Origin of the sequence: Celeribacter sp. (assembly GCF_048270365.1) — a bacterium.
Taxonomy (GTDB): domain Bacteria; phylum Pseudomonadota; class Alphaproteobacteria; order Rhodobacterales; family Rhodobacteraceae; genus Celeribacter.
This window is the reverse complement of the sequence record NZ_JBLWTA010000005.1, coordinates 57,101-113,263: the sequence shown is the minus strand read 5'-3', so window position 1 is coordinate 113,263 and position 56,163 is coordinate 57,101. Positions and strand designations below refer to the sequence as shown.

At 58.7% G+C, this 56,163-nt stretch carries 58 protein-coding genes and 1 riboswitch (1 of these 59 running past the window's edge); of the genes, 20 read left to right on the top strand and 38 right to left on the bottom strand.

All coding sequences use genetic code 11. The annotated features are described in order from the left end of the window. From ACN0X0_RS08875 to miaB, 10 genes are all read right to left on the bottom strand, one after another. Positions 1-308, bottom strand: the 5' portion of a protein-coding gene (locus ACN0X0_RS08875; protein ID WP_417263299.1) for a DMT family transporter. The gene continues 139 nt to the left of window position 1, outside the view; 308 of the gene's 447 nt are visible here — the first part of the coding sequence; the start codon lies at positions 306-308; the stop codon falls past the left edge of the window. 21 nt (positions 309-329) lie between these two features. After that, a complete protein-coding gene (gene queF, locus ACN0X0_RS08870) occupies positions 330-794 on the bottom strand; it encodes a preQ(1) synthase (RefSeq protein ID WP_417278860.1) in 465 nt (154 codons plus the stop codon). 57 nt (positions 795-851) lie between these two features. Further along, positions 852-2,033 carry a methionine adenosyltransferase gene (gene metK / locus ACN0X0_RS08865; RefSeq protein ID WP_417278859.1) on the bottom strand — a complete coding sequence of 394 codons (1,182 nt, stop codon included), beginning with the start codon at positions 2,031-2,033 and terminating at the stop codon, positions 852-854. 8 nt (positions 2,034-2,041) lie between these two features. Beyond that, positions 2,042-2,092: riboswitch (SAM-SAH riboswitch) on the bottom strand. A gap of 36 nt (positions 2,093-2,128) precedes the next feature. Then, complete coding sequence (gene lnt / locus ACN0X0_RS08860; protein WP_417278858.1) at positions 2,129-3,643, bottom strand: apolipoprotein N-acyltransferase; 1,515 nt, start codon at positions 3,641-3,643, stop codon at positions 2,129-2,131. Positions 3,644-3,648: 5 nt separating this feature from the next. Beyond that, positions 3,649-4,596, bottom strand: coding sequence for a transporter associated domain-containing protein (locus tag ACN0X0_RS08855; protein ID WP_417278857.1), 948 nt, complete (start codon positions 4,594-4,596; stop codon positions 3,649-3,651). Positions 4,597-4,656: 60 nt separating this feature from the next. After that, entirely contained in the window at positions 4,657-5,139 is a 483-nt protein-coding gene (ybeY, locus tag ACN0X0_RS08850) for an rRNA maturation RNase YbeY (protein WP_417278856.1), read from the bottom strand. Positions 5,140-5,154: 15 nt separating this feature from the next. Next, positions 5,155-6,165, bottom strand: coding sequence for a PhoH family protein (locus ACN0X0_RS08845; protein WP_417278855.1), 1,011 nt, complete (start codon positions 6,163-6,165; stop codon positions 5,155-5,157). Positions 6,166-6,387: 222 nt separating this feature from the next. After that, complete coding sequence (locus tag ACN0X0_RS08840) at positions 6,388-6,717, bottom strand: hypothetical protein (protein ID WP_417263306.1); 330 nt, start codon at positions 6,715-6,717, stop codon at positions 6,388-6,390. An 11-nt stretch (positions 6,718-6,728) separates the two neighbouring features. After that, entirely contained in the window at positions 6,729-7,235 is a 507-nt protein-coding gene (locus ACN0X0_RS08835) for an OmpA family protein (RefSeq protein ID WP_417278978.1), read from the bottom strand. Positions 7,236-7,556: 321 nt separating this feature from the next. After that, positions 7,557-8,894, bottom strand: coding sequence for a tRNA (N6-isopentenyl adenosine(37)-C2)-methylthiotransferase MiaB (gene miaB / locus ACN0X0_RS08830; protein ID WP_417278854.1), 1,338 nt, complete (start codon positions 8,892-8,894; stop codon positions 7,557-7,559). A 242-nt stretch (positions 8,895-9,136) separates the two neighbouring features. On the opposite strand from miaB, the gene ACN0X0_RS08825 reads away from it, so the two are divergent. The 4 genes from ACN0X0_RS08825 to ACN0X0_RS08810 all read left to right on the top strand — a co-directional run bounded on the left by ACN0X0_RS08825 (position 9,137) and on the right by ACN0X0_RS08810 (position 11,808). Further along, positions 9,137-10,000 carry a hypothetical protein gene (locus ACN0X0_RS08825; protein ID WP_417278853.1) on the top strand — a complete coding sequence of 288 codons (864 nt, stop codon included), beginning with the start codon at positions 9,137-9,139 and terminating at the stop codon, positions 9,998-10,000. Beyond that, on the top strand, positions 10,001-10,669 hold the full coding sequence (locus ACN0X0_RS08820) for a hypothetical protein (RefSeq protein WP_417278852.1): 669 nt from the start codon (positions 10,001-10,003) through the stop codon (positions 10,667-10,669). A gap of 129 nt (positions 10,670-10,798) precedes the next feature. Beyond that, positions 10,799-11,227, top strand: a complete 429-nt coding sequence (locus ACN0X0_RS08815; RefSeq protein ID WP_417263309.1) for an FKBP-type peptidyl-prolyl cis-trans isomerase — start codon at positions 10,799-10,801, stop codon at positions 11,225-11,227. Between the two features lie 173 nt (positions 11,228-11,400). Further along, positions 11,401-11,808: a hypothetical protein gene (locus ACN0X0_RS08810; RefSeq protein ID WP_417278851.1), complete on the top strand. Its 408-nt coding sequence runs from the start codon at positions 11,401-11,403 to the stop codon at positions 11,806-11,808. Between the two features lie 23 nt (positions 11,809-11,831). Here ACN0X0_RS08810 and ACN0X0_RS08805 read toward each other — a convergent pair whose 3' ends face one another. From ACN0X0_RS08805 to irrA, 3 genes are read right to left on the bottom strand one after another with little or no spacing between them, the layout of a single operon-like run. After that, positions 11,832-12,440 (bottom strand): DNA-3-methyladenine glycosylase I, encoded by a 609-nt coding sequence (locus ACN0X0_RS08805; protein ID WP_417278850.1) that lies wholly within the window; start codon positions 12,438-12,440, stop codon positions 11,832-11,834. After that, entirely contained in the window at positions 12,440-12,796 is a 357-nt protein-coding gene (locus ACN0X0_RS08800) for a hypothetical protein (protein ID WP_417278849.1), read from the bottom strand. The genes ACN0X0_RS08805 and ACN0X0_RS08800 overlap by 1 nt, the downstream gene beginning before the upstream one ends. A gap of 23 nt (positions 12,797-12,819) precedes the next feature. Continuing rightward, positions 12,820-13,254: an iron response transcriptional regulator IrrA gene (irrA, locus tag ACN0X0_RS08795; protein WP_417278848.1), complete on the bottom strand. Its 435-nt coding sequence runs from the start codon at positions 13,252-13,254 to the stop codon at positions 12,820-12,822. Positions 13,255-13,461: 207 nt separating this feature from the next. Between irrA and fabA the strand changes: the two genes are divergently transcribed. From fabA to ACN0X0_RS08770, 5 genes are all read left to right on the top strand, one after another. Further along, positions 13,462-13,971 carry a bifunctional 3-hydroxydecanoyl-ACP dehydratase/trans-2-decenoyl-ACP isomerase gene (fabA, locus tag ACN0X0_RS08790; protein WP_417263314.1) on the top strand — a complete coding sequence of 170 codons (510 nt, stop codon included), beginning with the start codon at positions 13,462-13,464 and terminating at the stop codon, positions 13,969-13,971. 40 nt (positions 13,972-14,011) lie between these two features. Then, the gene (gene fabB, locus ACN0X0_RS08785; RefSeq protein ID WP_417278847.1) at positions 14,012-15,241 is read left to right on the top strand and encodes a beta-ketoacyl-ACP synthase I; all 1,230 of its coding nucleotides are present in this window, start codon (positions 14,012-14,014) and stop codon (positions 15,239-15,241) included. Between the two features lie 9 nt (positions 15,242-15,250). After that, positions 15,251-16,039 carry an enoyl-ACP reductase FabI gene (locus ACN0X0_RS08780; protein ID WP_417278846.1) on the top strand — a complete coding sequence of 263 codons (789 nt, stop codon included), beginning with the start codon at positions 15,251-15,253 and terminating at the stop codon, positions 16,037-16,039. Beyond that, positions 16,039-16,623, top strand: coding sequence for a histidine phosphatase family protein (locus tag ACN0X0_RS08775; RefSeq protein WP_417278845.1), 585 nt, complete (start codon positions 16,039-16,041; stop codon positions 16,621-16,623). The genes ACN0X0_RS08780 and ACN0X0_RS08775 overlap by 1 nt, the downstream gene beginning before the upstream one ends. Positions 16,624-16,772: 149 nt before the next feature. Then, the gene (locus ACN0X0_RS08770; protein ID WP_417278844.1) at positions 16,773-17,639 is read left to right on the top strand and encodes a hypothetical protein; all 867 of its coding nucleotides are present in this window, start codon (positions 16,773-16,775) and stop codon (positions 17,637-17,639) included. A 21-nt stretch (positions 17,640-17,660) separates the two neighbouring features. Here ACN0X0_RS08770 and ACN0X0_RS08765 read toward each other — a convergent pair whose 3' ends face one another. Further along, positions 17,661-18,281, bottom strand: coding sequence for a hypothetical protein (locus ACN0X0_RS08765; RefSeq protein ID WP_417263319.1), 621 nt, complete (start codon positions 18,279-18,281; stop codon positions 17,661-17,663). A gap of 255 nt (positions 18,282-18,536) precedes the next feature. On the opposite strand from ACN0X0_RS08765, the gene ACN0X0_RS08760 reads away from it, so the two are divergent. The 8 genes from ACN0X0_RS08760 (at position 18,537) to ACN0X0_RS08725 (ending at position 25,796) form a co-directional block, all read left to right on the top strand. Continuing rightward, positions 18,537-19,316, top strand: a complete 780-nt coding sequence (locus ACN0X0_RS08760) for a hypothetical protein (RefSeq protein WP_417278843.1) — start codon at positions 18,537-18,539, stop codon at positions 19,314-19,316. Between the two features lie 62 nt (positions 19,317-19,378). Next, positions 19,379-20,218, top strand: a complete 840-nt coding sequence (locus ACN0X0_RS08755) for an alpha/beta fold hydrolase (RefSeq protein ID WP_417278842.1) — start codon at positions 19,379-19,381, stop codon at positions 20,216-20,218. Between the two features lie 152 nt (positions 20,219-20,370). Continuing rightward, entirely contained in the window at positions 20,371-20,703 is a 333-nt protein-coding gene (locus ACN0X0_RS08750) for a 5-aminolevulinate synthase (RefSeq protein WP_167601759.1), read from the top strand. Positions 20,704-20,794: 91 nt separating this feature from the next. Next, positions 20,795-21,682 (top strand): 3-oxoadipate enol-lactonase, encoded by an 888-nt coding sequence (pcaD, locus tag ACN0X0_RS08745; RefSeq protein WP_417278841.1) that lies wholly within the window; start codon positions 20,795-20,797, stop codon positions 21,680-21,682. Then, the gene (locus ACN0X0_RS08740; protein ID WP_417278840.1) at positions 21,675-22,403 is read left to right on the top strand and encodes an alpha/beta fold hydrolase; all 729 of its coding nucleotides are present in this window, start codon (positions 21,675-21,677) and stop codon (positions 22,401-22,403) included. Before pcaD ends, ACN0X0_RS08740 begins: the two co-directional genes overlap by 8 nt. A gap of 54 nt (positions 22,404-22,457) precedes the next feature. Beyond that, positions 22,458-23,669: a TCR/Tet family MFS transporter gene (locus tag ACN0X0_RS08735; protein WP_417278839.1), complete on the top strand. Its 1,212-nt coding sequence runs from the start codon at positions 22,458-22,460 to the stop codon at positions 23,667-23,669. A gap of 94 nt (positions 23,670-23,763) precedes the next feature. Then, the gene (locus tag ACN0X0_RS08730; protein WP_417278838.1) at positions 23,764-23,952 is read left to right on the top strand and encodes a hypothetical protein; all 189 of its coding nucleotides are present in this window, start codon (positions 23,764-23,766) and stop codon (positions 23,950-23,952) included. 329 nt (positions 23,953-24,281) lie between these two features. Continuing rightward, the gene (locus ACN0X0_RS08725; RefSeq protein ID WP_417278837.1) at positions 24,282-25,796 is read left to right on the top strand and encodes an acetyl-CoA hydrolase/transferase family protein; all 1,515 of its coding nucleotides are present in this window, start codon (positions 24,282-24,284) and stop codon (positions 25,794-25,796) included. A 37-nt stretch (positions 25,797-25,833) separates the two neighbouring features. Here ACN0X0_RS08725 and ggpS read toward each other — a convergent pair whose 3' ends face one another. From ggpS to ACN0X0_RS08660, 13 genes are all read right to left on the bottom strand, one after another. Next, positions 25,834-27,345 (bottom strand): glucosylglycerol-phosphate synthase, encoded by a 1,512-nt coding sequence (gene ggpS, locus ACN0X0_RS08720; RefSeq protein ID WP_417278836.1) that lies wholly within the window; start codon positions 27,343-27,345, stop codon positions 25,834-25,836. 1 nt (position 27,346) lies between these two features. Continuing rightward, positions 27,347-28,153: an HAD-IIB family hydrolase gene (locus tag ACN0X0_RS08715; RefSeq protein ID WP_417278835.1), complete on the bottom strand. Its 807-nt coding sequence runs from the start codon at positions 28,151-28,153 to the stop codon at positions 27,347-27,349. Continuing rightward, a complete protein-coding gene (locus tag ACN0X0_RS08710) occupies positions 28,150-29,259 on the bottom strand; it encodes an NAD(P)H-dependent glycerol-3-phosphate dehydrogenase (RefSeq protein WP_417278977.1) in 1,110 nt (369 codons plus the stop codon). Before ACN0X0_RS08710 ends, ACN0X0_RS08715 begins: the two co-directional genes overlap by 4 nt. Positions 29,260-29,588: 329 nt before the next feature. After that, positions 29,589-30,497, bottom strand: coding sequence for a hypothetical protein (locus ACN0X0_RS08705; RefSeq protein ID WP_417278834.1), 909 nt, complete (start codon positions 30,495-30,497; stop codon positions 29,589-29,591). A 34-nt stretch (positions 30,498-30,531) separates the two neighbouring features. Then, positions 30,532-31,344, bottom strand: a complete 813-nt coding sequence (locus tag ACN0X0_RS08700) for a hypothetical protein (RefSeq protein ID WP_417278833.1) — start codon at positions 31,342-31,344, stop codon at positions 30,532-30,534. Between the two features lie 5 nt (positions 31,345-31,349). Beyond that, a complete protein-coding gene (locus tag ACN0X0_RS08695) occupies positions 31,350-31,826 on the bottom strand; it encodes a hypothetical protein (RefSeq protein WP_417278832.1) in 477 nt (158 codons plus the stop codon). A 468-nt stretch (positions 31,827-32,294) separates the two neighbouring features. After that, complete coding sequence (locus ACN0X0_RS08690) at positions 32,295-33,047, bottom strand: SDR family NAD(P)-dependent oxidoreductase (protein ID WP_417278831.1); 753 nt, start codon at positions 33,045-33,047, stop codon at positions 32,295-32,297. Positions 33,048-33,057: 10 nt separating this feature from the next. Next, a complete protein-coding gene (locus ACN0X0_RS08685) occupies positions 33,058-33,828 on the bottom strand; it encodes an SDR family NAD(P)-dependent oxidoreductase (RefSeq protein WP_417278830.1) in 771 nt (256 codons plus the stop codon). 51 nt (positions 33,829-33,879) lie between these two features. Continuing rightward, a complete protein-coding gene (locus ACN0X0_RS08680; protein ID WP_226552636.1) occupies positions 33,880-34,866 on the bottom strand; it encodes an ABC transporter permease in 987 nt (328 codons plus the stop codon). 14 nt (positions 34,867-34,880) lie between these two features. Then, the gene (locus ACN0X0_RS08675; protein WP_417278829.1) at positions 34,881-36,437 is read right to left on the bottom strand and encodes a sugar ABC transporter ATP-binding protein; all 1,557 of its coding nucleotides are present in this window, start codon (positions 36,435-36,437) and stop codon (positions 34,881-34,883) included. Positions 36,438-36,454: 17 nt separating this feature from the next. Further along, positions 36,455-37,714, bottom strand: coding sequence for a sugar ABC transporter substrate-binding protein (locus ACN0X0_RS08670; RefSeq protein ID WP_417278828.1), 1,260 nt, complete (start codon positions 37,712-37,714; stop codon positions 36,455-36,457). A 270-nt stretch (positions 37,715-37,984) separates the two neighbouring features. Then, positions 37,985-38,701 (bottom strand): SDR family NAD(P)-dependent oxidoreductase, encoded by a 717-nt coding sequence (locus ACN0X0_RS08665; RefSeq protein ID WP_417278827.1) that lies wholly within the window; start codon positions 38,699-38,701, stop codon positions 37,985-37,987. Between the two features lie 45 nt (positions 38,702-38,746). Next, positions 38,747-39,649, bottom strand: coding sequence for an MBL fold metallo-hydrolase (locus ACN0X0_RS08660; RefSeq protein WP_417278826.1), 903 nt, complete (start codon positions 39,647-39,649; stop codon positions 38,747-38,749). A gap of 331 nt (positions 39,650-39,980) precedes the next feature. Between ACN0X0_RS08660 and ACN0X0_RS08655 the strand changes: the two genes are divergently transcribed. Further along, on the top strand, positions 39,981-40,673 hold the full coding sequence (locus tag ACN0X0_RS08655; protein ID WP_226552626.1) for a GntR family transcriptional regulator: 693 nt from the start codon (positions 39,981-39,983) through the stop codon (positions 40,671-40,673). A 43-nt stretch (positions 40,674-40,716) separates the two neighbouring features. Here ACN0X0_RS08655 and ACN0X0_RS08650 read toward each other — a convergent pair whose 3' ends face one another. Both ACN0X0_RS08650 and ACN0X0_RS08645 read right to left on the bottom strand, forming a co-directional pair. Beyond that, the gene (locus ACN0X0_RS08650; RefSeq protein WP_417278825.1) at positions 40,717-41,955 is read right to left on the bottom strand and encodes an iron-containing alcohol dehydrogenase; all 1,239 of its coding nucleotides are present in this window, start codon (positions 41,953-41,955) and stop codon (positions 40,717-40,719) included. Between the two features lie 20 nt (positions 41,956-41,975). After that, complete coding sequence (locus tag ACN0X0_RS08645; protein WP_417278824.1) at positions 41,976-43,466, bottom strand: NAD-dependent succinate-semialdehyde dehydrogenase; 1,491 nt, start codon at positions 43,464-43,466, stop codon at positions 41,976-41,978. Positions 43,467-43,829: 363 nt separating this feature from the next. Here ACN0X0_RS08645 and ACN0X0_RS08640 point away from each other — a divergent pair, with 363 nt between their 5' ends. Then, the gene (locus ACN0X0_RS08640; RefSeq protein ID WP_417278823.1) at positions 43,830-45,476 is read left to right on the top strand and encodes a flavin-containing monooxygenase; all 1,647 of its coding nucleotides are present in this window, start codon (positions 43,830-43,832) and stop codon (positions 45,474-45,476) included. 316 nt (positions 45,477-45,792) lie between these two features. Here ACN0X0_RS08640 and allE read toward each other — a convergent pair whose 3' ends face one another. The 9 genes from allE to ACN0X0_RS08595 form a co-directional block, all read right to left on the bottom strand. After that, complete coding sequence (gene allE, locus ACN0X0_RS08635) at positions 45,793-46,605, bottom strand: (S)-ureidoglycine aminohydrolase (protein ID WP_417278822.1); 813 nt, start codon at positions 46,603-46,605, stop codon at positions 45,793-45,795. A 73-nt stretch (positions 46,606-46,678) separates the two neighbouring features. Next, on the bottom strand, positions 46,679-47,500 hold the full coding sequence (locus tag ACN0X0_RS08630) for an ABC transporter permease (RefSeq protein WP_417278821.1): 822 nt from the start codon (positions 47,498-47,500) through the stop codon (positions 46,679-46,681). Further along, positions 47,497-48,372 carry an ABC transporter permease gene (locus ACN0X0_RS08625; protein WP_417278820.1) on the bottom strand — a complete coding sequence of 292 codons (876 nt, stop codon included), beginning with the start codon at positions 48,370-48,372 and terminating at the stop codon, positions 47,497-47,499. The genes ACN0X0_RS08630 and ACN0X0_RS08625 overlap by 4 nt, the downstream gene beginning before the upstream one ends. 10 nt (positions 48,373-48,382) lie before the next feature. Next, on the bottom strand, positions 48,383-49,399 hold the full coding sequence (locus tag ACN0X0_RS08620) for an ABC transporter ATP-binding protein (RefSeq protein WP_417278819.1): 1,017 nt from the start codon (positions 49,397-49,399) through the stop codon (positions 48,383-48,385). A 73-nt stretch (positions 49,400-49,472) separates the two neighbouring features. Then, positions 49,473-50,750, bottom strand: a complete 1,278-nt coding sequence (locus tag ACN0X0_RS08615; RefSeq protein ID WP_226552611.1) for an ABC transporter substrate-binding protein — start codon at positions 50,748-50,750, stop codon at positions 49,473-49,475. A 47-nt stretch (positions 50,751-50,797) separates the two neighbouring features. Next, the gene (gene hydA / locus ACN0X0_RS08610; protein ID WP_417278818.1) at positions 50,798-52,255 is read right to left on the bottom strand and encodes a dihydropyrimidinase; all 1,458 of its coding nucleotides are present in this window, start codon (positions 52,253-52,255) and stop codon (positions 50,798-50,800) included. A 251-nt stretch (positions 52,256-52,506) separates the two neighbouring features. Further along, positions 52,507-53,586: an NADH:flavin oxidoreductase gene (locus ACN0X0_RS08605; protein WP_417278817.1), complete on the bottom strand. Its 1,080-nt coding sequence runs from the start codon at positions 53,584-53,586 to the stop codon at positions 52,507-52,509. A gap of 173 nt (positions 53,587-53,759) precedes the next feature. Then, complete coding sequence (locus ACN0X0_RS08600; protein WP_417278816.1) at positions 53,760-54,299, bottom strand: hypothetical protein; 540 nt, start codon at positions 54,297-54,299, stop codon at positions 53,760-53,762. Between the two features lie 341 nt (positions 54,300-54,640). Then, the gene (locus tag ACN0X0_RS08595; protein WP_417278815.1) at positions 54,641-54,991 is read right to left on the bottom strand and encodes a hypothetical protein; all 351 of its coding nucleotides are present in this window, start codon (positions 54,989-54,991) and stop codon (positions 54,641-54,643) included. Positions 54,992-55,125: 134 nt separating this feature from the next. On the opposite strand from ACN0X0_RS08595, the gene ACN0X0_RS08590 reads away from it, so the two are divergent. Next, positions 55,126-56,121, top strand: coding sequence for a TIGR03571 family LLM class oxidoreductase (locus ACN0X0_RS08590; RefSeq protein WP_417278814.1), 996 nt, complete (start codon positions 55,126-55,128; stop codon positions 56,119-56,121). Positions 56,122-56,163: the final 42 nt, after the last annotated feature.

Here is a 56,163-nt window from a genome sequence, read left to right as displayed (position 1 = left end):
ACAAAGAACACCGCATTGCCCACCCCGAAGCGCGGCGCGATCGTAGTGATCGAGAGGATGTAGAAGGCAAAGAGCACGCCCGCGAAAAACAGATGCGCCGGTTGGTGCAACAGCTCGCGGACCGGAACAGGCGGCCCAAGAATGGCGCGATAGACAAAGATCGAACTGAAAGCGACGACGGCGAAGACCAAGGCCGCCAAAGCGGGCGAGCCCAGGCGTGCGCCCAGTTGCGCGTTCAGCGCGGCAAAGACCGGGATGCCGATCCCGGCCAAAAGCATCACAAATGGGTCGCGCAGGGTCTCGGACATCTTGGTCTCCTGTTCGGAAGCTTAGCCGCGCCCGCGATAGGGCGGCACGCCCTGATCGGGGATCCAGACATCTTTCGGCTCCGGCCCCGAGGCCCAGAACACGTCAATCGGGATACCGCCGCGCGGATACCAATAGGCGCCGATGCGCAGCCAAACGGGGTCGAGGAATTCGGTCAGGCGTTTGCCGATATAGACCGAACAATCCTCGTGAAACGCGCCGTGATTGCGGAACGATCCAAGAAACAGCTTGAGCGACTTGCTCTCCACCAACCATTTTCCCGGAATGTAGTCGATCATCAGATGGCCGAAATCCGGCTGGCCGGTCATCGGACAGAGCGAGGTGAACTCGGGCGCCGTGAAGCGCGCCACGTAGCGTTCGCCCTCATGGGTGTGCGGCACACGTTCAAGAACCGCTTCCTCAGGGGAGGCCGGCAAAGCAGTCGCGCCGCCGAGTTGCGTCAGGCTGGATGTGTCTGTCTTAACCATGACTCTCTCTGACTCCAAAAAAAGGGCGGGAAATCCCGCCCTTTTGTCTATGGCCGATCAGACCGCGTTGTTCAACGCTTCTGCCAGATCGGTAAGTTCCCAGCTGAACCCACCGTCGGCCTCGGGCGCGCGACCGAAATGGCCGTAGGCGGCGGTGCGTTGGTAGATCGGTTTGTTCAGCGCCAAATGGGTGCGGATGCCGCGCGGCGTCAGGTCCATCACCTTCGGGATCGCCGCTTCGATCAATGCCTCATCGACTTTACCGGTGCCGTGCAGGTCGGCATAGATCGACAGGGGGGCGGCCACACCGATGGCGTAGCTGAGCTGGATCGTCGCCTTGTCGGCCAGCCCCGCCGCCACGACGTTTTTCGCCAAGTAGCGCGCGGCATAGGCGGCCGAACGGTCCACCTTGGTCGGATCTTTGCCCGAAAACGCCCCACCACCATGCGGCGCAGCGCCACCATAGGTGTCGACAATGATCTTACGCCCCGTGAGACCCGCGTCGCCATCAGGGCCGCCGATGACGAATTTGCCAGTCGGGTTGACGTGCCAGATCGTGTTGTCGGTCAACCAGCCCTCGGGCAGCACCTCTTCGATATAGGGCGCCACGATGGCGCGCACGTCCTCGGAGGTCAGGCTTTCGTCAAGGTGTTGGGTCGACAGAACAAGCGAGGACACCTCGACCGGTTTGCCGCCTTTATACCGCACCGAAAGCTGCGCTTTGGCGTCCGGGCCCAACGCAGGTTCCGTGCCGTTTTTGCGCACCTCGGCCAGACGGCGCAGAATCGCGTGAGAGAATTGGATCGGGGCGGGCATCATCGCCTCGGTCTCATTCGTCGCGAACCCGAACATGATACCCTGATCGCCGGCGCCCTCGTCTTTGTTGTCCGCGGCGTCAACACCCTGAGCGATATGGGCGGATTGTTCGTGCAGAAGGTTGGTCACCTCCAGCGTCTTCCAATGAAACTTGTCCTGCTCATAGCCGATGTCGCGCACACAATCGCGCACGATGCCGTCGACCTTGTCCATGTAGCCGCGCAGCTTGTCCTGATCGGACAGGCCGATCTCGCCGCCAATGACGACGCGGTTTGTGGTGGCGAATGTCTCGCAAGCGACGCGCGCTTCGGGCTCTTCGGAAATCAAAGCGTCGAGGACGGCATCGGAAATGCGGTCGCACACCTTGTCGGGGTGACCTTCGGAAACGGATTCCGAGGTGAATACGTAGTCTTGGCGGGACATGGGGGTCGTGCTCCATTAGATTATGTCGCCCACACGTCAGGAAGCCGTTGTGTGGGCCGTTGATGAACATGCGATATGCCGCTGGCGGGAGGGGGTCAATCGGTTTTTCTGCCGGGCCCCATCCGCGTTCCTGCCCATCCTGCTATCACAAGGAGAATTAACAAAGCCCAAACGGGCGCCTCTTTAAGCTGCATGTAGGGGGTCTCGGAGAGCTTTCCGGGCAGAGGTGCCGTGAAGGCGCCGGAGGTGCCCAGAGGGATCTGCGCCAGAACCTCTCCTCGTGAATTGATCAGGGCGGAGACGCCGGTGTTAGCGGCACGCACCATGGGCAATCCGGTCTCGATCGCCCGGAACCGCGCCTGTGCAAGCGCTTGTTGCGGCCCGGAAAATTTACCGAACCACGCGTCATTGGTCATCTGCAAAAGCCAGTCGGGGCGGGTTTTGCTGCGCAAATCGCGCGGGAAGATCGCCTCGTAGCAAATCAGCGGCAGAGCTTGCCCCAAGGCGCCCGTATCGAACAGCTGGGGGCCGGGACCTGAGGAATAGCCATAGCCATTCTTCGCGGTAAAGGCCCGCAGCCCGATGCGCTCCAAAAGCCACGGCAGCGGCATATATTCCCCGAACGGCACGAGGTGATGTTTGTCGTAGCTTTCGATCACCTGCCCCGCCTCATCGAGGTGGATGGCGCTGTTATACCCCTGCATCCCATCGACTCGGTTGAGGCCGACGACGGTGCGCGCGGGGGCGGCCACCTCGGCAATCTCACGCAGGTAGGGACCGGCGGCGTAGAGCGGCGCGGCGACGGAGGTCTCAGGCCAGATCACCAAGTCGGCGGGGGCTTCGGCGGAGGTCGGCGCGGTCAGATCAAGCGCGCGATTGTAGAAGACGGGGATATACTCCGGGTCCCATTTGAGGTGCTGCGGCGCGTTAGGTTGCACCACGCGAATGCTATGCGCGGTGTCCGGGGGCATCGGTTGCGACAGGCGGTAGGTCCCGCCGACCCATGTGGCAATAAAACAGGCGACCGCCAACGCCGCCACCCTGCGCGACCGCGCAAGAACCGCATGGGCCAAAAGCGCGGCATAGGCGAAACTCGCTGCTGTGAGCGCATAGGGGCCGATGAAGGCGGAGAGCTGCGCCACCGGCGTATCGAGCCAGATATAGCCGGGCATGGCCCACGGGAACCCGGTAAAGACATGACCCCGCGCCAGTTCCATCAGCCCCCAGAAGGCGGCCAGACCCGGCAGGCCGGTTTTGAGTATTTTTGCCAAGAAGAAGGCCAAGGCCCAGAACAGCGCCAGACCGCCCGCCATGAAAAACAGCGCGAAGGGGATCATCCAGCCGTGCCGCCATGGCTCGACCAGAAAGGGGTTCACGATCCAACTGAGCGAGATCAGAAAGGTGGCCAGCCCGACAAGCCAGCCGCGCAGGGCGGCCTCTTTGGGGGTGAGGGCCCTTTGCCAGCTGATCGCCGCCATGGTGAGACCGATGAGCGCCACCGGCCAAAAGCCCAAGGGCGCCTGTCCGGCGGCGATCAACAGGCCTGCGCCTGCGGCAAAGGCCCGCGGCAGTGTGATCACGCGCCGCAGGCGGGACAGGCGAAGTGCCATGTGTTTCAGGCCTCGGTCTTGGGTTTGACGGCGGAGGGCAGACGCACGCGGATGCGTTTGATCCGGCGCGGATCGGCGTCGATGATCTCGAACGCGGCCCCAGTTGGATGCGGGATCACCTCGCCACGCGCGGGCACGCGGCCCGAGAGCAAAAAGACCAAACCGCCCAGCGTATCGATCTCCTCATCCTCTTCCTCATCAGCAAGACGCAGGCCGATGGCGGCCTCGAACTCGTCCAGAGGGGCTTTGGCCTGAGCGATAAACACGCCGGGGGCGGTCTGGGTCCAGAACACATCCTCGTCGATGTCGTGCTCGTCCTCAATCTCGCCGATCACCTGTTCGACCAGATCTTCGAGCGTGACCAAACCGTCCACACCGCCGTATTCGTCGATCACCAGAGCCATATGCATCCGATCCGACTGCATCTTTTGCAGCAGGATGCCGATGGGCATGGAGGGCGGCGCGAAGATCAGCGGGCGCAACATTTTCTTGAGGTTGAAACGCTCCGCGCCCTTGCCGTTAAAGCCGTGCTGAAGCGCGAAGTCTTTCAGATGCACGAGGCCCACGGGCGTATCGAGCGTGCCTTTGTAGACCGGCAGACGGGTCATGCCGCTTTCGCGGAAGACCTGAACCAGATCCTCTTTTCGAATGTCGGAGGGAACGGCGACGATTTCGGCCTTTGGCACGGCCACATCATCCACACGCATACGGCGCAGGTTGACCATGCCCGGACGCTGCGCAGGCGGAACCTGTGCGGCAGGGGCCGGTGTGTCGGCAATCGTCGGGGTTTTAACGGGTTTAGAGGAAAACACCGCCTTGATGCGATCGAACCAACCTGCGGATTTTACGCCTGTGGGGGTCTTTGTGTCGTTCGCGTGGCTCTGCGTTTTACTTATGGGGTCCGCTGGCGCGCTCTGCGCTGCCATAGAAGACCCAGGCTCAGTGTCGCCCATGTGCCCTTTCCAACATACGTCCTTTTTTCAATATCAACCGGCCCAAACGTGGCCGTTCGCCTAATATGGGTCGTCCAACCCCAAGGTTGCAAGTATTTCGACCTCTGTGCCTTCCATAATTTCGGCATCTTGGTCGGATATGTGATCATAACCCAACAAATGCAACAGACCATGAACGATCAAATGCGTGACGTGATCCGCCATCGGCTTGTCGGCCTCTTGGGCCTCGCGCGCGCAGGTGTCGTAGGAAATCGCGATGTCACCCAATTCGATGCTGCCGTCGAAGTCCTCCTCCGGCAAAGGGGGGCGTTCGCCGGGCGTCGCACGTTCCTCGGCGGGCCAGGACAGCACATTGGTCGCTTTGTCCTTTTCGCGAAAATCGGCGTTCAGCACTTTGATCCGGGCATCGTCACAGGCCAGAACGGAGCCTTCGCACAGTTCAGGCGCAAGCCCCAGATGCGAACAGAGCGCCGCAAATGCGCGCTCTGTCAGCTCTTCCAGCCCGGCCTCATTCCAGCGCGGGTCTTCTATGATCACGTCCACGAGGCCTACCTGCGGTTATTGCGCTTCGTCGGCCTCATACGCCTCAATGATCGCGGCGACAAGCGGGTGACGCACCACGTCTTTCGACGAGAAGTAGTTGAACGAAATGTTCGGCACGCCCGCGAGGATCCTTTCGGCGTCGCGCAGACCCGATGGCACGCCGCGCGGCAAATCGACCTGAGAGCGGTCGCCAGTGATCACCATGCGCGAGCCTTCGCCCAAACGGGTCAGGAACATTTTCATCTGCATGGTGGTGGCGTTTTGTGCCTCGTCCAGAACCACGAAGGCGCGGCTCAGCGTTCGGCCCCGCATAAAGGCCAGAGGCGCGATCTCGATGGTCTTTTCCTCGCGCATCTTCTGCACCTGCTTGGCGGGCAGGAAATCATTCAGCGCATCGTAAAGCGGCTGCATATAGGGATCGACCTTCTCATCCTGCGTGCCGGGCAGAAAGCCCAGACGCTCGCCCGCTTCCACAGCCGGACGCGACAGGATCATCTTATCGACATGGCCGTTGATCAACATGTTCACGCCCACCGCGACGGCAAGATAGGTCTTGCCGGTGCCCGCAGGCCCGATGCCAAAGGCCAGCTCGTTTTTGAACAGGTTCTGCACATAGGTCTTTTGAGCCTCTGTGCGGGGCTCCACGAGTTTCTTGCGGGTCTTGATCTCGACCTCGCCACCGCGGAACATTTCCATCTGATCGCCCGGCAGGCCCTTGTCCGCCGGCGTCTCGCCCATGCGGATCATGCCGTCGATGTCGCCGGGTTCGATTTCGCGACCGGCTTCGAGTTTGCCGTAAAGTTCCTGCAAGACAGAGGCTGCGCGGCCCCGGGCGGAGCCAGTGCCCATGACAGACAACATATTGCCTCGTCGGACGATCTGAACCTCGAGCTTATGCTCGATCTGAGCGAGGTTTCGGTCGAATTCGCCGCACAGGTCAATCAGCAACCTGTTGTCATGGAATTCAAGAAGCGTTTCGTGGACTGCGTCCTGCGATTTCGGGGGTGTCAACGCGCTCAGGCCCAAATATGTGTCTCCAATTATGGTCCGACTCTGGTGATGGTTCCTTCCCTCATGGTGCCAAGGGATTGCGGTTCTTGCAAGCGGGGACACAAAATCTTCGCAAATGGCTTTGCAAGGGGCCGCCCAACCCGCAATCAGACGATCAAAAAATAGGCAAAAATCTTAACAGCGAAAAACGGCCACTCAAGAGGAGTGGCCGTTGATAATCACATGTCCTGAGCGGTCTTAGACCGGATCAGGGAAAGACGAGCCGTCTTTATAGGGGCCAATCGCAGTGTTGGGTTCCGCGACACCGGAACAGACCGGCTTGCCGTATTTGTCGACACGAGCGGAGAGGTACCCCTCGACACCATCGTCGATGATCCAGTGATCACAGCCGTTCGGATCGATCCAAATGCCAGCCACCAGAGTGGACAGATGCTTGCTGTCGAACCCACGGTCCACAGTCTTGTCTTTTTTGTGCGACTCATAGCCCGCTTCGCCCATCACCGCCTCTGTACAGGCGGTGGTGGAGCCGAGGACGGCGAGAAGGGCGATGGATTTCAGGACGTTCATCGTCTCTCTCCTCACTTGATACAGATGATTTCGACGCGGCGGTTTTGCTGCATACCGGCGGCGGTCGAATTGGACGCTTTCGGCATGCGTTCGCCATAGCCACGCACATCGGCGATCCGGGCACCGGTGCCTTGCGCGATCTTGGCCACCGCATTGGCGCGGTTGTAGCTCAAACGCATGTTATATTCGTCAGAGGAGCGGCTGTCGGTGTGGCCGATGATGATATAGGCCGTCGCGTTCGCCTGAGAGAAGAAATCCGTGAGGCGTTTGCGACCCGCCCCGGAAATCGCATATTTGTCGGTGGCAAACAGTTGATCCGAATTCATCACGGCACAGCTTTGCACCGGGTGACAGGTCGGGTTGCCCTGACGGTCCAGTTTCAGGTCCATATAGCCTTCTGCGCCGTCGTCCATGACCCAATGTTCACAGCCGTCCGGATCGATCCAGATCGTCGGCACATAGCGTTCGCCATTCACAACGCCAGGCACCATTTGCGCCTGAACCGGCGCCGTCGCCATGGTGGCAATCGCCAAGCCCAGACAGGCAGCCACAGCAAACCCTGCGCGGCCCCTTTTGAGAAATTCGATGGTCACGTCTTCCGTCCCCCAAATGTTCACGTTTTCGGGCCGCCCATAACAGATGCGCCCCTGCAGCCACTGGCTGCCTGCGCCCTACTCACCAATATTGTGGTTAAAGGATAGCAAACTTTGGGGCCATGTGAAGGAAAATAACCAGATATTGTGGCTCATATCTGAACGAAATCATGCATTTCGCACAATTGTTGACAATCAAAGCATAAGCCCAAGTAAATCGCTTTACCCTATGGTCAGGCTCACGCCTCAGCGCAGCAACACACCGCCCAGAGAGTTTGGCCCACTTTCGGTGATTCTCACACGTTGAATGTCGCCCACGGCAACCTCATCGGTGACGTGAACTGCATGAAGATATTCGGATTTTCCGACCATCTGCCCCGGCAGGCGGCCTTTGCGTTCGAACAAAACGGAGACCTCACGCCCCACCATCGCGTCTTGGAACGCGCGCTGTTGTTCGGTGATCAACTGCTGCAAACGGTAGAGCCGCTCGGAGGCCACATCCGGGTCCACCATCTTGGCCTCTTTCTCGGCGGCGGGCGTGCCCGGACGCGGCGAGTATTTGAACGAAAACGCCGAGCCATAGCCCACTTCGCGCACGAGGCTCATGGTGTCCTCGAAATCCTGATCCGTCTCGCCGGGGAAGCCGACGATAAAATCGCCAGACATGGCAATGTCCGGCCGCGCGGCGCGGATGCGCTCGATCAGACGGAGGTATGCTTCGGCGGTGTGTTTGCGGTTCATCGCCTTGAGGATTTTATCCGACCCGGACTGCACCGGAAGATGCAGATAGGGCATAAGCTTGTCGCAATCCCCGTGCGCGGCGATCAAGTCGTCTTCCATGTCATTCGGGTGCGAAGTCGTAAAGCGGATGCGCTCCAGCCCGTCGACCTTCGCCAGCTCGCGGATGAGACGAGCAAGGCCCCAAACTCCGCCCTCACCTGCGCCATGGTAAGCATTAACATTCTGGCCCAAAAGGGTAATTTCCCGCACCCCGCGCTCGACCAGATCGCGCGCCTCGGTCAGAACACGATCCACAGGGCGCGACACTTCGGCCCCGCGCGTGTAGGGCACAACGCAGAAGGCGCAGAATTTGTCACAGCCTTCCTGCACGGTCAAAAACGCCGCCGGGGCGCGCTTTGCCTTGGGCCGGGATTTCAGTTTCTCGAACTTGTCTTCTTCGGGGAAATCGGTGTCGAGCGCCTTTTCGCCATGCCCGGCCTTGGCCTCAAGCTCCGGCAGGCGGTGATAGCTTTGCGGGCCGACCACAAGGTCCACCAAGGGCTGACGCTTGATGATCTCTTCGCCCTCGGCCTGGGCGACACAGCCCGCCACGCCGATCTTGAGATCGGGATTGGCGATCTTGAGATCCTTGTAACGCCCCAGTTCCGAATAGACCTTTTCCGCCGCTTTTTCGCGAATGTGGCAGGTGTTCAACAGGATCATATCCGCCTCTTCGGGGGACGACACCTCGGTGTAACCCGACCCGCCCAGCGCCTCGGCCATGCGCTCGCTGTCGTAGACGTTCATCTGGCACCCATAGGTCTTGATGAACAGCTTTTTGGTGTTGCTCGGTGTCTCGGCCATGAGGAAGGGTCCACGCATGCTGGGAATTAAGGCGCTTCTCTACCGCAACAGGCAGGATGGATCAAACGGGTTTTGCCCCGGTGTGCGCCTGATCGTCCCATGTGCCAAAGTCATTCCGCTGCGGCACAAGAGAGACAGACCCACAGCTGGGCGACACGATTGTTTCCGCAATCCTTGCAATCCCCTGCCCTTCATGCATTTTTTACCCGAAACGGGCGACATTCCCCGGGCAAAGGATTTTCATGCGGTACGACAGCCTCGACACATTTCTCACCGACGGCAAAGAGGCCCTGTTGAAAGGGCCGATTGCGATGATCTTTGCCGAGGATCTGGTCGAGGTCGACACAACGCTGCGCCATCATCTGTCTTTGGGCTTCAAACAGGTGCTGCTTTTTGCGCCTGACGACGTGCGCCTGCCCGAGGGGCTGGAGGCCAAAATCCATCGCATCCGCTACGCCACCCGCGCGCCCAATATGCTGTCTGACGCCGTCAATCGGATGATCGAGGCAGCACCAGGGATTTGGATGTATTACTGCTACAACGCGGAATACCTGTTCTTTCCCTTCTGCGAGACGCGCACGATCACGGACATGCTCACCTTTCACACCGAAGAGCGGCGCGACGCGATGCTTTGCTATGTCGCCGATCTCTATGCCGAGGACCTGAGCGCGCATCCGAATGCGGTGTCTCTGGAGGACGCACATCTCGACCGCTCCGGCTATTACGCCTTGGGCCGCAACAATGCCGTGGGGCACCCAAAAGACCGCCAGCTCGACTTTTTCGGCGGGCTCAGATGGCGGTTCGAAGAACACATGCCGCCGCACCGTCGCCGCATCGACCGCATCGCGATTTTCAAGGCCAAGAAGGGGCTGCGCCTTAGCGAGGAACATCTGTTCAACGACGAGGAATACAACACCTACGCCTGCCCCTGGCATCACAACCTGACCGCCACCATCGCCTCGTTTCGCACCGCGAAAGCGTTGAAAAGCAACGCAGGTTCGACCTACGACATCCACAACTTCATGTGGCACAACTCGGTCGAGTTCGAATGGCACAGCCAGCAGTTGCTGGACTTGGGGCTGATGGAACCGGGGCAGTGGTTTTAGGTGGGCATTTACCTCGCACTTCTCCTACTGGCCGCACTTGGATATTTGGCGCTGTATTTTTGGGCCATTAGACCGGTTGCTCGCGCTTGGCGTAACAACAAAGCGGCTCCGGTCTTGGCGCTCCTCTACATTCAAGCATGCATTCTCATCATCGCTTCAGACGGTTCCGCATCTTCCATCTTTACCATCGGTGGCCTTGGCTACGCGCCACTGGTCTTGATGGGGTTTCTGATTGATCCCTTTCGCTACAAGATTTTCCTTCACGATTTTCACGGAACCGTTCTCTGGCTGACCTCGATCACTTGGTTCCTCCCGACGATCGGCCTTTTGTTCTTCCGGAGACATGTGAGCGCCGTTCTGCTCCTGCCCGCCCTTCCGGCCCTCACTTTTGTGGTTGTAAGCCATTCCGTCGAAGCCCATTTTGCCGAACTCATCCCAGAAAAGGCACGAGAACTTGGCGCAACCTGCCTCTGGCAACAGAGTGTTCGGGAAAGTCGTCTTGATGCGGCAGATGGCTTTGAGAGCAGCTATCATGCGGTCGCGCACCTGCCGAACGGCGATTGGATGGCGTGGTCTTATAAAGCGAACGATTTTTATCTCATCGACCAAGAGCAATATCCGCATGTCAATCCAATTATCTATCGCGACTCCTGCAAACCGTTAGGCTGACGAATTTCGCCACGATTTCGGCATGGGGGTTTACAACAGAGGCACAACCCCTATCCTCTCGCGCAATCGTCATTGGGCACCCGCAAAGACGCGGCCCCAAAAACCCACCCCGAACAGTTAGGACTCTTCATGACCGAAGTTAAATCGGGCGACAAAGTACGCATTCACTACACCGGCACGCTGGCGGACGGCACCGTCTTTGACAGCTCCGAAGGCCGCGATCCGCTGGAATTCGAAGTTGGCTCCGGCCAGATCATTCCGGGCATGGACAAGCACCTGCCGGGCATGACCGTCGGCGAAAAGAAAACCATCGTGGCCGTCGCCGACGAAGCCTATGGCCCCCGTCACGCCGATGCGCAACAGGCCGTGCCGCGCGCGCAAATCCCGGCGGAGATCCCGCTTGAGGTGGGTCTTCAGCTTCAGATGCAATCCCCGCAGGGCCAGGTGATCCCCGTCACGGTCGTCGAAGTGACAGACGAAGAAGTGACGCTGGACGCCAACCACCGTCTGGCGGGCGAAGACCTGACCTTTGCCATCGAACTGGTGGAAATCGTTTAAGCTGAGTATTTGCTCAGCAAAGGAAACAGGGCGGCGCGCGATGGGCGGGCCGCCTTTTTAATTGATCATATGGCTGTTTGGAGTCAAATGGCGGCATGACTTCAGAGTTCGCCTCAGATTGTTCCAATTGCGCTGCGCTGTGCTGCATGGCTTTCGCGTTCGATGAGGGCGAGATGTTTGGACATGATAAGCCTGCGGGGCTGCCGTGCCACAATCTCGAAGGGTTTTCCTGTGCGATCCATGCGCGATTGTCCGAGGCGGGCTATCTCGGCTGTGTGGCATTTGAATGTCTTGGCGCCGGACAAAAGGTCACGGCGCTTTTCACGCAGACGTGGCGCGATCAACCGCGACTGGCGCGGCCGATGATCGAGGCCTTTCGCCAGATGCGCGACGTTCAGGAATTGCGTCAGATGCTCAAGGCCGCCGCCGCGTTGCCCTTGCCAGAGGCGGTTGAAGCGGAACGACAGGCATGGGACACAGAGCTTATGGTGGCGACGCAGGCGTTGGCGCCCTTGGCCGTGTTTAATCCTGCGCCGTTGCGTGCCTGGCTCAAGGGGCTGGCCGCGCATGTGTCGCGGTAATGCTGCTTAGTCGAATTGCCGGCTCAGGCCACCGCAGGCGGCGTGAAAGCAGCGCGTAGGGCTTCGGCTTTGGCGTGATGCGCGCAGTCCGGGTGATGGTCGTTCACCAGCCCCATCGCCTGCATAAAGGCATAGCAGGTGGTCGGACCGACGAAATTCCAGCCGCGCTTTTTCAAATCCTTCGACAGGCGCTTTGAGGTCTCCGTGACAGAGGGCACGCCCTCGATGTGACGCGCCTCTTCGCGGCCTTCATAGCGCCAGAAAAACGCGGCCAGACTGCCGAATTCCGCCTGCATCTCGATGGCGCGGGCGGCGTTGTTGATCGTGGCTGCGATCTTGCCGCGGTGGCGCACGATGCCTTTGTCCTGCAACAGGCGCTCGATGTCGCTTTGGCCGAACTGGGCGACCTTGTGGAAATCGAAACCCTCGAAAGCGGCGCGAAAGTTCTCGCGCTTTTGCAGGATCGTCCACCACGACAGGCCAGACTGAAAGCCTTCGAGACAGATTTTCTCGAAGAGGCGCTGATCCTCGGAGACCGGATAGCCCCATTCCTCGTCGTGGTAGCGGATATACTCCGGGTGGCTGGCGCACCAAGAACAGCGGCTCAAACCATCTTCACCGATAAAAACCATCAAGGCGTCCTTTTCTCATACGCGCGCCAAAAGGCGGGCGGGGCGTCATCAGGGTTGACGATGCACACCTGACGGTCGGCGGTATAGCCATAGGAGGTGAGATAGACCGTCGTGTCGGCCAAATGCTCAAAAGCAACCACGTTCAAGGACGCTGGCTCAGGCGCCGTCTGGCAACGGCCCACCACGTACCATGTCTCATCGGCCAGCAATTTGCGCTCGGTGAAAAACACGTGGAATTGGTCAGCCTCTGAGGCCTCATCGAAACGCTCAGGATCGAAACGGACAGGCAAGGCGCCCTGCCCCATGCTCTGCGCGACAGAAAGCCCCGGCATCGCCCAAAGGACAGCGCCGATCAAAAGCTGGGCAGAGCGTGAAAAACTCAGTGTTTGGCCTTCGGACGCAGGCGGATCACCACATCGACGGAGGCGATCTCCATGCCTTCGGGCGCGGCAGGCAAGCGTTCGATCTTGAGCTGTTCAGACGGCGCGTCGGTCAGCTCGCCATTGTCTTCCCAGAAGAAATGCGGGTGCTCGTCCATATTGGTATCGAAATAGCTGCGCGAGCCATCGACCGTGACCTCTTGCATCAGACCGGCCTCACAAAACGCGCGCAGCGTGTTGTAGACCGTGGCCAGAGACACTTTTTCGCCCGCATCCTGCACGGCCTCGAACAGGCTTTCGGCGGTCACATGGCGGTCATGCCCATCGCCGACCAAAAGCGTGGCAAGCGCCACACGCTGACGCGTCGGGCGCACGCCGCCCCCGGCCAACCAAGCCTCACCTCGGCGAATTTCTGTGTCTGCAATCTGGGTCATGTGCATTCATTTCCTGGGTACAGAGGAGAATATAGGGGAAAAGGAATGCGAAATTCAATCGGAAATCCCTTACACGTTGGATCAAAACCCTTATATCATAGCACGAAACCATGAGTGCGACCTCTTCTCTTGCGCCTTGCACGCGCGGGGCACCGGGTGATAGAGGGGGTGCGACTTAAAGAGATGTGGAAGGCAGAGCGCAGACCGATGGCAGATTATCCGACGAGCTTCACGAAAGAAGACCTTTTGAAATGCGCAGCCGGCGAGCTGTTCGGAGAGGGCAACGCCCAGCTTCCGGCCCCGCCGATGCTGATGATGGACCGCATCACGGAGATCTCCGGCGATGGTGGTGCGCATGGCAAAGGTCACGTGATCGCGGAATTCGACATCACGCCCGATCTGTGGTTCTTCGACTGCCATTTTCCCGGCAACCCGATCATGCCCGGCTGTCTCGGCCTCGATGGTCTGTGGCAGCTCACCGGGTTCAACCTCGGCTGGCGCGGCTGGCAGGGGCGCGGTTACGCGCTTGGCGTCGGCGAAGTGAAACTCACCGGCATGGTCCGCCCGGATCGTAAAATGCTGACCTATAAGATCGACTTCACCAAAGCGATCCAGACCCGCCGCCTGACCATGGGCGTCGCGGACGGCATCGTCGAAGCCGACGGCGAAGTGATCTATCAGGTCAAAGATATGAAAGTCGCGCTGTCCGAGAGCTGATCTCAGGACACAGTCGAACTCAAACAAAAGGAATACGCCCATGCGTCGCGTCGTCGTCACAGGTCTCGGGATCGTCTCCTCCATCGGCACGAATGCCGAAGAAGTGCTTGCCTCTTTGAAGATGGGCAAATCTGGTATCACCGCCAATGAGGACATGAAGGAATACGGGTTCCGCTCGCAAATCGCGGGCGCCGTGGACATCGACATCAAAGAACATGTCGACAAGCGCGCGCTGCGGTTCATGGGGCCGGGTGCGGCCTATGCCTATATCGCTATGAATCAGGCGATTGCGGATTCCGGTCTGGAAGAGAGCGACGTGATAAACCCGCGCACGGGTCTGATTGCGGGTTCCGGTGGTCCGTCCACATCGGCCATGCTGACCGCGCACCAGTCTGTGCTCAAATCGATGTCCACCAAGCGCGTCGGGCCGTTTGCGGTTCCGAAATGCATGGGCTCGACGATTTCTGCGAACCTCGCGACGGCGTATCAGATCAAGGGCATCAACTACTCGATCACCTCGGCCTGTTCGACCTCCCTGCACTGCATCGGCAATGCCGCCGAGCAGATCATGATGGGCAAACAAGACGTGATGTTCGCAGGCGGTGGTGAGGAACTGGACTGGACCCTGTCCTGCCTGTTCGACGCCATGGGTGCGATGTCCTCGAAATATAACGACACGCCCGAGAAAGCCTCTCGCGCGTTTGACGCGAACCGCGATGGCTTTGTGATCTCCGGCGGCGGAGCGATTTTGGTGCTCGAAGAGCTGGAACACGCGAAAGCCCGCGGTGCCAAGATTTACGCCGAAGTGACCGGCTTTGCCGCCACCTCCGACGGCGCCGACATGGTGGCGCCCTCCGGCGAAGGCGGCGAACGCGCGATGCGTCTGGCGCTCTCCACCCTCGAAGAGGGCCGCAAGGTCGGCTACATCAACGCGCACGGCACCTCGACCCCCGTCGGCGATGTGGGCGAGGTCGAAGCCGTCCGTCGCGTCTTTGGCGAAGGTCAAACCCCGGTGATTTCCTCGACGAAATCCATGACCGGCCACTCTCAGGGCGCCACCGGCGCGCAAGAGGCGGTCTATTGTTTGCTGGCGCTTCAGAACGATTTCATCATCCCCTCGATCAACGTCGAAACGCTTGATCCCGCGATCAACGAGGGTGAGATTGCCACCAAACTGGTGGAAAATGCGGGCCTCGACTCGGTGATGACCAACTCCTTTGGGTTCGGTGGCACCAACGGCTCGATGATCCTGTCGAAATATCTGGGGTAAAAGACACAGATGGCTGATCTTCTCAAAGGCAAACGCGGGCTCGTGATGGGCGTCGCCAATGAGCGCTCCATTGCCTGGGGCATCGCAAAAGCCTGCGCCGATGAGGGCGCGGAACTGGCGTTTACCTATCAGGGCGAGGCCTTTGGCAAACGTCTTGAGCCGCTGGCAAGCTCCGTCGGCTCTGACACGATGGTCGATGTCGATGTGACCAACCCGGAACAGATGGACGAGGCCTTTACGGCGCTCAAAGACAAATGGGGCAAGCTCGATTTCGTCGTTCACGCCATCGCCTATTCGGACAAATCCGAACTCACGGGCCGGTTCCGCGACACGTCTGAGGCGAATTTCAAGAACTCGCTCCACATCTCGTGTTTCAGCTTCATCGACGTCGCCAAACGCGCGTCCGAGTTGATGACGGATGGCGGCACTTTGATGACGCTGACCTTCGCGGGCTCGAACACGGTCGTGCCGAATTACAACGTCATGGGCGTGGCCAAGGCGGCGCTCGAATCTTCGGTGCGCTACCTCGCCAACGACCTCGGCCCCGAGGGCATTCGCGTCAACGCGATCTCCCCCGGCCCGATGAAAACGCTTGCCGGTTCCGCCATCGGGGGCGCGCGCCGGACCTACAAACACGCCGAACAAAACGCGCCGATGCAGTCCAACGCGACGCTCGAAGCGGTCGGTGCCACAGCGGTCTATCTGGCCTCTGACGGTGGCGCTTTCACCACCGGCGAGATCATCCGCGTCGATGGTGGCTATCACATCATGGGCATGCCCCGGATCGAAAATCTCTGATGCGGGTTTTCTACCTGTCCCATCCGCAAATCGCGCTGGACAGGGAGGTGCCCGTCCCCCGCTGGGGTCTCAATCACACAGGCCGTCTCCGATTGGAGGCGGCTTTGTTGTCTTCATGGCACCAAAACGTCACCCGCATCATCAGCTCGGCCGAGAACAAGGCGATGGAAACCGCGGCGCATTTTGCCGAGGCCAAGTCCCTGCCGCTGACCGCCTGGCCTGCGCTGCATGAAAACGACCGTTCTTCGACGGGCTTCCTGCCGCCCGAGGAGTTCGAGGCCATGGCGGACGCCTTTTTCGCGCACCCTGACGAGAGCATTCGCGGCTGGGAGCCCGCACGCCACGCCCAGACCCGCGTCGTAAACGCGGTGGAAACGACGCTTGCGGGGCACGCGGGGCACGAGGCGGGCGATGTTCTGATCTGCGGCCATGGCGGTGTCGGCACATTGTTGATGCTGTCGCTCACCAAGGCCCCGATTTCGCGCAGCGCCGATCAACCGGCGGGCGGCGGCAATGTTTTTGCCTTTGATCTCAAAAGCCGCGCGCTGGAATTCGGCTGGACGCCGCTGGAAAAGATGCGCTGAGCGGACGATCGGGCGGCTGTGTCGTATTTGATACGAGGCCTGTTTTCTCTGCCGTCAGGATTGCCTTACCAGCGTCGCAAAGACACAGTTCCCTGAACATTTGCTGCCATCTGAAAAGCCTTTCTGCCATGTACGCATTTTACATTTGGATGACCTATCAGACTCCAAGCGCCATCATGCTCGGCGCATATGCCCTTTTGATCGCATCCGGTTTGCTAGCCTGGGCCTTGGGGATCGGCAAACATCTTGCCCCTATGGGGCGCGCGAAATTCTTTCTCGCTCTGGCCAGCATCATCGTTCTGATCAATCTGAATGAAAGCAGTTTCCTTTGGGCCGGCCGAGCCTTTGCGACCGGCTGGCTCTCCCTCCTGATGCCATCTTACCTCTTGGGGCTTACTCTGTCCGGTGTGCTTATGAGCATGATCGCGCAGGCACGATCCCGCGACATCTGCGGCAGCCGCAAACGCACCTTCGTGCTTTTCGTACCTTTCGGCGTGTTCTACATGCTGTTCAAGGCGGGCGCGGCCCAAAAGGCCGCTGAGCAAAACCCAAAACTGGCGCAGGGCTCTTCGGTCCTCGTGGTCATGGGGCTCTTGATCTGGGGTGTGGGCAAGGGTCTTGGCAACTCTCTTGTAACGGCCGAACTTAGACCGCTTGAAGGCGGGGAAACCCTGCAATTTGATGCGATGTGGGTGAAGAAACTCGGCGTCGAGCATTATTTCCGGCATGTTGCCATGAACCTTGCGGACTCGCTTCCGGCGGACACGGAGCCTGGCGTGCTTTTGGTGCGTATCCTCGCGTCGGAGGACAGGCTGACTTATCACTATGTCGTCTATAACTCGGAATTGACCGCCGATTATTTCGACGGTGACATCTTAGATGACTGGATATGCCCGTTGGACAGTTTCGGTCCAGCACTTCATGCGGGTGGATCGGTCGAAAGCCTTTTTGTAGATCCTGAAGAGCGACCCGTGTTTCAACATGTCACAAGGGCGAGCGACTGCACCGCCGCCTGACAAGTTCACCTTCAGACCCACTCAGTGACAGCCCCCCGGCCCGCAACTGTCGCAGCTTTCACAGGCCCGCGCGCGGCCCTTCATTTCGATGAATTTCTCATCCCACGCCTCACCATCTCCGAAAGCGAGGAAATGTTGATATTGCTCGTGCCGATCCGGCAGGTTGCGCGCGTGTTTGATCGGGCACCAATAATATTCCGTGCGCCCCGCCACCTCGCGCACATAGGCCAAAAGCCCGTTGCAATAGCCGCAATAGACGCAGTTCAGTTTCTGCATGAAATTGAGATAGGTGAGCTTGTGGCGGTCGACGGCGATGTAATTTTTGCGCTTCACCTTCGGGATGCCGTAGACCGGAAAACAGATCAGTTGATAGACCGTCACGAAGAGATCCATCAGGGCAAAAGGGATGATCAACCCGTAGATCACCGGTGCTGTGACGATCTCCCAAGGCCGCGCGCGGCGCAGAAAGACCGACCAGCGGACGCGCAAGGCACGGCCACGCTTGCGGGCCTCTTCCTCAAATACGACCCGCCCGTTCGAGAATCGGTATTGAAACCGGTCCCGCGCCTCCTGGGCCTCTTTTTCCAGCTGAAGTTGCAAATCCCGCAGGCTTTCGCGGAGTTTTTCCACCGTGCTGTTCATTCGGGCCTCCAGCCACTGTTTTTCGCTTAGGGTAGAGCCTTCGCGCGGTCAGGCAAGCGTCCCGGCATCGCGTGGCTGTTTTTTGCCCGAACCTGTTGCCGACACGATGTGGCCGATCACAATGTTGCGGCTGTGGAAACACTGCGTTCAACACTCCAGAGGTCGCGCCACACAGCCCTCTGCGCCACATTGTCGCCACATTTAAGACCCATCAAAACCTCAAATATTATTCGAATGCGGCGGTCCGACTCACTGATGATCTTTCTTTTGCTCGCCCTTGCCGTAGGCCTCATGGCCCTGCCGCTGGTGACCAGCCCGGCCCCGACCGAGGGGCACATCCGGCCCAGCGGGTTCAATGGTTTGGGCGTACTCGTCGGTTTTGTCATCACGGTCGCTGTGGCCACACTGACCTCTCCGATGTTCGGCTTTGGCTTTGTCCTCGCGGTGCTTTTGCATGAGATCGGCTCGGCTTTGGCGGTGCGTATCATCGGCCATGACGTGGCTCGCGTGCGTCTCGTGCCCCTGCCCTTCATGGCCGCGCCCCGCTCCGACCGGCCTTTCGATCACGCGCTTGAGGAAAGCTTTGCCGCGCTCTATGCGCCCGCGCTTGCGATACCGCCGATGATCATCGGCTTTGGCCTGTTTCATGTGCTTGCCCCCATCGCGCCGGGGATTGCCAATGTGCTGCGCGTCATGGCGATCATGCTCGGCACGTTCAATTTCCTGATGCTCCTGCCATTTTTGCCCTTTGGCGGCGGGCGTGTGGTGCAAAGCGTCTCAGATGCTTTCTGGCCGCAGCTGCGCACCTTCGTGACCCTCTTCATGAGCGCCGCCTTTGCCTCCGCCGCTTTGCGCGATCATTCCATCGCCATGGCGATCCTCGCCGTCGCGGGTTTTCAAAGCCTCTTGCACCGCCGCCGTCCGGCGCAAGAACGCCTGACCCACAATCAGGCGCTTTTGGTGATGTCCTGTTATGCCTTTGTGCTCACAGTGCATTTCACCGGTGGGTTCTGGCTTTTGACCGGGTTGCTCTAGGCCGATCTAAGACTGTTCATCCGCCCCGCTCCATGGCACTCTTTGGAGAAAGGGGGCGCACTATGGTTCACTATTTCACCACATCCGACGGGCTCAATCTGGCCTATGACGTTCAGGGCACGGGCGTGCCTGTGCTGTGTCTCGCGGGCCTCACGCGCAACATGGACGATTTCGAACCCGTGGTCGATCATTTCGCGGACGACGCGCAGATCATTCGCCTCGACAGCCGGGGACGCGGGGCCTCCGATCATGATCCGAATGTGATGAATTACACCATTCCGCAGGAAAGCGCCGATGCCCTTGCCCTGCTCGATCATCTCGGGATCGACAAGGCCGCCATCCTCGGCACCTCGCGCGGCGGGCTGATTGCCATGGCGCTGGCCGTGACGGCAAAGGCGCGGCTGTCTGGCGTCTTGCTCAATGACATCGGGCCGGAGATGGACGCGCAGGGGCTTTCGCATATCATGGATTACCTTGGCCGTCCCTCGGCCTATCGCAGCTTTGAGGACGCTGCCGACAAATTGCCCAAAGCCTTGGGCGCGCAATTCCCGAACCTGAGCCGCGATCAATGGCTCACTTACGCGCGCCGCATCTGGGCGGAGGGGGAGAGCCGTCTGGAATTGCGCTACGATCCCGGCTTGCTTGAGGCGATCAAAGCCCAGAGTGTCACCGGAGCGCTCCCCGATCTCTGGCCGCTGTTCGAGGCCTTCGACGGGCTGCCCTTGGCGCTTCTGAGGGGCGAGAACTCCAATCTACTGCCGAAGAGCACGATGGAGGAAATGCAGCGCCGCCGCCCCGACATGATCGCCGCCGAGGTCAAAGATCGTGGCCATGTGCCCTTTCTCGACGAGCCGGAAAGCCTCGATGTGATTGCGCGGTTCCTTGCCCGCATAGAGGTTTGAAAAGAGGCCTGAAAGACAGGTTTCCCGGACTTGACGTAAAGGTCAGCGACGTTCAACGTAACGGCGCAAAGGGTCGGACTGCGCGGCGTATCAGGGCCACGCCGCGTCATAGGCTCTTTCGCGTGTGTTAACTCGTGTATCTTTGGAGTCCCATGTTTGCGCTTCCAACGCACCATTTGGTGTTTCTGGTCCTGGTCGGAGCGGGCTATGCCCTTGCCACCGTCGGGATGAAGCTTGTGGCCAGTTCCGGTGCGATGCCCTCGCCCTTTGGCCTTTGTCTGATCGTCGCGGGGCTTCTCGCTGCGATCATCTTCGAAATCATCCTTTTGCGGCAGGCCCCGGTCAGCCAGCTCTATCTCATCGTCATCGCGGTCGAGACGGCCATCGTCTTGAGCTTTGCCTGTCTGATCGGCGAACAGATCACGCCGCGGCTGGCGCTTGGTATGGGGTTCATCTTTGTCGGGCTGGCGACTGTCGCCCATTAAGGTGGCGCGCATTAGGGTCGCGCGCATGAGGCGCGCATGAGGTTGAGCCTCCCCTCTGCCCCGCCTATGGTGCCCTCAAAAGGAGAACCAGATGCGGGTCGAGATCGGAGAGCTGTCGCTGAACATCGAGGTGAGCGGGCCGGAAGACGGCGCGCCCGTGGTCTTTGCCCATGCCTTGGGGACCAATCTGCATCTCTGGGACGCGGTCCTGCCGCATCTGCCGGAAGGCTTGCGGCTCATTCGCTATGATCTGCGCGGCCATGGCGGGTCGGACGTGCCGAAAGGCCCCTATGCGATGGGCGCGTTGGTGCGCGATGCCGAGCGGCTTTTGGACGCGCTCAAAGTGCAAGACGCGGTGTTTGTCGGCATTTCCATCGGCGGGCTGATCGCACAGGGGCTGGCGGTCAAGCGGCTCGATCAGGTGCGCGCGCTGGTGCTGTCGAACACGGCGGCCAAAATCGGCGTGCGCAGCGTCTGGGACAAACGCATCGCAGAGGTGCGCGAGAAAGGTATGGAGGCTCTTGTGGCCCCCACGATGGAGCGTTGGTTCGCCCCCGGATTTCGCAAAACGGAAGAGGCCAAGCGCTGGGGCCAATCCATTCTGGACACATCTCTTGAGGGCTATCTCGGCTGTGCCGCTGCCATTGCGGGCACGGATTTCTACACGCCGACCTCGGGGCTTCGGCTTGCCTGTCTGGGCATCGCGGGCGGCTATGACGGATCGACGCCGCCCGATCTGGTGCAGGAAACGCTGGGCGTCATTCCCGGCGCGCAGTTCCATCTGATGCGGCGCTCCGGACATCTGCCGCCCGTCGATGCGCCCGAAGACTATGCCGCGATCCTGAGCCAATTCCTCACCGAGATCGCCCATGTCCGGCGCGATCCTAACCCGCATGATCATCTGCCGATGCTCAATGCCCCTCATCACGGACATCACCACCACCATGACCATTCCCACGGTGAGCATGACGATGGCTGACCCTACGATCCTTCTGGTCCACGGCTCCGCCCATGGCGCGTGGTGCTGGCGCGATCTACTGCCAGAACTTGAGCGCCGGGGCCTCAAAGCCCGCGCGCTCGATCTGCCGTCCCATGGGGAGAGCCTGACAGATTACACCGAGGTCACTTTGGAGCGCTACCGCGACGCCATTCTGGCCGACATCGCGAAACACGGCGGGCCGGTTGTCTTGGTCGGCCATTCCGCGGGTGGCTACCCGATCACTGCCGTGGCCGAGACAGCGCCGGAGAAAATCGCCAGCCTCGTCTATCTTTGCGCCTATGTCCCGCAGGACGGGATGAGCCTTGCCGACATGCGCCGAAGGGCCACCGAACACCCCGTGCTCGACCTGATCGAACGCACCGACGATGGCCGCGCCTTTCGGTTCAAAGCGGACACTGGGATCAAAGCACTCTATCACGATTGTCCCGACGAGGTCGCCGACTTCGCCAAGGCCCACCTCGGCCCGCAAGCCATCGCCCCGCAGGAAACGCCCCTCCATATCACGGAGGCCTCGACCGACCTGCCGCGCCACTATGTGATCTGCGACAACGACCGGGTGATCCCGCCCGAGGACCAGCGCAAGATGTCCCAAGGCTGGCCCGAGGATCACGTCCATCACCTGCCCTCCGGGCATTCGCCGTTTCTCGCCATGCCAAAACGGCTTGCGGATCTGCTGATCGGAATTGTGCGGCAACGGTGATGGACAGGACGCAAACTTGCGGCCACAAAGGCGGGATTGTTTTGGATACCGCCTATGCTCACACGCCTGCCCATTTTGTTTATCATCCTCACGGTTCTCATCGACGCCATCGGCATCGGGTTGATTTTCCCAGTTATGCCCTCGCTCATCCGCGAGCTGACCGGGCGCGCGCTGGCCGATGCGGCGATTTGGGGCGGGGTTTTGGCGACGGGCTTTGCCGTGATGCAATTCCTGTTCGGGCCTTTGGTGGGCAACCTTTCTGACCGCTTCGGACGTAAACCGATCCTCCTGACGGCGCTCTTCGTCATGATGCTCGATTATCTCGTCATGGCCGTAGCGCCGACGATCTGGCTTTTGCTCATCGGGCGTCTGATCGCCGGAATCACCGCCGCTACGCCCGGCACTGCGGCTGCTTTCATGGCCGATATTTCCGCGCCCGAGGATCGCGAACGCAATTTCGGCTATATTCACGCCGCCTTCGGGCTGGGTTTTGCCTTGGGGCCGATGATTGGCGGGCTTTTGGCCGGGATCGACACCCGCGCGCCATTTTATGCCGCCGCCGTCATTGCCGGAGCGAATATGCTCTTTGGCTTTTTCGTCATGCCGGAAAGCCTCGCGCCCGAAAAACGTCGCCGGTTCGATTTGCGCCGCGGCAATCCCTTTAGCGCCTTCCGCGCCGTCGGCTCGCTCAAGGGCCTCACCGGGTTGCTCATCGTCTTCGGCCTCTATGAATTGGCCTATTTCGTCTACCCGGCGGTCTGGGCGTTTTACACTGAAGAACGCTTTGGCTTCGACACCGTCGCCACCGGCATGACGCTCTTTGCCTTTGGCGTCTCTATGGGGTTGGCGCAGGCCGTTTTGGTCGGCCCTCTGGTCAAACGCTTTGGCGCCTACCGCGTCGCCATGGCGGGGATCCTTCTGGATGCGGTGGTGTTTTTGACCTTCGGCCTCACCACCAGCGTGCCGATGCTCTGGATCATGTCGGTTCTGTCGGGCATTTCCGCAATCTCCATCCCCGCGCTCCAAGGCATGATGAGCCGCGCCACGCCCGACGATCAACAGGGCGAATTGCAGGGCGTCACGGGCTCCATCGCCGCGCTTGCGACCATCCTCAGCCCCTTGATCATGACCGAAACCTTCGCGATCTTCTCGCGCCCCGGCACCGCGCATTACATGCCCGGCGCGCCATTTCTGTTGTCTCTGGTCATCGTCTTGACCGGCGGGCTGATCCTTTGGCGCTGGCATCGGCGTCAGCCTGTCTCATGAGCGGATTTAATCCCGTTTTTACGCGATTTGATCTGAATCGCCGCACATCGGACAGAATCTGCTATACTGTTGCTCCATAAGAGGAGGAGACCTTATGACACGCCACATTACAGACAGACCGCATCGCAAATCCGATTCCAGCCGTCTGGTGCAATATTTGAGCCAAGATCGTGCCACCGGGCGCTCCGGTGTCTGGGCCAAAATGGACCGGGAGCGCCAAAGCCCGAAAGGTGCGTCCCGCGTCAAACAATTCCTGCGCATCGACCGGGGCATTTCGGCCTAAGCCCCCTTTCTATGTGAACGTTTCAGGCCCGCAGCCCCTGCGGGCCTTTTCCATGGGCCCAAGCGGTTTGCCACTGCAAATCCCATTTGCAAACTCGCCTCAACTTATTGCTTTTGCAAAGAATGATTCAAAAATCTGTGCGCAAATTGCATATCCGGGTTGCCTCATCAGAATGTGACTGGAAGCTCCCCGCAGATGGCGCGTAGATGCAGCGAATTGGGAGACTCTGTGGGAGGAGGCAACCAAGCCGCGTGATCGCGACACCTCTCTTCCCCGGACCCGCCCCCGCTTTTTCAGTCAGCGTTTACATACAGCCGGAGAGAAACCTCGTGAGCATCACGCGCCGTCCTATTCCCGCATCTCTACAGTCCAAAATCATGTCGGCCGAAGACGCCGCCGCCCTCGTCGACAATGGCGCGACCGTGGGCATGAGCGGCTTTACCGGCTCGGGCTATCCGAAAGCCGTGCCTTTGGCCCTGGCCACGCGGATTGAAGAAAAACACGCGGCGGGCGAAAAATTCCGTATCAAGATCTGGTCCGGCGCCTCGACGGGCCCCGAGCTTGACGGCGCGCTGGCCAAGGCCGACGGCATTGATTTCCGCCTGCCCTATAACTCCGATCCGATCGCGCGCGAAAAGATCAACAAAGGCGAGATGAACTATTTCGACATGCACCTGTCTCAGGTGGCGCCGATGGCATGGCAGGGCTTTCTGGGCAAACTCGACACCGCCGTGGTGGAAATTTCCGGCATCACGCCCGAGGGCGATCTGATCCCGTCCTCGTCGATTGGCAACAACAAGACCTGGCTGGAATGTGCGGACAAGATCATCCTTGAGCTGAATTCCTGGCAGAGCGAACATCTCAACGGGATGCATGACATTTACTATGGCACAGCACTGCCGCCGAACCGGGTTGGCATTCCGCTGATCAAGGCAGACGACCGCATCGGACAGCCGCATTTCAAAGTCGATCCCGCCAAGATCGTCGCCATCGTCGAGACCGACACCCCAGACCGCAACGCACCTTTCGCGAAACCCGACCAGACCGCTTTGGACATCGCAGGCCACCTGTTGGAATTCCTGTCGCATGAACTGAAAATGGGCCGGATGCCGAAGGAGCTTTTGCCGCTGCAATCCGGTGTCGGCAATGTCACCAACGCTGTGCTTGCCGGGCTTTTGGACAGCCCGTTCGAGAACATGACCGCCTTCACCGAGGTGATTCAGGACGGCATGTTGGACATGCTCGACGCGGGCAAGCTGCGCATGGCCTCCGCCACCGCTTTCTCTCTGTCGCCCGAGGCGGCGGAACGGTTCAACGCCGAGGCGCATCGTTACCGCGACAAGCTGATCCTGCGCCCGCAGGAAATCTCCAACCACCCGGAGCTGGTGCGGCGTTTGGGCTGTGTCGCGATGAACGGTCTGATCGAGGCGGACATTTATGGCAACGTCAATTCGACCCACGTGATGGGCTCGCGGATCATGAACGGCATCGGTGGCTCTGGCGATTTTGCCCGCAATGCCTTTGTGTCGATCTTCATGACGCCCTCCACCGCCAAGGGCGGCGCGATCTCGGCGATTGTCCCGATGGCCAGCCATGTGGATCACATCAACCAGGACGTTCAGGTCATCGTGACGGAACAGGGCCTCGCCGATCTGCGCGGTCTCGATCCGAAACAGAAGGCCGAGTTGATCATCGAGAAATGCGCGCATCCCGCCTATCGCGACATGCTGCGCGACTATTACGAGCGGGCGAAGAAAAGCTCGTTTGGCGGTCACGCGCCGCATGATTTGCGCGAGGCGCTGAGTTGGCACCAAAAGTTCATCGACACGGGTTCGATGAAGTAAGAAAAAGGCCTCCCCTGCGGGAGGCCTTTTTTATGACTCAGGCCGCTTGGCCGCCGGTGATCAGATCGAGCGGCACTTCGCCCGCGCCGAAGGCCTGCATCTGATCCTCTGCCCAGAACCGAATGTCTTGCAGTTTGACCATCTTGCGGTTGGAGATCATGCGGCCTCGGCGCTCCTCTGGCGGCAGGTCGAGCGCGAACTGGATCGCCCCATCCATCGACTTATGCGAGAACGGATTTGTCGGCACAGCGGCGGCCAATTCGACCGCGGCGCCCGCAAATTCCGACAGCACCAGAACCCCGTCCTCATCCGTCCGCGCGGCGCAATATTCCTTGCACACCAAATTCATGCCATCCGCCAAAGGCGTGATCCAGGCGACATCGGCGGCACGATAGTAGGCCACCAGATCCTCAAACGGCACAGGCCGCGAAATCAGCGCAATAGGTTGCCATTCAAAGGTGCCGTAGCGCCCGTTGATCTTACCGGCGAGATGTTCGAGATCGCGTTGAATTTCCTCATAGGCAGTCATGTTCGAATTGGCCGCGACAGAGACATGCATCAACCGCACCTTACCGCGCAGGTCGGGGCGAGTTTCCAACAAGCGCTCATAGCTTTCGAGCTGTTCGATGCCGCCCTTGGTGTAATCGGTGCGTCCGACCGAGAGGATCAACTGACCGTCACCGATCTCTTGTTTGATCTCCTTGACCTTGGCCGCTGTCTTATCGCTTTGCGCGAGGCTTTCGATGTAGTCGACATCGACGCCCACGGGGCTGGCCTGAAGCCGCACGGTGCGCTCGTTATAGCCCACCTCGGTCACCACGGATTGCTCGGAGAGCGCAGAGGTTTCAGACGCCAGTTCCGGCTTCACCTTCTCGCGTTTCAGCGTTTCGACCTCCAACAGGGACCGCGCGGCGGAGACGAAATTGTTCACGTAACGCGGGATGTGGAAACCGACGACGTCGCAGGCCAGAAGGCTTTCCAAAATCTCCTTGCGCCAGGGCAGCACATTGAAAATATCGGCGTTCGGGAACGGCGTATGGTGGAAGAAACTGATCTTCACATCGGGACGCAGCGTGCGCAGGTAGCCGGGCACCAGCCACAGGTTATAATCATGCACCCAAACCACGGCCCCCTCGGCAGCCTCGGCAGCGGCGGCCTCGGCAAAGGCCCAGTTCACCTCACGGAAGGTCGGCCAGTCGACGGGGTCGTAATTGTAGCGCTCTTTAAAGCCATGCAGGATCGGCCAGAACGCCTCTTTCGAGGAGACGTGATAGAAACTCGTTACCTGCTCCGGCGTCAGAGGCAGGCGCGACACCGTGTATTTGCCGTAAGCGTCGTCGATCTCGATCACGCGTTCAAAGTCCGGGTTTGCCGGATCGTCAGCATGTTTCCACGCGATCCAGGCGCCCTTGTCGACGCGTCCGAAAAAGCTTTTGAGCGTCGGCACGATGCCATTCGGGCTTTTGTTTTCGCGGTATTCGATTTTGCCGTCCACTTCGACCTCTTCGTAAGGCTGGCGGTGGTAAACGATCACAAGATTGGAAGACATATCAGGCTCCTTTCAGGGCGAGATTTGATGCATGATCGGGGGCGTCATGCAGATCGAGCGCGGTGATGGCCTCAAGGATGCCAGCGGCACCAAAGCCCGTCGCGTGATAAACCGTGTCGCGGCCATAGAGCCGCTGTTTGAGCGGGGCCTCCGAATTGCCAACCGCCACAGCCGGCAGGCCGGAGATCAGCATCGACAGATCGTTCATCGTGTCGCCCGCGCAGAGCACGCGTGTCTCGGGAATGCCGAGATGCGCAATGAGCCGCTTGATCGACGGACCTTTCGAGACGCCCTTGGGCAGCACGTCGAAATAGCGGTTGTCGGAGATGAGCCAATCGAGACCCAGTTCCTCGACCAGCACTTCGGCGGTGGCGTCATAGGCATTGGGCGTCAGATCGTAGCTCACCCGATAGCGAAACGGCGTCGGCTGAAGCGTCAGGCCGGACACGCCATCGAGCGTGGCGCGCACGGCGTCGCCTTTGTCGTTCCAGCGCGTGGCAATATCGGCCTCAAGTGCGGGGATCGGTTCGACATGCCCGTCGTCGCGGACATGGGCAATCGTCGTGCCGACATCGCCCACGACATATTCCGGCCACGGAAGCCCCTGCTCGCGGCACATCTCCATGATGAACTCCGGGTCGCGCCCGGTGACGAAAATCAGCCCAACCGTGTCGCGATTGGCCTCGATCCAATCGTAAAGCGTTTTGCGCTCCGCGTCGGAGCCGCCCAAAAACGTCCCATCCAGATCGGTCGCAAGGGTGAAACGGCGCGCCGCAATGGCCGGGCGCGGTGTGGTGTGAACAGTCATGACTTGTCTCCGAATTGCAGCGGCATATCAGGGGTGGGATGGGTCAGGGACAGGGTGAGCGCATTGGGCTCAGATTCGATGGGACGGGCCCAAAGCGCGGTAAAGGCCTCTTGCAGATCGGCCCCTTTGTGCAGCACCGCATGGACGGTTTCGCAGATCGGCATCGGCACCCCGATGCGATGCGCCAGATCGGTGACGGAGACGGCGTTGACCTCGCCTTCGACCACGACGGGACGGCCCTCGAAACAGGACGGGCGCGCGATGCCTTGGCCCAGTTGATAGCCCAAAGACATGTTGCGCGAGGTGGTCGAGCTACAGGTCAGCGTCAGATCGCCCGCGCCGGACAGACCGGTCACGGTTTCGCGCGACCCGCCCAGAGCTTGTGCAAGTTGTTTCATTTCATCCGTGCCGCGGGTGATCAGAGCCGCGCGGGTATTTTCGGCAAAACCCGCCCCGGACATCATCCCGCAGGCGATGGCGATCACGTTTTTAACCGCGCCGCCCACTTCGACACCGACGAGATCGTCGGAGACATAGGGGCGAAAACCGCCGCCCGAAAGCGACACGGCGAGACGCGCCGCCGGGCTTTTTTCGGGGTTCAGACGATCCGCGTAGGAAAACGGAAAGGCGACCGTGGCTGCGGTCGGGTGATCCAGCGCGGTTTCACGCGCAAAGGTCGGACCGGAAACGGCGCCGACCGGATGGCCGGGCAGTTCTTCGGACACAACTTCGGACAAAAGGTATCCAGAACGGCGCTCGACACCTTTACAGGCCAGCGCGATCGGGATGCCCACGGGCAAATGCGGGGCAATCGCCTGACACATCGGGCGCAGCGTCGACGAGGGTGTGACCATCAAAACGGCCTCGGCACCGGCCAGCGCCTCTGCGAGATCAGAGGTGGCCGTCAGACCGTTTGGAAGATCGACCTCGGGCAGGTAATCCGCATTTTGTCTTGTGTCATTGATCCGGTGGGCAAGGTCCGGGCGTCGTGCCCAGAGGCGCACTTGGCGGCCATTGCGGGCCAGAACGGAGGCGAGCGCAGTGCCCCAACTACCGGCGCCAAGAACGGCGACGCGGGCGTAGGGCTGCGACGGGGTATGGGAGATAGAATCCTTGATGGGGAGCTCCTTTTGGGTGCTCTTACTCAATATGTCGTCTTCAGGTTCCGCGCGCCCCACCCGCCATACTGGCCGCGCGACAAGGGGCAAAGACAAGCAGATGTGCCGTCAGCGCCAAGCGGGTCGTACACATGCGCAGTTTAAGCCCTTTTGGGCCGCGTCCGTGCCGAGCGGGTCCGTCGCGTGAACCCTATCAATAGGGTAGCAATCCTGTCTTAAATTTCAACCCAACCTCGCCGCAATGCGGCGAAGGACTTTGTAATAAAAGGAAACTTTTTTGTTTTAGAGATCACAGAGACGTGTTCTTGCCCAATCGATCAGGGTTCAAACCCCGCAACATTGCCTTCATGCACCCAGGCCGAAGAGCATTTTCCGAGATAGGCGGTATCCGTTGGCCAGCCCTCTGGCGTCAAACCGCAGGCCGCCAATTTAGCGTCATACCCCAGCTCACTCATGTAACCATTCGCGCCGTCGCCTTTCTCCGGATCGGTCCAGATGATGCCGGAAAAGCCGTTGTCGAAATCGCATTCGAACGCGTTCTCCAAGGCATAGGGTGAGATGTAGCCCAAAATGGCCGCCTCTTCGAAGGGCGCGGCATAGAGCGCGATCTGGCCATTCTGGGTGCCTTTATTGCTGATCACGCCGCTGACTTCACGACATTCCGCACCACCATAGGGGGCCGCCCCCACAAGCGGCATGCGGGGCTGATAATAGGCCGCGCTCTCACCGCTTGGCCCGGTGCGAAAACTGTTGAACGCGATGTCCCGCGCCGCAAGGATGTCCGACACCTCGGCACTGAGCGCCGGGGTCAGACAGGACAGCGTGCGTGCCGGTGCGACGCTCCGATCAAAGAGATCAAGCCAAATCTCCGCTTCTTCAGCACCCGCTCCATCCATCGGCGTTTTGATGTTGAGCACGGCCCGTCCGCCTTCGTGCAAAAACGTCAGGCTGTAGCTGTCCCAAGGATAGCCGCCTGTGCCCGGCGTCATATCGAATGGCGTGTCGATGGCCAGTTGCGTGAGCGGCCCGTCTGAGATTTGAGGCGTGACATGCAGCTCAAAAGCCGGGGCGCCCGTTTCGGGATGCTGCGCGCCGCAGAGTTTGATCTCTTCGGCCTCTTCGGTCACGCACAGCACCTGTGTCGCCAGAATGTCGTCGCAAAACGCATGGGCGCCCGCCGTCGAAGACAAGAGGGCCAGGGGGAAACAGGGGATAAAAAATCGCATCGTTAAAGTCCTTACATCCGTTTTTAGACCTGCGTCACTGCACACGGTCAAGAAATGCGCCATCGACCCAGCCCGTCGCACAGGGGCCGTGATAGGGCGTATAAAGCTGCTCGGGGCGGATGAGACAGGAGGTGACCCCATTGGTGGGGATCGCCACGGCGAGGAAATCCCCGTCGCGGGCGATGACATCCACGGTGTCTCCCTCATAGAGCCGCCACCAGACGGGCGTCGCAGCGTTTGGACGGGCGGTCGCATAGACCGGAAGCCCTTCGCCTGTCGGCACGGGCATTACCTCTGCGACGCCAACCGCATTGGGCTCCGGCACCACGACATCCTGCGAAAAGAACAGCCCGATGGGACCGCGCGTCTCAAGCGGCGCCCAAAGCGCCTCCGTGTCGGCGTAGACGGTTTGCGACAGGCAGGGCGTCTGATCGATGTCTTGCTGCCAATGCGCAGATTGCAGCCACATCTCGGTGGGGCCATCTTCTGCCACCGCCTCTTCCATGTCGTCCCAAGGCAGGCTGGCATGAACCGTCACCGGCTCATTCAGATCGGTGCTCCAGAACCCCAATTCGACGCGAAGATCATCGCCCTCTTGCCAGCTAAACCACGTGGTCGCCGCCTCCGCGATCAGCGGCGTGTCGTAGTAAGTCGCGCCGGTTTCAAGCGCGTGGCGAACAAGGCTAAAGCGCGCGTCTTGCGCGCAGACGGTGATCTGTTCGCGGGGTTCGGCCTCGGTCGTGCATTGAAACACGACCTCGCCGTCGCAGACGCCCTGCGCGACCGCGCTTTGCGCAAAACCAGCGGCCAGACAGGCCAAAGCCGCTTTTCGGAGATGTCTCTGCATCGCTGTTACGGCGAGACTTGCGCCAGGTCGATCATCTCGATCAACGCGCCGAGATCGGAGGTGACAGAGCCCGCGTCGCAGGTCAAAGTCGCAAGCACCTCGTTGTTCTGGATCACGGTGATACCCCCCTCGGCCTCGGCTTCTGCATCCCGCTCTACGCCCGCCCAGACCTCATAGGCATACCCGCCATCCGCGTTAAAGGTCACGGAATCAGTCATATAGCTACCCATGCCATTCCAGGCCGCGTAGGACAGCGTGACTTTTTCTTGCAGGATTTCTTTCTCCACCTCGCCATTGGATTTGAAAAAACCGTAAGAGGCCATGTCGCCATCTTCCCAAATCGCATCGCAAAGCTCGACCGCTTTGGCGCCATTGTTGAAGGTACAGGAGAAGACTTCGGTTCCATCGAGCAGGCAATACTGTCCGGCCTGCGCCATACCGGCGGCAAAAAACAGTGCGGTTGCGAGAGAGATTCTTTTCATTGGCTTTCCTTGATCGAAAATCATTTCATGACACGGGCTGCCGCGGCAACGTCGGACATGAATGCTGCGACAGGTGGCTTTGGCGCGCTCAGTACTACGGACCCGAATAGGTGATGGGAGGGGGAAAATGTCGGCAGCTTTCCCAAGCCGCAGGCGCAAAACACCATCGAACATTGCGGCAGCGCCCGATCATGAGGGGCATGAAAATTCCGTCCTGCCAAGAACCACGACTGACAAAAGTCAATACTTTACGAGAAAAATAAAACTTTGGACGCTCAGTCTTTCGACACTGAAAAACGATCTCTTTCAGTTGCCTCAACCTCATGGACAAGGAGAAAAAAAATGGCCGCCCAATGGGCGACCTCATTGCAGGTGCTTTTGTATCTGGATGTCTACGTCGAACGACATCTCCTGACCTGCCGCCTGCACGGCCCCGGCACAAAAAAACGAGGCCAGATGCGCCTGAGATTAGAACGAACTATAGCCACCATCGGCCATAATCAATTGCCCGTTGATCGCTGACGACAGCGGCGACAACAGGAAAGCGACGACATTGGCCACTTCAGGGGGCTGTAGAAGGGCGCCGCTTGGCATATCTTCAAGCCATTTCTCAACCACCTCAGGATGTTCGATCCCAACCGATTTCAACATCTCGGTCTCTGTATACCCGGGGCCAACGGCATTCACGCGCACCCCGGTTTTGGCCCATTCAACGCCAACGACCCGAGCCATATGTGCCACCGCCGCTTTTGACACGTCATATGCCGCATGAAGCTCCGGACGCACGGCTTTGACACCGGCGATAGAGGAAATGATGACAATCGCGCCTGCCCCCGCTTTGGTCATATGCCGCCCTGCGGCCCGCACGGAATAGAAGACGCCATCGAGGTTCACCGACATGACACCGCGCCACTCATCATCGCTATGGTCGAGCATCGCATTCGAGTTCGCGTAAGCGGCATTGGCGACGAACCCATCGATGGCCCCACGAGTCTGAACCACACCATCGATAAAGGCATCGACCACGTCACTCTTCGTCACATCGACAACATGACCTTCTGCGGAATAGCCCTCCGCCTGCAAAGCGGCGGCGGCCTCTGCTGCGCCCGACAGATCAGCGATGACCACATGGCCGCCGAGACGGCAGATGGTGTGCGCAATCGCGTTGCCGATGCCGCGTGCACCCCCGGTGATGGCGATCGTTTTTCCTGAAAATTCCATATTTTCTCTCCTACTGCGCGGTATAGCCGCCGTCACAGACGACACTGGAGCCGGTCACGAAACGCGCCTCATCAGAGGCGAGAAAGAGCACGCAATTGGCCACATCTTCCGGTTCACCCAAAGTCAAAGGATGCTTCTCGCCCATCATGGCGAGATAGGCCTCCCGCCCCTCGGGCCAAGTGTCGGCGGCCTGAAGGAACAGCTCCGTTTTGGTCGAACCGGGATGAACGGCATTGACGCGAATGCCATAGGGCGCATAGCAAATCGCGTCCGTCTTCGTCATCAGCAACACAGCCCCCTTGGTGGCATGATAGGCTGGCAAATCCGCAGACCCGATCAGGCCATAAATGGAGGAGAAATTGACGATGGACCCCGTCTTTTTCTCCATCATGGTCGGCAGCACGTGTTTGGTCGTGAAGAACGTGCCTTTGACATTGACGTTGAAAACACTGTCCCACTCGGCTTCGCTCATCTCGTGGACCAGCTTATTGACCCCCGGTGTAGCGGCGTTGTTCACGAGGATGTCGATGGTGCCGAAACGCGCCAGCACGTCTTTGATGCCCTGCTGAACGGAGGCTTCCTTGGTCAGGTCAACCTTGACGAACAGAGCCGAGGTCGGGCCCGCATCGATCTCGTCCGCAACCTCCTGCGCCTTGTCGAGAATGTCGAAAATCACGACATCGGCGCCCTCTTCGGCCAACCGCCGGGCTGTCGCAGCCCCGATCCCTTGGGCGCCACCTGTCACGATTGCGATTTTTCCGGCTACACGTCCTTGTGTCATTGCTTTCTCCATGAATGTGCATTTGGCCCGGCCGTAACCGGGCAGAATGTCTTATTTGATGAATTGATATTTCTTGCGGTCCGTCGTGATCGCCACGGCAACGATGATCACCAGCCCTTTGACGATGTCCTGCGTAAAGCCACCGACACCGGTCACATCCATGCCATTGGACAGGATCGCGATGAGCAACACGCCCAGAATGGTGCGATGTGGGCCGCCGACACCGCCCGAAAGGGCCGTACCCCCCATCACGATGGCCGCGATTGAGTTCAGCAAGATCGACGAGCCTGCCGCAGGCGTCCCCGCCCCGACCTGTCCCGCCAAAAGCGCACCGGCCAGACCACAAAGCGCACCGCAAACCACGAAGGCTTTGATCTTGAAGCGGTTGATCGGCACACCGGAGTTGGAGGCCACAACCTCACCGCCACCGATGGCATAGAGATAGCGGCCGAATTTGGTGCGCAGCGCGACGAAGGTCAAAAGCAGCGCCGTGAGCAAAGCGATGGCAGCGACATTCGGCACGCCCATGATGAACGACCCGTTGATCAGATCGGTATAGCCCCAATCCTGATAGATGATCGCGATCCCGCCGGAGACATGCCCGGCAAGCCCGGCCAGAACCGACATCATGCCCAGCGTCGCCAAAAAGGAGGGCACCTTGAGATACACCAGCAACCCACCGTTGACGGCGCCCACCACGGCGCCTGTGGCGATGGCGATACAGATCGCCGCGACACTTCCGTACAGATCGACACTGATTGCGGTGACGAGCGTGGCCAAAACGACGGTGGCCCCGACCGAAAGGTCAATCGACCCGATCATGATCACCAATGTGCCCGCCAAGGCGACCAAGAGCAGGACAGAGGATTGCATCCCGATGTTTTGAAAATTGGCCAGCGTCCAGAAGAGCGGGTTTTGGATGGTGAAGAAGGCGATCAGCACGCCCAGCGCGCAAAGCTGTGCCAGAATGGCATAGTAGGGGCGCAGCGCATTTTGTCCCTTGGAGGGCACGCCGGCATTTGTTGTCATTGCGGTCATGTCATAACCTCCTTTTAAATCATGCTTTTGACGATGGTGGCTTCTTCGGGCTTAGCCCCGAAGGCGGCCGGAAGTTCGGCTGTCACCTGCCCGCGCCGCATCACCAGAATGCGGTTCGACAGGCCGATCAGCTCGGGCAGATTGTCAGAGATCAAAAGAACCGAGGTCCCTTGGTCCGCGACATCGCGGATCAGATCGTAGATTTCCTCTTTCGCCCCGACATCGAGCCCCCGCCCCGGCTCATCGAGCACCAGGACATCGACGCCGCGTGCCAACCATTTGGCAAAGACAACCTTTTGCTGGTTGCCCCCCGACAGGTTGCGCGCCAAAGCCCGCCGCCCCGGTGCGCGCACCTTCAACCGTTTCAACCAGTGATCCGTGACCTCTGCGCTCTTGCGGGAGGACAGATCGATCCGCAGCGGCCCGGCAATATTGGTCAGGCCGGGCAAGGTGAGGTTCCACTCCAGAGAATGCGCCCCGATGATGCCCGCGAGATTGCGTTCGGCAGGCACATATCCGATGCCCTCAGAAATGGCCTGGAAGCTGGAGCCTGACGCAAGAGGTTTGTCATGGATCATGACCGTCCCGCCATCGCGCGGCGTCAACCCCGCAATCATACTCGCTACGACGGACTTGCCGGAGCCAAGCACGCCGGCAACCCCCAAGATTTCTCCCTTGTGCAAATCGAATGAGGTCGGTTCTACCTCGCCCTCTTTCGCCAGATCCCGAATCGAGATCACCACCTGATCGTCCGGTGTGCGCTGACGGAATTCCTTGTAGTATTCCTCTTCGCGCTTTCGCCCGACAATCAGCTCATGCAGGCCATCCGGACTGGTTTCCGAAGCTTCCAGCTGTTGCATCACCTGCCCGTCTTTGAGGGCCACGATTTCATCGCAGCACCGAAAGATGTCCGCCATAGAGTGCGACACGATGATGATGGATGCCTTCGACCGCCATTGAGCAATGCCTTCAAAGAGTTTGTTGGCCTCATTCTCAGACAGGGCGGAGGTTGGTTCATCCAGCAAGATGATCGGCTCGACCGGATAGACACGAGACAACGCAAAGGCTTTGGCGATCTCCACCAATTGCCTCTGCCCAAAAGACAGATCCCCCGTGACCGCTTTGGGGTCCACATTGTCGATCCCCAAATCCTCAAGAACCTCTTGTGTGACCCGGATCATCCGGTCACGTTCGAGCACCCCAAAGGTCGTGAATTTGGCTTCGCGGCCCAGAAAAACATTTTCATAGACCTTCAGTTGCGGCACCAGACCCTGTTCCTGAAAAACAGTTGCAATGCCATGGCGCGCCGCTTCTTCGGGGTGCCCTAGATGGGCCTGCTCCCCATGAATGCGCACGACGCCCTCATCCGGCGACACCACGCCATTGATGCTGCCTAAAATCGTCGATTTCCCGGCGCCATTCTCACCGACCAGCCCGAGGACCGTATTTTTCCGCAACCGAAAGGAGACATCCCGGATAGCCGGGATGCCGTTGTAGGACTTGCTGACGCCCATAAGTTCGAGCGCAACAGCAGAGGTCTCTGCTGATGTGTGCTTCACAGTCTCAGTCATGTTTGAAAGTCCCGCGCTCAGGCTTTGAACGGACCGGAAATATAGTGGCCCTCATAGAGCTGAACCACGCGATCGAATTCGCCGCTGCTCTTCATGTCAGCATAGGCCGGGTTGAGCCGGTCCTTATTGTCCGGGAACAACGCGAAATGCGTTTCCGGATCAATCGGCATGATTTTCGCCTGCGGATTCCAGTCGTCAGGATTGAGCGTGCGGCTCATCTTGGTCCAATCATAGGCCGGACCGTCCGCGCCATAGAGGTTGTCCAGATAATGCTGCACGTTGTCCTCAGTGATCAGGGCGGATTCGGTATACATCATCCGCTCGGGCAGGCTCGGCTTCCATCCGTTCAAAGCATCGAACACAGAGGTGACCATAAAGGCCGCCTGATACGCCGGGAGCGAAGAATGGGTCGCGGCGAGGCGGCCACTTTTCACCGCGTTCAGACCATCGGGCAAACCATCGATGCCCACGACAGGAATGTCGGTTCGGTCCCGCTCATCCAACACCGCCAAAACGCCCTCGGCGATCGAGTCGTTCTGCGCCATTACACCTTTGAGATCCGGATGCGCCGTGATCATCGACAACATGGCATCGCGCCCGCTCTCCCGGTCCCATTGGGTTCGCAGATTGCCAACCACTTCGATGCCCGGATATTCCGCAGCCGCCCGCATGACACCCGCCGTTCGGAAGGCATCCGTCGGCGTGGGGAGCCCCCAGATATGGACGACCTTGCCCTCACCGCCGATCCGTTCGAACAGCACTTTGGCGACTTCGTAGCCCGCAAGTTCAGAGTTCGGGGTGGAATATTGCACATGGTAGTCGCCGACATCGACCGGAGAGAACCACGCGGGATGCTCCCAGATGTTGGAATAGTAAATACCGGACGACTGAAGCGTCTTGGCCATCTGCGGCACGGCGCCATCGGGGAAAGGCAGGCCGATGAACATTTTCGCGCCCTGTTGCGGGGCGGAGCGGACCTGGCTGATCTGTTTGGCCGGATCTGATCCGTGCAGCATTTGCGCGCCATCCAGACCTAGGGCAGCGGTGCAAGCTTCGAAGCCTTTCACCCATTCCACCCAATAGGAATGCAGCACGTCGACCTGATAGATGATCTTCCCGGTTGTCGCGGCCTGTGCCGACGTCGTGGTCGCAAGGCCTGTCGCCCCGGTGATGCCAGCGGCTGCTGCCAGCTGCATGAAGACGCGGCGTGAGAACGGTTCATGAATGGAGTTTCCAGCGCGCACAATACGGCTCTCCACGGACTCAGTCTTTTTCATTGGGTCTCCTCCCCAGATGTTGCACCGCCTCATCTCCTCCAAAGAACACCCAGGGCCGTGCGCGTATCATGGTGCTCCATACCGTCATCCAATATTACCATAATACAGTCAAGAATTATCTTACTGACTTACCGTAATACGATAAGATGGCGCGACTTCCCCCCAAAAAAGCGACCTCGAGCACATCAAATGACGCGACAAAAAAGAAAGCCCCGGATAGGCTTGCGCATATCCGGGGCATATTTTTTTATCGCAGACGGCTCTGAACCCTCAGCCCACAGTCACGCCCCCGCAGACAAAGAGCGTTTGCCCAGTCACGAAAGACGCCTTGTCATCGCAGAAGAAACTGATGGCATTGGCCACGTCTTCAGGCTTCCCCATACGACCGAGAGGCACTTGATCGATGATCGCGCGCGTCTTCGGCGCATCTGGCGGATTGTTGTCCCAGAATGCCGTGGTCGCGATCGGGCCGGGAGCAACGCAATTGACGGTGATCCCATGCGGCGCCAATTCCAGCGCCCAGGTGCGCGCCATGGATTGCGCGGCCCCTTTAGACGCCGAGTAAAGCGTACGGTCCAGCTTGCCCTTGGTGACGCGGCTGGTGTTGAACACAATGCGCCCTCCCGCGCCCGCGCGGCGCATGGCAGGCACTGCCTCCTGGGCGCACACGATCGCCGCGCGCAGATTGAGATGCATCACTTTGTCGAAATCACTCAGATCGACATCCTCAAGCGGCGCAGGGAACACCAACCCGACATTGTTCACCAAACAATGCACCCCGTGCTCAGCAATAATTGCCGCCACGGTCGCCCGCGTCGCTTCCACATCGGAAAGGTCCACCTGACGAAAATCCGCCAGAAGCGCGGCATCCTCCGGGGCAACGACATCCAGCACGAACACGCGATATCCATCGTCGCTGAGCCGCTTGCTGATGGCATAGCCGATATTGCGCGCGCCACCGGTTACGATGGCCGTTTTTGACAGCATCTCCTGTCCTCCATTCATATCAAGATCGCAAACTGAGGAACCGTCTCAGAGACGGGGCGTCACCGGCTCCAAATGAAAGCGGAATGTGCCGTCGGCTTCCTTTGTCAGATCGCCAAGACCCGGGAACGGGAAATGATACCCGTGATAGCGGATGCCCTCAGCGCAGACCTTCTCGAAGACATCACGCTTCGCCTGCGCGCCGAGCGCCGGATCGCTGTCGAAATCCATATGGAAATACCATTCCGGGTGAATGGGATCATACACCTGATGATGCGCCAGATCTCCGGTAAACATCACCTTCTCCCCTTTGCTTTCAAAGACAAAGGCGGATTGGCCAGAACTATGTCCCGCAGCCGACACCGAGGTCACACCCGGCAGAACTTCGTCCCCAATCTCAAAGGTTTTCACCTTACCCTCATAGGGCTTAAGCGCCTCAAGCGTCCCTTGGGTCCAGGCCTTTTTATGATCGCTGCGCGTCAGGTTCTCAGCGTCAGTCCACTCTTCCCAGTCCTGTCGGCTCACATGGATTTCGGCATTCGGGAAAGCGGCGGACATGTCCGGGCGTCGCAAACCAAAGCTGTGGTCCGGGTGAAGATGCGTCATGAGAACCACGTCGATATCAGCCGGATCAAGCCCCGCCGCCGCCATGTTTTCCAACAACCGGCCCATTTTATCGCCGAACATATCCGAATACTGGCCCATACCGGCATCGATCAGAACGAGACGGTCCCCCATATTCACAACGACAGGGTTCAAATCCATCGGAATATAGTCAATCGGCAACCTGTATTCGACCTTCAGCCGCGCCATTTCCTCTGGGTCGGCATTCGGAAACAGACCGTCATAGCTGTGATGAATGTAGCCATCCCACACAGACGTGCATTCCAAATCCCCGATCCGAAATCTATACCACCCTGCATTCTGTTGATTTTGCAGTGCTGCGACCATTGTGCGCTCCTCCTTCTTTGAAACGCGACGCGCACCGCGTAGAGAGTCCGGCGGTGAACATCGCGCAATTTCCGTCATACCGTAATACAGGATGATGGATGGCGTCTATCCCTATTTGCGCACAACTTATGTCCATCCCACCGGCGAACACCGCACCCCGCCCGCATCGCAAACCACCAGAATTAAGTGGAAATATCCATTCGGCCGACTGTCACGCGCCATGATCGCCTTGATCGTATTACAATCACACGGTACTGTTGCAGAGAGCTCAGACGTCCTTGTGACGAAAACGCGCTACGCAATTTAATGTTTATGAACATAGGAGCACCGAATGCCAGCTCGGCGCGCAATCGCAAGAACAGCAGCCCCCCTGCGCCAACAAGTTGTGCAGATGATCCGCGAAGACATTCTTCAAGAAAATCTCAAACCTGGCCAACGCCTCGTCGAAAGCGTTCTGTGCGAAACATATGACGTGTCGCGCACCGTCATCCGTGAGGCTCTCCGCCAGCTGGAATCCGAACACCTCATCACGGTTGTCCCGAACTCCGGTCCAATCGTGACCGTCCTGAGCCAGCAAGACATTCAAGCGCTCTACGTGGTCCGGGCCAATCTCGAAGGCCTCACCGCAAATCTTTTTGCGCAGAACGCCTCCGACGAGCAATGCCAGCAGCTGCTCAACATCGCCGCGCGTTTGGACAAAGAATACCGCCACGGCGATGTCCAAAGCCGCGAACTCATCAAGGCCGAGTTTTATGATGTGCTGATCAGCGGTGCACATAACAACGTGCTCAGAGAAACCCTTGGCCTCATTCATGCCCGGATCGCAATTTTCCGGCGCTTCGCCTTTCTGGACGAAAGCCGCACCGAAGAGTCCATCGCAGAGCTCAAAACGATCATCCACGAAGCCGCCGAAGCGCATAATGGACAGGCTGCAGCAACCGCTGCAGAAGATCACGTCATTCTCGCCGCCAAATATGCAGAGCAAGAATATATCAGCCGAAATGCGGCCTTGATCGAGGCTTGAGGCCACTCGCAAGAGCAGCCTCAAATGGGTTTCGAGGGCTGCTTTACGGAGCGGCCCACCAACTCCGGTCATTCGCCACACCGCGCGCCAAAAGCTTTTTTACAAAATCTTCTGTGAGCGGTGCAGGATTGTTGAGGACCAGTCGGCGCGCCGATACGGCAGAGCGCGCGATCTGATCGAAATGCGCCTCGCTCACCCCAAGGGACGCCAATTCAAGCGGAACGCCCGCTGCGGCCAAGAGCTCTTCGATCCGCGCAATCGCCGCACGCCCTTTATCGTCAAGTGACTCCAGACCTCCCCCAACGCCGAGAATATCGGCCATACGTGCGAATTCCTCACGCGCGTAGGGTTGGTTGGCGCGCATGACATAGGGCAGCAAAGCACCCACACCGATGCCATGCGGGGTATGGCCGATCGAGGCCATCGGGCTTTGGATCGCATGCGCCGCCGCCGTGCCCGTCGTGTTGATGACCATGCCCGCACAATAGGCGGCAAACATCACATCCGACCGCGCCACCAAGTCGGACGGCGTCTCTACGACCGTGCCTAGAGAGCGACTCATCAACCGCAGCCCCTCCTCACAGAACACATCCGTAATCCGATTTTTACCGACATAGACTTCCGTCGCGAGTTGGTCGGGAGATGGGTTCTTGGGACGTGCCGTGAACCCTTCGACCAGATGCGACAGCGCATCCGCGGCGGTTGCGGCCGTCAGCCCCGGCGGGCAGGTGATCGTCAACTCAGGATCGATAATGGCCACATCAGGAACAATAGAGGCATCCGCAATGGCCATTTTCATCTGCTTTTCGTCGTCGAAAACAATCGCCAGATTGGTGACCTCTGCCCCTGTCCCGCCTGTGGTGGGAATGGCAATCGTCGGGACCGTCGGCCCGGGCACGGCGAATTCGCCAAAATAGTCCCGCACATCCCCGCCAAAACGAAGAACGACAGAGCAAGCTTTGGCCAGATCCATACACGACCCGCCACCAAGCCCCACGATCAGGTCAGGCGGATTGGCACCAAACCGCTCCGCGACGGCCAAGACATTGGAGCGCGGCAGATCCGGAAGCGCCTCCGTAAAGCTGTCCACAGTCAGCCCCTGCGCCGTCAAATCCGCAACCATATCGGCAAAGCTGTCTGTGCCCGCCATGCGTTCGTCGGTCACGATCAAAACGGACTTTCCCATGCTGGCCGCGATACGACCAAGCTGACGCCTCTGACCGGGCCCGAACAGCACGGTGTTGGGCTGGCGCACCAGCCCTATTCCAAGTGTATTTTCCATCGAAACTGCCCTCTCAAGCATCAAGCAACACCCTGTGCCTCATTGACGGTCAAGGCAATGTACTTGTCTTCCATGAACTCATAGATGCCCTCTTGACCACCCTCGCGCCCAATGCCGGAGGCCTTGGTGCCACCGAAGGGCGCGGCCGCGTCAGCCATGATGCCACGGTTGATGCCGACCATCCCGAACTCAAGCCGCTCCCCGAAGGTCAGCGCACGCGAGACATCTTTGGTGAACACATAAGAGGCCAGACCGAAGTCGCTCTTATTGGCAAAGGCCAGCGCCTCTGCTGCATTCTCAACCGGGAAGATGGTGGCAACCGGAGCGAACAGCTCGTTGGAACACATCACCTCGTTCGGGGCATCGAAGCGAATGACGGTCGGCTGGAAGAAATACCCGGGGCCCTCGACAGCAGCCCCTCCGGTCACAACCGTTCCGCCTGCGGCCTCCAAGGAACGAATCGTATCCCCAAGACGATCCCGCTGACGGGCCGAAATCATCGGACCGACATCGACAGAGGTCATCCCATCGCCGACCGTCAGAGCCTCGACCTCTTTGAGGAATTTTTCGGTGAATTCTTTTTCGACCTTTTTGTCCACGATGATTCTGTTTGCAGCCACACAGGCCTGCCCCGCATTGCGGAATTTGCAGATCACGGCCTGCTCAACGGCCAGATCGATGTCAGCGTCATCCAGAACCACAAACGGCCCATCGCCACCAAGCTCAAGCGAACATTTCGTGATGTTCTTGGCCGCCAGCTCCATCAACAAGCCCCCCACACGGGTCGAGCCAGTGAACGACACCTTACGGATACGCTTATCATTCATCAGCGGCGTCGAAACCGATGCAGAATTTGTCGTATGAATCAGGTTCATAACCCCGTCCGGGAACCCGGCCTCCTGCACCAGCTCCGCGAAGAGCGCGCAGGTCAACGGCGTTTCCTGAGCCGATTTCACGACCATTGTACAACCGGCGGCCAGAGCGGCGCCGCCCTTGCGAACGATCATCAAAAGCGGGAAGTTCCACGGCGTGATCAAAAGGCAAGGGCCGATCGGCTGTTTGGCCACCATGATGCGAAAGCCGCCATTCGATGCCGGGGCGTAGCTGCCGTGAAGATGCGCCGTTTGTTCGGCAAACCAGCGCAAGAAATCGCAGGACAGTTTAAATTCGGCCCGCGCCTCGGTCAGAGGCTTGCCGCTTTCAAGCGTCATGACGCGCGCAAAATCTTCCTGCCGTGTCAGCATGAGATCGTAAAGCCGGTGCATCAATTCAGCGCGCTGCCGCGGCGCGACATTGCGCCAGCCCTCTTTCGCGGCTTCCGCAGCATCAAGCGCCAACAGCGCTTCGCGTTCCCCGGCACTGGACACAGAGGCAAAAACTTCGCCGGTTGCCGGGTTCGAGACCGGAAACTCCGCGTCACCTTCCAACCATTTCCCATTGATCAGCAGGCGGCCGTTCGGCTGCACGAATGTCGTATCCGCCACGACCGGCTTGGGTGAGTTTTTGTTCATTGAGTCCTCCTACGCCCGAATAAGCCCCGGAGAATCCCCGGATAAGCTCTTTGCCGAGCTAAAAAATTGAATTTCAGTATTAGCGTAATACAATATGATTGTCCGAGCAAGTGGATCCGCAGATGCCGCCCACATGCGCCGATAAAAAAATGGGATTGACCATATTGGTCATACCGTAATACCGTATGAGAGATTGGATTCTTGATCACCGACGCGCAAAACAGCTTCGCCGCGCGCAATCGGCCCATCACCTGCATTTGGAGACCAAAGCAGGGCACGAATATTGCTTGGAGGGCGGCATTCGGTGACCCAGAAACATTTCGGCCCAGCCGATAGAAATGACCTAAGTGGGAGGCTTAATCTATGAGCACTGAACATTCCGCAGCCCTTGACGGGCTTCAACTTGATGTCGCCGTGATCGGGGCAGGCGTTGGCGGGCTTTACGCGCTTTACGCCATGAAAAACAAACTCGGCCTGAACGCCCAAGGCTTTGACGAGGCCGATGATGTTGGCGGAACCTGGTATTGGAACCGCTACCCCGGCTGCCGCGTCGACACGGAATCGACGGTTTATACCTATTCGTTCGACCTGGATATGTTTCAGAACTGGCAATGGTCCGAGCGCTATGCACAACAAGAAGAAGTGCAGGCCTACCTGAGTGCCGTCGCCGACAAACATGACCTGAAATCCTCCATCAACTTTGGCACGCGCATCGCCAAAGCCGATTGGCTGGAAGAGGAAGGTCAGTGGCAATTGACCACCAAAACCGGCGAGAAAATCAAAGCACGCTACGTGATTGAATCGGTCGGCCTTCTGTCCTCCAGCTACGCGCCAAGCTTCCCGGACCAAGATAAGTTCAAAGGCGAGGTTCTCGTGTCCTCGAAGTGGCCAAAGGAAAATCCCGACCTGTCGGACAAACGGGTCGCCGTGATTGGCACGGGATCGACCGGCATCCAAGTCATCACATCTTTGGCCGGCAAGGTGAAACACCTGCATGTGCTTCAGCGCACCCCGCAGTGGGTCGTGCCTCTCGGCATCGGCCCCTTCCCCCAAGACACTCGCGAACGGATCAAAAAAGACCCCAAAGGCTATCGCGATTGGGCCTTGGACACCGCCAGCGTCTTTGGTTTCCAGGAGAGCACGACACCGGCCCTGTCCGTGTCCGAAGAAGAACGGCAAGCGATTTACGAAGCCGCCTGGCAGAAGGGCAACGGCTTTGAATTCCTGCTCGGCACCTTCTCGGATCTCGTGGTGACGCCTGAGGCCAATAAAACGGCAACGGATTTCATCAAATCCAAGATCGACGCGATCGTGAAAGACCCAGACACCGCCCGCAAACTGACGCCGACCGACTATTACGCGAAACGTCCTCTCGCGGCCGACAATTACTATGCCGTCTACAACCGTGACGACGTGTCCCTGCATGATGTCAAAACCAACCAGATCGAGCGCTTCACTGAAAATGGCCTCATCATCGGCGGCGAAGAAGTTGAATTGGACGTCGTTATCATGGCGACGGGCTTCGACGCGATGACTGGCAACTACCTCAAGATTGACACCACGGGCCGCGATGGCGTCAAACTTAAGGATGAATGGTCGGATGGCCCCCATACCTACGCGGGTCTTGCCGTGTCGGGTTTCCCGAACCTGCTCATGGTTTTCGGCCCCTTCAGCCCGTTCACCAGCCAACCTTTGGTCCACGAATGGCAAGTCGATTACTTCACCGACCTCATCGAAAAGGCAGAAGAGGTCAACGGCGTGATCGACGTCGAGAAATCGGCTCAGGAAGATTGGGTCGGCATTTGTCAGGAAGGCATGGCCGGGACATTGTTCGAAGTCACCGACAGTTGGATCAACGGCGCGAACATCCCTGGCAAACCGAGAACCTCGATGTGGTACATGGGCGGCATGTCCAACTACATGGTCGAAATGAACAAAATCCGGGACGAAGGCTATCGCGGATTTGAGATTTCGAAATCTCGCGTGCCCTGCCTCGAAGACCAAGAGTAAATCTTGGCTGAGCCTATACCTACGGCGCAATGCACAGGATTGACCTCCCAACGAATGGCTGATGACATTTTTTGTCATCAGCCATTTCTGCTTAAAGGAGCATAGATTTCAGAAGAAGGTCGCCAGACACCCATTGAGCCAAGACATCCATTTAGAGATATCACGCATGATTTTTCTGGCGGACAAAGACCGCCCAAATCTGTGCCTAAACTAAAATTCGCACTGCGTCGTCTCGTTTACTTCACGCAAATTTACTTCACACGATACAGCGCCTGTCTTGCTGGCCCCATTCGGTTCAGATTTACCCGAGCAAACCTTACCGGACTTGATGCGTAAAAACAGTGTCACGGTTGACGTTTTTATAGAGCATATAGGCAGAGCGGGTCCAACCCGTCGGATAGAAGAACTGCGGGCAGTAGGCCCCCATCCATATGAAGTCTTCTTGCCAAACTTCATGCCAGTCGGACCCAAGCAAATACATGCCCTGCCCTTCAAGCATGACCAACCCATGCTCGTTGATATGCGTCTCGATCTCAGGGAAGTTCGCGCCCGGCTCAAAGCTGAGAATGTTCACTTCGAAGTCGTAGCGCAGATCGCCAAAGGGCAGCATATGTTCCCACGTGCGGCCGATTGTTCCGTTGTGGTTGATCTTCTCAAGCTGATCGCGGTGCGAGACAATTGCAGGCGGCGTGTCGATGCCTTCGACCGCAAAATACGGCTTGCGAATATCCATGAGCCGTGCGGGCGCGCCATCCGTGGTGCGCACTTCATGTGTTTCTCCGGCAGGCAGGAACACAAAGCTCCCCGGCGTCATGTCCACGGTGCCGGTGGCTTCGGAGGACAGGGTCAGAGCCCCGTCAAACAGGTAGTAGAAGTGTTGCAGCCCATCATTCAAAGGCTGCCGAGTGCCCCCGCTGCCTTCGATTTCGAGCATGACCTGCCCGAATTGAGCGCCGAGTACTGGCCCGGCAAGAAAGCGCACGACCGTATCCCGCCATTGCGGCAACAGGCTTGGCATCACGCCTTCGGGCGGCATCAATGCATAGTTGTGCTTGATGCGGCATCTGGCTTCGCCGATGGCTCCGGGACGAAACGTGCCGGGTGCGGGTTGGAAATCATGTCCGAACATATGTGCTCCTACGCGGTAAACCGCCTTGGTTAAGAGGGAATTTAAGTGAAGGATTTTCGTCGTTGATCGCGGCCTAGGCTTTTTTCACCGCACCCGTCCGGCGTCGCGCCAGGGTGATGAACAGAAGCGTCAACGAGATGACAACAAAGGACACCAAGGTGGTGATCGTACCAAGCGCATAGAGCACCGGGGTTGTCACATTGCTGGTCATTGCGAAAATCTCGAGCGGAAGGGTGTTGTGGGCGCCGCCCGCCAGAACCGTTCGTGGCATTTCGTCATAGGACAGCGAGAAACCAAACAGAAGCGCTCCGACGATATTGGGCAAGATAATGGGCAGCACCACGAAGCGAAAGCTCTGCCAGCGCGACGCTCCGGCGTCTCGGGCGGCTTCTTCGTAAGTGGGATTCAGCCGGGCAAAAACGCCAATCATGATCAGCACCCCGAATGGCACAGTCCAGGTGAGGTGAGCCCCGAGGCCACTCGTGTACCAGTTCGCTTCCACGCCGGTTTGAGAAAAGAGCAGGCCAATCCCCATGCTGACCAAGATCGACGGCACCACGAGGCTTGCGATCGTCAGGGTAAAGATCACTCGACTGCCGCGGAATCCGCGACGCAAAGCCAGTCCCGCTGGCACGACAATCAGGACATTCACGAACATCACCAGCACGGCGAGAGTCAAAGACCGCCGAAAGGAGCTGCCGATATCTCCGACTCGCTGCTCTTGGAAAAGAGAGCTAAACCAGTGAAGCGAGACATCTTTGAGCGGAAAGGTGAGACCGCCTTGCGGGCCCTGAAAAGACAGGATCATGATGGTCAGTGTCGGGCCGTAGAGAAACAGCAAGAACAGGCCCATGAGGACTTTCAAGAAAAGGGAAAGGGGACTGCGCGGGATCATAGTGCTTTCCTGATGTCGACGCCGCGCAAGAGGCCACCGATTGCACTCATCACAACAACGAGGAGCATAACGGCATTCGCACAGGCGGCTGGATACTGTAGCAACGAAATTTGGTTGAGGATGAGGTATCCGGTCGTGGCGCTATGCCCGCCCCCCATGATGCGCACTGTCACGAAATCGCCCATGACCACGGTGATGACGAACACCGCACCAATCGCGAACCCGGTTTTACAAAGCGGCAACACGACCCGAAACATGATCTGAACGGGCGTCGCACCGGCGTCGATGGCGGCTTCAATCACACTGCGATCGATACGAGACATGGCGTTGTAGAGCGGCGTCACCATGAAAAGTGTGAAGAGATACACGTAGACCAGACAGATCGCAAAGCGCGAATAGAGCAGGAAATCCAGCGGCTGATCTATCAGACCGATATCCATCAACATGGAGTTGATGAGCCCTTGTCGCCCGAGGAAAGGAACCCAGGATATCATCCGGATGATGTTCGACGTCAGGAACGGGATCGTGCAGGCCATGAACAACACCGTCCGCATAAGAGGTGTTCTGACGTAAAACGCGATATGATAGGCGATGGCAAAGCCAAGGGCCGCCGTCACTGCGAGCGTGGTGAGGGTAAAGAGAATGGTGCTGAACAGAGTCCGCCAGATGGTCGCCGATCCCAGCATCTCTGTGTAGTTGAAAAGCACGATGTCCGGGACAACCTGAAACCCATTATAGTTCCAAAAACTCACCGTCACGATCATGACGAGCGGGATGAGAAGGAAAAAACAGAGCAGCAGGGCGAGCGGCGCGATCTGCATGTAAGGCAGAAGGCGCTCGAAGAGCGGGCGTTTGGGGGCTTGGGGCTGCATGGCTGGATTTTTAGGCATGGGTCGGCGCCAAAAGATGTTCATCAGCGGCAGACCAGCTTATGCCGACCGCGTCGCCGGGTTTTGCCGGAGCGGCATAGAAACTGCGATCGGACAGTTCGACCACATGTCTTGCTTCGTCCTGAGCCGGGTTTTCGGCCACGGTGACCCGGATGCGGCTGCCTTGGTATTCCAGTGCAACAACCTGACCCAAGCGCGCCCTCGCACCTGCCTCACCCGGCAGCCCGCCCACATGGAGATCCATGTGGTCCGCACGGACGGAGACAGTGCCCGTCTCCGTTTTCAGGACATTGTGACCGCCGATAAAACGGGCCACGAATTCATTCGAAGGGGTGTCATACACCTCTCGCGCTGTGCCACTTTGGCGAATTTCGCCATCCTGCATGACGACGACCTGATCGCCGAGCGCCAATGCCTCATCCTGGCTGTGCGTGACATGGATGAAGGTGATGCCCAATTCTCGCTGAAAGCGTTTGAGTTCCTCTCGCATCCGGATCCGCAGGAACGGATCAAGCGCCGAAAGCGGCTCATCCAACAGCAGAATTGACGGTTCGGTACTCAGAGCGCGGGCGAGAGCAACACGCTGCTGCTGACCGCCCGAAAGCTCATGCGGGCGACGATGCAAATACGCCTGCATTTCGACCAACTCGATCAATTCGCGCGCCCGACGCGACCGCTCCGCCTTGCCGACGCCCTGCATCCGCAGGCTAAACGCAACGTTTTCTTCGACATTGAGATGAGGAAAAAGGCCATAGTTTTGGAACATCATCGCGGTGCCCCGCTTCGATGGCTGTTGCCATGTGACCTGACGCCCTTTGACGAGGATGTCGCCCTCACTCACCTCTTCATGCCCGGCAATCATACGCAGGGTCGTCGACTTTCCGCAGCCAGAGGGTCCAAGCAAACAACAGTAGCTGGCCTCGTAGATTTGGAGGTCGATGGCTTTGACCGCGACCGAATCTCCGAAGCGCTTCGTGAGACCGATCAGTTCTACATCCTTGGTGGGCATTCGTATCCTGTCATTCTTTTTCTTGTGGCGACTAAGAGGTGTGGGAGACGCCGCAGCACCTCCCGATCTTGGGTCAAGCTGTCGCGAATTCAGCCCATTTCATAACCATATAGCGGTCTTCATCCATGACGGAATTCCAACATGCGATGTTCCCCATACGGTCCTCGAACGAACCGCCGTCACGGACCGCGCCGACATCTTCCATCTTCACCCCTTCGGGGCTGACGATCGGCGCGGTGGCGGGTTTGCCTTCCATCCAGAAGCCCCACTCATTTTCCGTCATGTAGTCCTTGGAGGTTTTCAGAACGGCGCTGTAGTAGCCTTCACGGTTGAGATAGGCGCCAGCCCAACCAGAGAGATACCAATTGAAATACTCATAGACCGCATCGAGCTGAAGACCCGTCACGTGGCGGGCGATACCCGTGCCGCCGCCCCAGGCCCGATAGCCTTCATTCAGAGCCTGATAGACACAGGGAATACCCTGCGAACGGACCGCCGCAACAGCGGGGGACCACATCGACTGGATCACAACTTCGCCCGAAGTCATGAGGTTGATGCTTTCGTCAAAGCTTTGCCACAGGGCGCGGAAGTGGCGGTCGCGTTTGGCGCGGATCAGGAACTCGATGGTTTTGTCGATCTCCGCACGGGTCATGTTGCCTTTGTCGCCATAGGTGATCTCCCCCATCGCCTCAAGGATCATCGCCGCATCCATGATGCCGATCGACGGGATATTGACCAATGCGGATTTGCCCTTGAACTCAGGGTCCATGATGTCGGCCCAGCTGGTGATCTTGCGGTCGATCATGTCGGTGCGAATGCCCAAAGTATCGGCATTGTAGGAGGTCGGGATCAGCGTCATCCACTCGGTCTCGCCACTCGCGAAGTCCGTGGACTCGAAGTCTTCAACGAAGTTCACCGTGTGCGGGGCCGTCCCCTGCGCCTCCATGCTGTCCGCATTCAGCTTGCCGGTTTTGAACAGCGGCACGATGTCGTCATAGTATTTGATCCGCTTGGTGTCGATCGGCTGCAAAACACCCGTCGGATAGAGCTTTTTGATGCTGAAGTATTCCAATCCGGCCAATTCGTAGCTGTTCGGCTGCGTGGCGACCCGGCTGTTCACAGAGTCGGTGTCCAAAGCGGTGTACTGGATCGTAATGCCGGTATCCTCTTTGGCCTTTTGCGCCAGCGCATTGGTGGCTGCGGTGCCCCCCGAAGTCGTGCGCAAGACGATATCCTTGATGTTCTGAGACCAAACCATCGGAGCTGCGAGTGTGCTTGCTGCAATGCCGGCACCTGTCGTTGTCAGAAATTTACGCCGAGTCCAGCCGGCGCGCGCATTTGACATGGTCATATGTATTCTCCTGGTTCTTGGAATTGCTGTTCAGTGGACGCAGACGTTCAGAGTGTGTCGATGTTGGCTGCGAAAAAGTCGTTCGGGACCTCTCCGCGAGGGGTTGCGAGTGGATAGGGGTCACGCGAAAGGTATTGTCCGGTGCCCTCAGAGGCAAAGACTTCGCCGTCCCGCATCACGATCTGGCCGCGCAAATAGGTCGCCACGGGCCATCCGGTTACGGTTTTCCCTTCGTAGGGCGTATAGTCGATCGCGTGCTGCATGATGTCGTTCGTGAGCTTGACTTCACGCTGCGGATCCCAAAGCACGAGATCCGCATCGGCGCCAACGACGACATCCCCTTTTCGAGGGGCCAGACCGTAGAGTTTTGCAGGGTTCGTTGCGGTCAGTCGAACGAAATGGTCAAGCGAAATGCGCCCCGTGGACACCCCTTCGGAAAAGACCAAAGGCATCCGTGCGCCAATCCCCGGAACGCCATTCGGAATGTCGCTAAAGGGGGCATCGCGGCCCGCAGCGTCCTTGCCATTCGGTCCGGTCAGATTGGAAGGCGCATGATCCGAGGTGATCACATCGATGACACCGCGGCGGATCATCTCCCACAGACCCTCGTGATCTGCTTTGCTGCGCAGCGCCGGGCTACACACATACCCCGCCCCCTCAAACCCCGGACGGTCGAGGTCCGCATCCGTCAGCGTCAGATACTGAGGGCAGGTTTCGCCCCAAACCTTGACCCCACGCGCCTGCGCTCGGGCAATTTCTTCTGCGACTTCCGCGCAGGACACATGGAAAATCTGAATGGGTGTATCGACAAGTTCGGCCAAGCAAATCGCACGATACGTTGCCTCGCGCTCAACGATGACTGGCCGCGACCACGCATGGTATTTCGGCGCCTTACGCCCATCCGCCAGCAGCTTTTCGGTGAGCCAGCCAATCGCGTGAAAATTTTCACAATGCACCGCGACCATCGCCCCGCCCCGACGCGCCGCCTGCAGCACATTGAGAAAGCCATTGTCATTCAGCCGCGCGTCATCATAGGTGAGAAAGGCCTTCAGGCTGCGAACGCCTCGGTCAATGACCGATGGGATTTCTGCAAGAATTTCGGGCGTGGGATCGGTGACAATCTGATGCAGCCCAAAATCAATGAGGGCAGAGGCTCCGCGCCGCAAGGTTTCGTTCAGCGTTTCACTGAGCGTGTATTCAGGGAGTTGCGTCACAAACGTGATCGCGGTCGTGGTGCCCCCCGCCAAGGCAGAGCGCCCGCCAGTGGCCAGAGATTCAGCGCCATGCCCCATGCCGGGCATCACCTGATCAAGATGTGTATGGGTGTCCACACCGCCCGGGGTGACGATGAGGCCTAGGGCGTCGCATTCCTCAGCGGCCTCTTGAACGCGTCCAAGCTGCACGATCTTGCCGTCCGCCACACCAATATCCATGGTTGCAACCCCGCTGCTTGTGGCGACAGTTGCGTTGCGGATCGCGAGATCAAGCAGGTGTCGAGAAGTCATATATTGGCCTTTCTGCCCAAGCCTCGCGCATCAACTCGGGGTGCAGTGATTAGGGAGGGCCTTGCGGTCATCCCGATTGAGAGTGGCGTCATTTTGAGAGACACTTGTTTCCGCCACGCAGTTTTCATCGTGACATGAGAGTAGTGATACAGAGTGACAGACACGCGGGAATCATACTTTGGGATGAACGAACACCTTCGCCTCTCAGCCGAGCCGAGACCTCGCGCGGGATAGCCCAGGCACGCCCTCCTTCAGGCATCGGTGACGAAATTCGGGCGCTGCGCGAGCGCGTCGATGAAGGGATCGCTCAAGCCCAGTTTCCAGAACTCAGCGCGCGACAACCCGGGCTTTCTGGGGCTAAAATGCGGCGTGGCCACTGATTTTGGCCAATCCGGGTTCAGGATCGCTGCGCGGCCCAGCGCGATTGCGTCGCTTCCCAACTGCATGACGCGCAGCGCATCCTCAGCTGTCCAAATTTTGCCCGCGACCATAATCGGCACATCGGGGTCAACGCTTTGCTTGAAGAGCGGGATCGCATGTTTGTCGGGACATTTCGTTGTGTTCGGGGTCACGTCCCATAGCGAGACATGTAGATAGTCGATGCCATCGTCGCATAGCTCACGCGCAAGCTGAAGGCTCTCATCAAGGTCGAGCCCGACGGCACTTCCCGAATCTTCAGGAGAGAGCCTTACACCGACGACGAATGTGTCCGAAACCTGCGCACGCACGGCACGGGCAATCATGCGCAGCAACCTTGCACGGTTCTCATAGCTCCCGCCCCAATGATCCGTGCGCCGGTTTTGCGTCCGGCTCAAAAACTGGGTCAACAGGTAGCCGTGTGCCCCATGTATTTCGACACCGGTCATCCCGGCGGCCCCGGCGCGTTTCGCTGCGCTCACAAATTGATCGACCACGCGCAGGATTTCGGACTCCGTCGCTGCGCGCGCCCCGGTTTGCGGATCATCGCTTGCGCTCAACGCTGCGTTTGGAAGCAGCTCTCTGGGCGACCGCAGCCCGCCATGAAAAATCTGCGCAATGGCCGCCGCACCTTCTCCTTGAATGGTATCGGAAACACGTGTGAGGTCCGCGATAAGCCGGTCATCAAAGGCGCCCAACTCTCCATGCCAGCCCTTTCCTTCAAGCGCGACATGAAGCGCACAGGTGATGACCGTGCCAAACCCTCCTGCTGCCCGAGGTGCTAGCCAGTCCAACTCAGCCTCCGAGAGACTGCCGTCTTCATGACTTTGATGGGTTGTCATCGGGGCCACTGCCATTCGGTTTCGGGCCGTAACACCGTTTCTAAAGATGAGAGGGGACAGGATATCGTGCATGGAAAGTCTCGTATCTTCGCTCTGGAAGGCGCGCTGAACACATATGGATGTCGCGGCATGACCTCTGCCCGGACATCTGCCGTGACGGAACGATCAGCCGTACAAGCGACTGAAACTATGGAGATCGCCGGCGCGCTCTATCTCGCGCGCGCCGGAAAATCAGATATCGAATTTTAGGCCGGGGTCAGACCGAAGGCTTCACAGAGTTCCGGCACATCCGTGACAGCGATTTCAGAGTCGAAAGCGGTCTCAACGATTTCGTCAGACCCGCTGCAGAAAAAGACCTTTGCATAAGATGGCGTCCAATAAATGGCACTCGAACCGGTGGGCAGATGAAGCATGTCCCCTTTCTTGGCGACCATCACTTCGCGCGTATCGACATCCACCAACACGATTTCGCCCTCGATGACATATTTGCCTTCTTCGAATTTGTGCTGAAAAATCATAGCATTATTAGAACTTGTCATCTCAAAATACCCCACTTGAAGAGGTTCCGGCGCTTCGGGGGCGCTTGTGTAAAACGTCAGATGCTTGGTCTCGACACCGGTCTTGTCGGTGTAGGTTTTAAGGGTCAACTCATCGAGCGACGTCTTGCGCATTGGTTGCATATTGATTCCTCGGAAGCAGTGTTCAAATGTTGATGCGGCTCTCAAAGCGGAGCCGTTGCTTTGGTTGAGGGGGCTCAAGCGCCGATCTGCCTCGACCAGTTGCATCTTTGCAGTGCCAATTTTCGATATATGATGTAAATATTAAGTATCTAATATTTGTATTAAGTATCTAATTTTAGCATTAAAGATCGAATATTCAGCACCGCAGTCGTCAAATGCTATAATAACGAACAGAAATTGATAGACTTCGGCATCTGAATCTAAATCAGTTTCACAACCTTGGATTTGGGAGGCCGCTTAACGGTTCCGGGCATTCGGAATATGACGCAGAGCCACACAACCTGCTCAAGTGATGTCTTTGCTGCCCGGCTTTTGCACAAGCGATGCGTGTATATCCGCCCCGCAACAAGCGGGAGGATTTTCGTCCAGATCGGAATGTGCGCGAGTTAGCTCATCGGCCTGCGATGCTGGTTCGCCCGCGCATGATATGCCCAGATGTCTTCATGGTGATGGATCATCGGGGTCATGGGAAAATTAATATTTCTCAGGGGCAACGGGCGCAGAAGACGCATGATCGACTTGGTCGTCCGAATAAATTTCGCCTTGGGATTAAGGGTTGTCAAAAGCAAGAGCGCACGACCGTCTGGGCGCCTCACGATCATATACCACCCTTCCACATCCCATGCGCCGGGCTCCCCGACAGAAATCAGTTCAACCGTCGCACCAGCTTCGACTTCGTCCTTCACACCGCGCTCGAACACCATGAAATTTTCGTCTTGCTGGGTCGGACTGTCCATACGCTACCTGTAGCCTCACTTGGCTGTCATTACTCTCATGTCGTTCAAAAGTGGTATTCCGCAAAGGCCAATTGATCAAGAAGGTCGTTTGCAAGATGACGCAACGCCGCGACTGTCCAACACGCAGAGTAAGAATGAGCGCTCACGATCCGCACCCGTCACATATCAAAAAGGCGATGTCCAAACATCATGGGTTTCGGCGCCTGTTTGCGACGGACCAAATGACGCTGGGGCTCGTGCTCCCTCTGGAAACCTATGCCGAAGGTTCCACCCCAACGATGCAGGATCACCTCGACATCGTGCGCCATGCGGAAGCCATTGGAATCCCTGGACTATGGCTCCTGGATATTCCCTTTTTTGACCCAAGCTATGGCGCCGCAGGGCAAGTTTTCGAACCCCTCACCTATATGGCTGCGCTGGCTTCGGTGACGACAGAGATCGCAATTGGAACCGCAGGGATTGTCCTGCCGTTTCGTGAACCGCATCTCTTTACCAAACAGGTCGCCAGTGTGGATTTACTCTCACAGGGGCGGTGTCTCATCGGGCTGTCGATGGGGCATCGTGTCAGCGAATATTCCCTGTTCGGGATTGATTACGAAACCCGCTCAAGCCGCCTTAGAGAAATATACCGCCTGTACAGAATCTTGGCCGAACATGACCGCCCAGCCTTCTCGTCGGAGGTGTTCGGCGCGTCCCCCGGTGGCTACGATATCGTTCCCAAACCCCCTTTCGGCCGCACGCCGATGATTGGCATCAATGGCGCGGGTCAGGACATGGCCTGGGTCGCGCGCGAGATGGAAGGCATTATGATGCCGGTCACCGATCCCGACAAACTTGTCGATATGGTGGCCTCCTGGAGGCGCGCCATTCCTGACGACAGCTTCAAACCGATAAGCATGGTGGGTTTCCTGAATCTTGAGGAAGACCCCGACTATCCCTTCCGGCGTGATCGCGAAGGTTTTCACGTCGGGAGCCGCGCGCTTGCCCGCTATATGGAACAGGCGCGCGAAGCAGGGGTCAATCACTTCGCGCTGAACCCGCGCTACACACGTCGCCCGATGAAAGAACTTTTGGAAGACCTGAAGACTGACGTGCTGCCGCATTTCCCGGCGCTTTCGGTCGGGGACTGATGCCCAGATCGACATGCCTCTCCGGCGAATCTACCACCTGCA

Excerpts from the sequence above, each read along its gene's own strand:
- ACN0X0_RS08750 (WP_167601759.1), top strand. The coding sequence starts at position 20,371 with ATGTTTGCGCTTCCAACGCACCATTTGGTGTTTCTGGTCCTGGTCGGA.
- fabB (WP_417278847.1), top strand. The coding sequence starts at position 14,012 with ATGCGTCGCGTCGTCGTCACAGGTCTCGGGATCGTCTCCTCCATCGGC.
- lnt (WP_417278858.1), bottom strand. The coding sequence starts at position 3,643 with ATGGCACTTCGCCTGTCCCGCCTGCGGCGCGTGATCACACTGCCGCGG.
- ACN0X0_RS08700 (WP_417278833.1), bottom strand. The coding sequence starts at position 31,344 with ATGCAGAGACATCTCCGAAAAGCGGCTTTGGCCTGTCTGGCCGCTGGT.
- ACN0X0_RS08775 (WP_417278845.1), top strand. The coding sequence starts at position 16,039 with ATGCGGGTTTTCTACCTGTCCCATCCGCAAATCGCGCTGGACAGGGAG.
- ACN0X0_RS08760 (WP_417278843.1), top strand. The coding sequence starts at position 18,537 with ATGATCTTTCTTTTGCTCGCCCTTGCCGTAGGCCTCATGGCCCTGCCG.
- ACN0X0_RS08645 (WP_417278824.1), bottom strand. The coding sequence starts at position 43,466 with ATGAACAAAAACTCACCCAAGCCGGTCGTGGCGGATACGACATTCGTG.
- ACN0X0_RS08695 (WP_417278832.1), bottom strand. The coding sequence starts at position 31,826 with ATGAAAAGAATCTCTCTCGCAACCGCACTGTTTTTTGCCGCCGGTATG.
- ACN0X0_RS08605 (WP_417278817.1), bottom strand. The coding sequence starts at position 53,586 with ATGCACGATATCCTGTCCCCTCTCATCTTTAGAAACGGTGTTACGGCC.
- ACN0X0_RS08730 (WP_417278838.1), top strand. The coding sequence starts at position 23,764 with ATGACACGCCACATTACAGACAGACCGCATCGCAAATCCGATTCCAGC.
- ACN0X0_RS08690 (WP_417278831.1), bottom strand. The coding sequence starts at position 33,047 with ATGGAATTTTCAGGAAAAACGATCGCCATCACCGGGGGTGCACGCGGC.
- ACN0X0_RS08665 (WP_417278827.1), bottom strand. The coding sequence starts at position 38,701 with ATGCTGTCAAAAACGGCCATCGTAACCGGTGGCGCGCGCAATATCGGC.
- ACN0X0_RS08625 (WP_417278820.1), bottom strand. The coding sequence starts at position 48,372 with ATGCAGCCCCAAGCCCCCAAACGCCCGCTCTTCGAGCGCCTTCTGCCT.
- ACN0X0_RS08655 (WP_226552626.1), top strand. The coding sequence starts at position 39,981 with ATGCCAGCTCGGCGCGCAATCGCAAGAACAGCAGCCCCCCTGCGCCAA.
- ACN0X0_RS08620 (WP_417278819.1), bottom strand. The coding sequence starts at position 49,399 with ATGCCCACCAAGGATGTAGAACTGATCGGTCTCACGAAGCGCTTCGGA.
- ACN0X0_RS08835 (WP_417278978.1), bottom strand. The coding sequence starts at position 7,235 with ATGGCGACGGCGCCGGTTCAGGCGCAAATGGTGCCTGGCGTTGTGAAT.
- ACN0X0_RS08715 (WP_417278835.1), bottom strand. The coding sequence starts at position 28,153 with ATGACTGTTCACACCACACCGCGCCCGGCCATTGCGGCGCGCCGTTTC.
- ACN0X0_RS08780 (WP_417278846.1), top strand. The coding sequence starts at position 15,251 with ATGGCTGATCTTCTCAAAGGCAAACGCGGGCTCGTGATGGGCGTCGCC.
- ACN0X0_RS08765 (WP_417263319.1), bottom strand. The coding sequence starts at position 18,281 with ATGAACAGCACGGTGGAAAAACTCCGCGAAAGCCTGCGGGATTTGCAA.
- allE (WP_417278822.1), bottom strand. The coding sequence starts at position 46,605 with ATGTTCGGACATGATTTCCAACCCGCACCCGGCACGTTTCGTCCCGGA.
- ACN0X0_RS08755 (WP_417278842.1), top strand. The coding sequence starts at position 19,379 with ATGGTTCACTATTTCACCACATCCGACGGGCTCAATCTGGCCTATGAC.
- irrA (WP_417278848.1), bottom strand. The coding sequence starts at position 13,254 with ATGACCCAGATTGCAGACACAGAAATTCGCCGAGGTGAGGCTTGGTTG.
- ACN0X0_RS08600 (WP_417278816.1), bottom strand. The coding sequence starts at position 54,299 with ATGCAACTGGTCGAGGCAGATCGGCGCTTGAGCCCCCTCAACCAAAGC.
- ACN0X0_RS08680 (WP_226552636.1), bottom strand. The coding sequence starts at position 34,866 with ATGACCGCAATGACAACAAATGCCGGCGTGCCCTCCAAGGGACAAAAT.
- queF (WP_417278860.1), bottom strand. The coding sequence starts at position 794 with ATGGTTAAGACAGACACATCCAGCCTGACGCAACTCGGCGGCGCGACT.
- ACN0X0_RS08615 (WP_226552611.1), bottom strand. The coding sequence starts at position 50,750 with ATGACCATGTCAAATGCGCGCGCCGGCTGGACTCGGCGTAAATTTCTG.
- ACN0X0_RS08595 (WP_417278815.1), bottom strand. The coding sequence starts at position 54,991 with ATGGACAGTCCGACCCAGCAAGACGAAAATTTCATGGTGTTCGAGCGC.
- ACN0X0_RS08685 (WP_417278830.1), bottom strand. The coding sequence starts at position 33,828 with ATGACACAAGGACGTGTAGCCGGAAAAATCGCAATCGTGACAGGTGGC.
- ACN0X0_RS08805 (WP_417278850.1), bottom strand. The coding sequence starts at position 12,440 with ATGGTTTTTATCGGTGAAGATGGTTTGAGCCGCTGTTCTTGGTGCGCC.
- fabA (WP_417263314.1), top strand. The coding sequence starts at position 13,462 with ATGGCAGATTATCCGACGAGCTTCACGAAAGAAGACCTTTTGAAATGC.
- pcaD (WP_417278841.1), top strand. The coding sequence starts at position 20,795 with ATGCGGGTCGAGATCGGAGAGCTGTCGCTGAACATCGAGGTGAGCGGG.
- ACN0X0_RS08660 (WP_417278826.1), bottom strand. The coding sequence starts at position 39,649 with ATGGTCGCAGCACTGCAAAATCAACAGAATGCAGGGTGGTATAGATTT.
- ggpS (WP_417278836.1), bottom strand. The coding sequence starts at position 27,345 with ATGTCTTCCAATCTTGTGATCGTTTACCACCGCCAGCCTTACGAAGAG.
- ACN0X0_RS08855 (WP_417278857.1), bottom strand. The coding sequence starts at position 4,596 with ATGGGCGACACTGAGCCTGGGTCTTCTATGGCAGCGCAGAGCGCGCCA.
- metK (WP_417278859.1), bottom strand. The coding sequence starts at position 2,033 with ATGTCCCGCCAAGACTACGTATTCACCTCGGAATCCGTTTCCGAAGGT.
- ACN0X0_RS08590 (WP_417278814.1), top strand. The coding sequence starts at position 55,126 with ATGAGCGCTCACGATCCGCACCCGTCACATATCAAAAAGGCGATGTCC.
- ACN0X0_RS08735 (WP_417278839.1), top strand. The coding sequence starts at position 22,458 with ATGCTCACACGCCTGCCCATTTTGTTTATCATCCTCACGGTTCTCATC.
- ACN0X0_RS08630 (WP_417278821.1), bottom strand. The coding sequence starts at position 47,500 with ATGATCCCGCGCAGTCCCCTTTCCCTTTTCTTGAAAGTCCTCATGGGC.
- ACN0X0_RS08670 (WP_417278828.1), bottom strand. The coding sequence starts at position 37,714 with ATGAAAAAGACTGAGTCCGTGGAGAGCCGTATTGTGCGCGCTGGAAAC.
- ACN0X0_RS08650 (WP_417278825.1), bottom strand. The coding sequence starts at position 41,955 with ATGGAAAATACACTTGGAATAGGGCTGGTGCGCCAGCCCAACACCGTG.
- hydA (WP_417278818.1), bottom strand. The coding sequence starts at position 52,255 with ATGACTTCTCGACACCTGCTTGATCTCGCGATCCGCAACGCAACTGTC.
- ACN0X0_RS08810 (WP_417278851.1), top strand. The coding sequence starts at position 11,401 with ATGTTTGGACATGATAAGCCTGCGGGGCTGCCGTGCCACAATCTCGAA.
- ACN0X0_RS08640 (WP_417278823.1), top strand. The coding sequence starts at position 43,830 with ATGAGCACTGAACATTCCGCAGCCCTTGACGGGCTTCAACTTGATGTC.
- ACN0X0_RS08740 (WP_417278840.1), top strand. The coding sequence starts at position 21,675 with ATGGCTGACCCTACGATCCTTCTGGTCCACGGCTCCGCCCATGGCGCG.
- ACN0X0_RS08825 (WP_417278853.1), top strand. The coding sequence starts at position 9,137 with ATGCGGTACGACAGCCTCGACACATTTCTCACCGACGGCAAAGAGGCC.
- ACN0X0_RS08770 (WP_417278844.1), top strand. The coding sequence starts at position 16,773 with ATGACCTATCAGACTCCAAGCGCCATCATGCTCGGCGCATATGCCCTT.
- ACN0X0_RS08840 (WP_417263306.1), bottom strand. The coding sequence starts at position 6,717 with ATGAACGTCCTGAAATCCATCGCCCTTCTCGCCGTCCTCGGCTCCACC.
- miaB (WP_417278854.1), bottom strand. The coding sequence starts at position 8,894 with ATGGCCGAGACACCGAGCAACACCAAAAAGCTGTTCATCAAGACCTAT.
- ACN0X0_RS08675 (WP_417278829.1), bottom strand. The coding sequence starts at position 36,437 with ATGACTGAGACTGTGAAGCACACATCAGCAGAGACCTCTGCTGTTGCG.
- ACN0X0_RS08705 (WP_417278834.1), bottom strand. The coding sequence starts at position 30,497 with ATGCGATTTTTTATCCCCTGTTTCCCCCTGGCCCTCTTGTCTTCGACG.
- ACN0X0_RS08815 (WP_417263309.1), top strand. The coding sequence starts at position 10,799 with ATGACCGAAGTTAAATCGGGCGACAAAGTACGCATTCACTACACCGGC.